Source organism: Kribbella sp. NPDC000426 (assembly GCF_040300265.1).
GTDB lineage: Bacteria > Actinomycetota > Actinomycetes > Propionibacteriales > Kribbellaceae > Kribbella.
The window spans coordinates 272,577-330,119 of sequence record NZ_JBEPDK010000004.1 but is presented as its reverse complement, the minus strand read 5'-3'; the positions used below and the strand labels follow the sequence as shown (position 1 = coordinate 330,119).

The 57,543-nt window shown below is 68.9% G+C and carries 49 protein-coding genes and 1 pseudogene (1 of these 50 cut by a window edge); 27 read left to right on the top strand and 23 right to left on the bottom strand.

The genetic code is table 11. The features are described 5' to 3' along the window. A protein-coding gene (locus ABT313_RS20755; RefSeq protein WP_350856021.1) for a hypothetical protein crosses the window boundary here: on the bottom strand, positions 1-409 show its start. The gene continues 977 nt to the left of window position 1, outside the view; the window shows 409 of its 1,386 coding nt (coding positions 1-409); the start codon lies at positions 407-409; the stop codon falls past the left edge of the window. 479 nt (positions 410-888) lie between these two features. Between ABT313_RS20755 and ABT313_RS20750 the strand changes: the two genes are divergently transcribed. Further along, entirely contained in the window at positions 889-1,716 is an 828-nt protein-coding gene (locus ABT313_RS20750; RefSeq protein ID WP_350856018.1) for an alpha/beta fold hydrolase, read from the top strand. On the opposite strand, the gene ABT313_RS20745 is transcribed toward ABT313_RS20750, so the two are convergent. The 7 genes and pseudogenes from ABT313_RS20745 to ABT313_RS20720 all read right to left on the bottom strand — a co-directional run bounded on the left by ABT313_RS20745 (position 1,685) and on the right by ABT313_RS20720 (position 9,340). Continuing rightward, positions 1,685-2,524, bottom strand: a complete 840-nt coding sequence (locus tag ABT313_RS20745; RefSeq protein WP_350856015.1) for a nucleoside hydrolase — start codon at positions 2,522-2,524, stop codon at positions 1,685-1,687. The two genes, ABT313_RS20750 and ABT313_RS20745, sit on opposite strands and share 32 nt — an antisense overlap. Before the next feature lie 82 nt (positions 2,525-2,606). Continuing rightward, positions 2,607-3,929 carry a hypothetical protein gene (locus ABT313_RS20740; RefSeq protein ID WP_350856013.1) on the bottom strand — a complete coding sequence of 441 codons (1,323 nt, stop codon included), beginning with the start codon at positions 3,927-3,929 and terminating at the stop codon, positions 2,607-2,609. A gap of 95 nt (positions 3,930-4,024) precedes the next feature. Next, positions 4,025-6,112, bottom strand: a complete 2,088-nt coding sequence (locus tag ABT313_RS20735; protein WP_502884005.1) for an ABC transporter ATP-binding protein — start codon at positions 6,110-6,112, stop codon at positions 4,025-4,027. Then, positions 6,109-6,954, bottom strand: a complete 846-nt coding sequence (locus tag ABT313_RS44735; RefSeq protein WP_502884013.1) for an ABC transporter ATP-binding protein — start codon at positions 6,952-6,954, stop codon at positions 6,109-6,111. The genes ABT313_RS20735 and ABT313_RS44735 overlap by 4 nt, the downstream gene beginning before the upstream one ends. A 39-nt stretch (positions 6,955-6,993) precedes the next feature. After that, positions 6,994-7,782 (bottom strand): annotated as a pseudogene (locus ABT313_RS44730) (ABC transporter permease); the annotation flags it as partial. Positions 7,783-7,841: 59 nt separating this feature from the next. Continuing rightward, positions 7,842-8,528 (bottom strand): TetR/AcrR family transcriptional regulator, encoded by a 687-nt coding sequence (locus ABT313_RS20725; protein WP_350856007.1) that lies wholly within the window; start codon positions 8,526-8,528, stop codon positions 7,842-7,844. Between the two features lie 41 nt (positions 8,529-8,569). Continuing rightward, the gene (locus ABT313_RS20720; protein ID WP_350856004.1) at positions 8,570-9,340 is read right to left on the bottom strand and encodes a TetR/AcrR family transcriptional regulator; all 771 of its coding nucleotides are present in this window, start codon (positions 9,338-9,340) and stop codon (positions 8,570-8,572) included. Positions 9,341-9,498: 158 nt separating this feature from the next. Here ABT313_RS20720 and ABT313_RS20715 point away from each other — a divergent pair, with 158 nt between their 5' ends. The 10 genes from ABT313_RS20715 to ABT313_RS20670 all read left to right on the top strand — a co-directional run bounded on the left by ABT313_RS20715 (position 9,499) and on the right by ABT313_RS20670 (position 23,591). Further along, positions 9,499-11,376, top strand: a complete 1,878-nt coding sequence (locus ABT313_RS20715) for an ABC transporter ATP-binding protein (RefSeq protein WP_350857796.1) — start codon at positions 9,499-9,501, stop codon at positions 11,374-11,376. Between the two features lie 132 nt (positions 11,377-11,508). Beyond that, positions 11,509-14,382 (top strand): SCO1167/SCO6262 family helicase, encoded by a 2,874-nt coding sequence (locus tag ABT313_RS20710; RefSeq protein ID WP_350856001.1) that lies wholly within the window; start codon positions 11,509-11,511, stop codon positions 14,380-14,382. Next, complete coding sequence (locus ABT313_RS20705) at positions 14,379-15,533, top strand: SWIM zinc finger family protein (protein ID WP_350855998.1); 1,155 nt, start codon at positions 14,379-14,381, stop codon at positions 15,531-15,533. Before ABT313_RS20710 ends, ABT313_RS20705 begins: the two co-directional genes overlap by 4 nt. Positions 15,534-15,673: 140 nt before the next feature. Then, positions 15,674-16,174, top strand: coding sequence for a GNAT family N-acetyltransferase (locus tag ABT313_RS20700; RefSeq protein ID WP_350855995.1), 501 nt, complete (start codon positions 15,674-15,676; stop codon positions 16,172-16,174). A gap of 180 nt (positions 16,175-16,354) precedes the next feature. Continuing rightward, the gene (locus ABT313_RS20695) at positions 16,355-18,046 is read left to right on the top strand and encodes an ABC transporter substrate-binding protein (protein ID WP_350855992.1); all 1,692 of its coding nucleotides are present in this window, start codon (positions 16,355-16,357) and stop codon (positions 18,044-18,046) included. Further along, the gene (locus ABT313_RS20690; protein ID WP_350855989.1) at positions 18,043-18,996 is read left to right on the top strand and encodes an ABC transporter permease; all 954 of its coding nucleotides are present in this window, start codon (positions 18,043-18,045) and stop codon (positions 18,994-18,996) included. Before ABT313_RS20695 ends, ABT313_RS20690 begins: the two co-directional genes overlap by 4 nt. Continuing rightward, on the top strand, positions 18,996-19,868 hold the full coding sequence (locus tag ABT313_RS20685; protein ID WP_350855986.1) for an ABC transporter permease: 873 nt from the start codon (positions 18,996-18,998) through the stop codon (positions 19,866-19,868). Before ABT313_RS20690 ends, ABT313_RS20685 begins: the two co-directional genes overlap by 1 nt. Next, positions 19,865-20,842 (top strand): ABC transporter ATP-binding protein, encoded by a 978-nt coding sequence (locus ABT313_RS20680; RefSeq protein ID WP_350855983.1) that lies wholly within the window; start codon positions 19,865-19,867, stop codon positions 20,840-20,842. Before ABT313_RS20685 ends, ABT313_RS20680 begins: the two co-directional genes overlap by 4 nt. Beyond that, on the top strand, positions 20,842-21,825 hold the full coding sequence (locus ABT313_RS20675) for an ABC transporter ATP-binding protein (protein WP_350855980.1): 984 nt from the start codon (positions 20,842-20,844) through the stop codon (positions 21,823-21,825). The genes ABT313_RS20680 and ABT313_RS20675 overlap by 1 nt, the downstream gene beginning before the upstream one ends. Further along, complete coding sequence (locus ABT313_RS20670; RefSeq protein WP_350855977.1) at positions 21,822-23,591, top strand: gamma-glutamyltransferase family protein; 1,770 nt, start codon at positions 21,822-21,824, stop codon at positions 23,589-23,591. Before ABT313_RS20675 ends, ABT313_RS20670 begins: the two co-directional genes overlap by 4 nt. Here ABT313_RS20670 and ABT313_RS20665 read toward each other — a convergent pair. Further along, complete coding sequence (locus ABT313_RS20665) at positions 23,573-24,265, bottom strand: GntR family transcriptional regulator (RefSeq protein WP_350855974.1); 693 nt, start codon at positions 24,263-24,265, stop codon at positions 23,573-23,575. The genes ABT313_RS20670 and ABT313_RS20665 overlap by 19 nt on opposite strands. Before the next feature lie 105 nt (positions 24,266-24,370). Here ABT313_RS20665 and ABT313_RS20660 point away from each other — a divergent pair, with 105 nt between their 5' ends. Continuing rightward, positions 24,371-25,231 (top strand): GNAT family N-acetyltransferase, encoded by an 861-nt coding sequence (locus tag ABT313_RS20660; RefSeq protein ID WP_350855971.1) that lies wholly within the window; start codon positions 24,371-24,373, stop codon positions 25,229-25,231. On the opposite strand, the gene ABT313_RS20655 is transcribed toward ABT313_RS20660, so the two are convergent. Further along, entirely contained in the window at positions 25,232-27,010 is a 1,779-nt protein-coding gene (locus ABT313_RS20655) for a M1 family metallopeptidase (RefSeq protein ID WP_350855968.1), read from the bottom strand. Between the two features lie 131 nt (positions 27,011-27,141). Here ABT313_RS20655 and ABT313_RS20650 point away from each other — a divergent pair, with 131 nt between their 5' ends. Next, positions 27,142-28,716 (top strand): adenylate/guanylate cyclase domain-containing protein, encoded by a 1,575-nt coding sequence (locus ABT313_RS20650; protein ID WP_350855964.1) that lies wholly within the window; start codon positions 27,142-27,144, stop codon positions 28,714-28,716. Positions 28,717-28,761: 45 nt separating this feature from the next. Here ABT313_RS20650 and ABT313_RS20645 read toward each other — a convergent pair whose 3' ends face one another. Genes ABT313_RS20645 through ABT313_RS20635 form a run of 3 tightly spaced genes read right to left on the bottom strand, consistent with a single transcriptional unit; the run spans position 28,762 to position 31,007 of the window. After that, complete coding sequence (locus ABT313_RS20645; protein WP_350855960.1) at positions 28,762-29,469, bottom strand: MerR family transcriptional regulator; 708 nt, start codon at positions 29,467-29,469, stop codon at positions 28,762-28,764. Further along, positions 29,459-30,202: an SDR family oxidoreductase gene (locus tag ABT313_RS20640; protein WP_350855957.1), complete on the bottom strand. Its 744-nt coding sequence runs from the start codon at positions 30,200-30,202 to the stop codon at positions 29,459-29,461. The genes ABT313_RS20645 and ABT313_RS20640 overlap by 11 nt, the downstream gene beginning before the upstream one ends. Positions 30,203-30,215: 13 nt before the next feature. Beyond that, on the bottom strand, positions 30,216-31,007 hold the full coding sequence (locus ABT313_RS20635) for a GNAT family N-acetyltransferase (protein ID WP_350855954.1): 792 nt from the start codon (positions 31,005-31,007) through the stop codon (positions 30,216-30,218). Between the two features lie 105 nt (positions 31,008-31,112). On the opposite strand from ABT313_RS20635, the gene ABT313_RS20630 reads away from it, so the two are divergent. Together ABT313_RS20630 and ABT313_RS20625 are read left to right on the top strand one after the other, a co-directional pair. Beyond that, a complete protein-coding gene (locus ABT313_RS20630; protein ID WP_350855951.1) occupies positions 31,113-31,898 on the top strand; it encodes an ArsR/SmtB family transcription factor in 786 nt (261 codons plus the stop codon). An 8-nt stretch (positions 31,899-31,906) separates the two neighbouring features. Then, positions 31,907-33,193 carry a sulfatase-like hydrolase/transferase gene (locus ABT313_RS20625; protein ID WP_350855948.1) on the top strand — a complete coding sequence of 429 codons (1,287 nt, stop codon included), beginning with the start codon at positions 31,907-31,909 and terminating at the stop codon, positions 33,191-33,193. A 6-nt stretch (positions 33,194-33,199) separates the two neighbouring features. Here the strand turns inward: ABT313_RS20625 and ABT313_RS20620 are convergent, their stop codons facing one another. The 3 genes from ABT313_RS20620 to ABT313_RS20610 all read right to left on the bottom strand — a co-directional run bounded on the left by ABT313_RS20620 (position 33,200) and on the right by ABT313_RS20610 (position 37,224). Next, the gene (locus tag ABT313_RS20620) at positions 33,200-35,359 is read right to left on the bottom strand and encodes a RecQ family ATP-dependent DNA helicase (RefSeq protein ID WP_350855945.1); all 2,160 of its coding nucleotides are present in this window, start codon (positions 35,357-35,359) and stop codon (positions 33,200-33,202) included. Between the two features lie 64 nt (positions 35,360-35,423). Continuing rightward, positions 35,424-35,903 (bottom strand): redox-sensitive transcriptional activator SoxR, encoded by a 480-nt coding sequence (gene soxR / locus ABT313_RS20615; RefSeq protein WP_350855942.1) that lies wholly within the window; start codon positions 35,901-35,903, stop codon positions 35,424-35,426. A 46-nt stretch (positions 35,904-35,949) separates the two neighbouring features. Continuing rightward, a complete protein-coding gene (locus ABT313_RS20610; protein WP_350855939.1) occupies positions 35,950-37,224 on the bottom strand; it encodes an MFS transporter in 1,275 nt (424 codons plus the stop codon). Positions 37,225-37,294: 70 nt separating this feature from the next. Between ABT313_RS20610 and ABT313_RS20605 the strand changes: the two genes are divergently transcribed. Continuing rightward, positions 37,295-38,287, top strand: a complete 993-nt coding sequence (locus ABT313_RS20605) for a GlxA family transcriptional regulator (RefSeq protein WP_350855936.1) — start codon at positions 37,295-37,297, stop codon at positions 38,285-38,287. Between the two features lie 3 nt (positions 38,288-38,290). Here the strand turns inward: ABT313_RS20605 and ABT313_RS20600 are convergent, their stop codons facing one another. Next, positions 38,291-39,412 (bottom strand): M24 family metallopeptidase, encoded by a 1,122-nt coding sequence (locus tag ABT313_RS20600; protein ID WP_350855933.1) that lies wholly within the window; start codon positions 39,410-39,412, stop codon positions 38,291-38,293. Between the two features lie 45 nt (positions 39,413-39,457). Here ABT313_RS20600 and ABT313_RS20595 point away from each other — a divergent pair, with 45 nt between their 5' ends. The 3 genes from ABT313_RS20595 to ABT313_RS20585 are packed head-to-tail and all read left to right on the top strand — an operon-like array spanning position 39,458 to position 42,775. After that, positions 39,458-40,234, top strand: coding sequence for an alpha/beta fold hydrolase (locus tag ABT313_RS20595; protein WP_350855930.1), 777 nt, complete (start codon positions 39,458-39,460; stop codon positions 40,232-40,234). A 40-nt stretch (positions 40,235-40,274) separates the two neighbouring features. Further along, complete coding sequence (locus tag ABT313_RS20590) at positions 40,275-41,153, top strand: SDR family NAD(P)-dependent oxidoreductase (RefSeq protein WP_350855928.1); 879 nt, start codon at positions 40,275-40,277, stop codon at positions 41,151-41,153. After that, entirely contained in the window at positions 41,150-42,775 is a 1,626-nt protein-coding gene (locus ABT313_RS20585; RefSeq protein WP_350855925.1) for an AMP-binding protein, read from the top strand. Before ABT313_RS20590 ends, ABT313_RS20585 begins: the two co-directional genes overlap by 4 nt. On the opposite strand, the gene ABT313_RS20580 is transcribed toward ABT313_RS20585, so the two are convergent. Next, entirely contained in the window at positions 42,762-43,544 is a 783-nt protein-coding gene (locus ABT313_RS20580) for an LLM class flavin-dependent oxidoreductase (protein ID WP_350855922.1), read from the bottom strand. The two genes, ABT313_RS20585 and ABT313_RS20580, sit on opposite strands and share 14 nt — an antisense overlap. Positions 43,545-43,602: 58 nt before the next feature. Here ABT313_RS20580 and ABT313_RS20575 point away from each other — a divergent pair, with 58 nt between their 5' ends. Both ABT313_RS20575 and hrpA read left to right on the top strand, forming a co-directional pair. Then, the gene (locus ABT313_RS20575) at positions 43,603-44,007 is read left to right on the top strand and encodes a universal stress protein (protein WP_350855919.1); all 405 of its coding nucleotides are present in this window, start codon (positions 43,603-43,605) and stop codon (positions 44,005-44,007) included. 335 nt (positions 44,008-44,342) lie between these two features. Next, on the top strand, positions 44,343-48,254 hold the full coding sequence (hrpA, locus tag ABT313_RS20570; protein ID WP_502884004.1) for an ATP-dependent RNA helicase HrpA: 3,912 nt from the start codon (positions 44,343-44,345) through the stop codon (positions 48,252-48,254). On the opposite strand, the gene ABT313_RS20565 is transcribed toward hrpA, so the two are convergent. Next, the gene (locus ABT313_RS20565) at positions 48,251-49,192 is read right to left on the bottom strand and encodes a helix-turn-helix transcriptional regulator (RefSeq protein WP_350855914.1); all 942 of its coding nucleotides are present in this window, start codon (positions 49,190-49,192) and stop codon (positions 48,251-48,253) included. The two genes, hrpA and ABT313_RS20565, sit on opposite strands and share 4 nt — an antisense overlap. Before the next feature lie 63 nt (positions 49,193-49,255). Here ABT313_RS20565 and ABT313_RS20560 point away from each other — a divergent pair, with 63 nt between their 5' ends. Beyond that, positions 49,256-50,101 carry a DinB family protein gene (locus ABT313_RS20560; protein WP_350855911.1) on the top strand — a complete coding sequence of 282 codons (846 nt, stop codon included), beginning with the start codon at positions 49,256-49,258 and terminating at the stop codon, positions 50,099-50,101. Here ABT313_RS20560 and ABT313_RS20555 read toward each other — a convergent pair. Further along, positions 50,098-50,916 (bottom strand): helix-turn-helix transcriptional regulator, encoded by an 819-nt coding sequence (locus ABT313_RS20555; protein ID WP_350855908.1) that lies wholly within the window; start codon positions 50,914-50,916, stop codon positions 50,098-50,100. The two genes, ABT313_RS20560 and ABT313_RS20555, sit on opposite strands and share 4 nt — an antisense overlap. Before the next feature lie 70 nt (positions 50,917-50,986). Here ABT313_RS20555 and ABT313_RS20550 point away from each other — a divergent pair, with 70 nt between their 5' ends. Beyond that, positions 50,987-51,733: a phytanoyl-CoA dioxygenase family protein gene (locus ABT313_RS20550; RefSeq protein ID WP_350855905.1), complete on the top strand. Its 747-nt coding sequence runs from the start codon at positions 50,987-50,989 to the stop codon at positions 51,731-51,733. Positions 51,734-51,788: 55 nt separating this feature from the next. Here the strand turns inward: ABT313_RS20550 and ABT313_RS20545 are convergent, their stop codons facing one another. Both ABT313_RS20545 and ABT313_RS20540 read right to left on the bottom strand, forming a co-directional pair. Beyond that, on the bottom strand, positions 51,789-52,205 hold the full coding sequence (locus ABT313_RS20545; protein WP_350855901.1) for a VOC family protein: 417 nt from the start codon (positions 52,203-52,205) through the stop codon (positions 51,789-51,791). 181 nt (positions 52,206-52,386) lie between these two features. Further along, positions 52,387-53,061 (bottom strand): CGNR zinc finger domain-containing protein, encoded by a 675-nt coding sequence (locus ABT313_RS20540; protein ID WP_350855898.1) that lies wholly within the window; start codon positions 53,059-53,061, stop codon positions 52,387-52,389. 49 nt (positions 53,062-53,110) lie between these two features. Here ABT313_RS20540 and ABT313_RS20535 point away from each other — a divergent pair, with 49 nt between their 5' ends. Genes ABT313_RS20535 through ABT313_RS20525 form a run of 3 tightly spaced genes read left to right on the top strand, consistent with a single transcriptional unit; the run spans position 53,111 to position 56,525 of the window. Then, complete coding sequence (locus tag ABT313_RS20535; protein ID WP_350855896.1) at positions 53,111-54,319, top strand: MFS transporter; 1,209 nt, start codon at positions 53,111-53,113, stop codon at positions 54,317-54,319. Then, the gene (locus ABT313_RS20530; RefSeq protein ID WP_350855893.1) at positions 54,288-55,028 is read left to right on the top strand and encodes a fructosamine kinase family protein; all 741 of its coding nucleotides are present in this window, start codon (positions 54,288-54,290) and stop codon (positions 55,026-55,028) included. The genes ABT313_RS20535 and ABT313_RS20530 overlap by 32 nt, the downstream gene beginning before the upstream one ends. 42 nt (positions 55,029-55,070) lie before the next feature. After that, positions 55,071-56,525, top strand: coding sequence for a beta-N-acetylhexosaminidase (locus tag ABT313_RS20525; protein WP_350855890.1), 1,455 nt, complete (start codon positions 55,071-55,073; stop codon positions 56,523-56,525). Here the strand turns inward: ABT313_RS20525 and ABT313_RS20520 are convergent. Further along, positions 56,522-56,794 carry a protealysin inhibitor emfourin gene (locus tag ABT313_RS20520; RefSeq protein WP_350855887.1) on the bottom strand — a complete coding sequence of 91 codons (273 nt, stop codon included), beginning with the start codon at positions 56,792-56,794 and terminating at the stop codon, positions 56,522-56,524. The genes ABT313_RS20525 and ABT313_RS20520 overlap by 4 nt on opposite strands. 415 nt (positions 56,795-57,209) lie before the next feature. On the opposite strand from ABT313_RS20520, the gene ABT313_RS20515 reads away from it, so the two are divergent. Next, positions 57,210-57,413 (top strand): cold-shock protein, encoded by a 204-nt coding sequence (locus ABT313_RS20515; protein ID WP_134100749.1) that lies wholly within the window; start codon positions 57,210-57,212, stop codon positions 57,411-57,413. The last annotated feature ends 130 nt before the right edge of the window (positions 57,414-57,543 follow it).

The following is a 57,543-nucleotide window of genomic DNA, read 5'->3' as shown; positions in this document are numbered from 1 at the left end:
ACCTGATGCTGGCGGTCGAACGGAGGTGCTGCGCAATTACACTGACAATCGCACGGCGCACCTGCACCTCCGCCAGCCCGGACTTCGGGGCATATCTTGGCATCGACGGACGTCGACGATAACGCGGCAACCTGCTCGGAACACATTGACCATCGGGCGTCGGCTCGTCATCCAAGGGGAGCCGGAGGTAACCACACAGGACATCCACGCATTGCTGACGCTGGTCCTGCCATTCGTCAGCCAGGGCAGCAAGTGCATAGACGCCGGCGAGCCGCTGTGGCGCATGTTCCCCGCCTAGCTGAGAAGCCGCTGCAACGAAGCGCTCGTTCAGCAGCCGGAGATCTCGCTCAAGATGCCGTTGCCTTCTGTAGTTGACGACCAGCGCGATCGCTCCTCCGATCGCAGCCACGATAGCGAGAGCGAGCTTAAAGACGTCATCACGACGGCCCAACCCAGGCTCACGCGAAGACGTTCTCTCACGGTGTTTGCAGGCCGTGCTGGCACTCGGGGCGGGCTTTTCTCAGTTGCACTTGGATGCGGTTGCTCGGCCATCACACCCTCCTGCGCATGACCTGCTGTTCGCAGAGCCTGCGACACCCGGATTGAGCTCCCCGCACGTGGCTCCTAACTGACGGAGTGCTGGGCACAAACTCGTGATACGTAGGCGAGATAATTGGCCACGCCGATCGCCAGGCGGTGGCCGTCGCTCGGGTCGGCGTGCGGGCCCGCGGTACTCGGCGTACCCGCAGTTTCACGACCGACTGGTCGAGGCGGCTCAGACGGACCCGGATCCGGATCGTCAGGAGGATGCCGACCTGATCCTGGAGTCCTTCGACTAGGGAGAATTCCCGATGTCGCGGCGGGGCGCGGGCCAGCAGAATCGCCGTCATGCCCTTTGTCGATGTGCCCGGTGGATACCTGTACTACGAACAGCACGGCGCCGGCCCGGACGTCGTGCTGCTGAACGGCGGACTGGCTGACACGCGGATGTGGACCTCGACGGTCGCGTGGCTGGCGGACGTCGCTCGCGTGACGGTGTGGGACTGCCGGGACCGCGGTCTGTCCTCGGTGTCGTCGTCGGAGTACGACGAGCTTGGCGACCTGGCCGCAGTACTGGACGCCGCCGGGGTCTCGCGGGCGATCCTGGTCGGGGTGTCCGACGGAGCGCGGCAAGCGCTTGCGTTCGCCCATCGGTATCCGTTGCGGGCGGCTCGGGTCTGTGCGGTCGCGGGTTCGTTCGGGGAGTTCCCGTCGCCGACGCCGGCCGAGGCAGGGGCACGAGTGGTGATGCGGGCGCACTTCGCCCAACAGGCCAAGATCCTCGAGACCGGCGACATCGCCACCGCGGCGGCCAACGACATCACCGCCTGGTGCCCCGCCGTCGACCTCGACGCCCACCGCCTCCTGGTCGGCCTCGCGATCGCCAACTCGCGCATCATGCTGATGCCCGAGGACAACGCCCGCGAACTCGATCCGCCGATCAAGCACCGCTTCGCGGAACTCGACGTACCGGTCTCCGTGCTGGTCGGTGAGCACGACTTCCAAGGCACCCAACTCTGGGCCCAACGCCTGGCGACCGAAGCCCCGGAGACCTCGCTGACCGTCCTCCCGAACGCTGACCACATGCCGATGCTCTCCGCACCCGACGCCTTCCGCGCCTACCTGCTCGACGCCCTCGCCACGACTACCCCAGAGCCTGCGCCAACCACGACATGAACGCGCCGTAGTCCGCCGACACCGACATGACGATCTCGGCGCCGTCGTCGCTCCGGCTCATGCGTGCGATCTCGTCGAGCGCGACCCGCTCCCGGACGAATCGCACGCCGGGCCAGAGCATCGCGGCCGCCAGCGTCAGCGCGTCGTGCTGCATGGTGCCTGGGTACTTCGCCATCCAGCGATCGCAGTGTTCGCGGAGGACGCGCTCGAACGGACGGGCGTCCGGCTGAGCCCATCGCTGGTAGAGCGGGGAGTCCTTGGTGAGCTCGATCGCCGGGTTGAACGTCACGTCCGACACCACGAACGTCGGCAGCCACGGCTCGAGCGACGGCACCATCCGGATCGCCGCCTCCGGGTCCACCCGGAAGTTGTGCTCCGCCCGCGACGGATCCCGGTAGTTGATCGCGCCGCCCATCTGCGTCACGACCAACTGCGACACCAACTCAGGCTGCTCGGTCTGCAGCATGGCGAGGTTGGACAACGGTCCCATCCCCACCCACCGCACACGCCCGTCTGCCGCCGCGCAAACCTCAGCCACCGCCCCGACAACATCGGTCCCCTGCCGCGGCACGTCCGCAGGACACAGTCCGTCGATCACCCACATCCGGCTGTTCCCCAGGTCGGACCCCGCCACCACACGAACGTCCGTCCGCCCCACCAGATCCAGCAAATACCGCGCAAACCGAGCCCGCTCCCCGCCGTACTCGTCACTGGTAACCACCAACCGCAACTCCGGCACCAACCGTGCCGCCACCACCAACGCCACAGTGTCATCCGGATCCCCACCAACATCGGTATCAATAATCATCGAAGCCCCCGCAATCGCCGGTACCCCGACCCCCGGCGGCGGCCCGCCCCGAATCAACGGCCCCGCAAGCTCCTCAAACTCCTCAAAGCTCACGCCCGTCCCGGCCAACGCCTCCCACTCGCCCCCGGGATCCACCTCCCCGCCGCCCATTGCCACCTCCGCCACCTCGCATCGAAATGAACACATTGTCTACGAACACCCGTTTGTCGTTGTCGTTCCCGCACCGCTCGTACGCGGCCCAGATGGCTTCCCGCTCCCGCTCCGGCACCCGTCCGCGGTCCAGTGTCTTCTGCAGCTCATCAGCCTGCTGCTTATCGCCTCGATGGACGAACGAGTCGAGGAACTCGGCCAGTCGGGGGTCCGGCGACCGATCGCCGATCCAAGCGCGGATCTCGCTCCGGAATCGTGTGGACCAGTCATCCAGCCAGGACCGATAGTTGCCCCCGGCATCGCGCAGCCCGGCGACATCCCGGGCCAGGTCGGCGACCGCCATCAGATTCACTACCTTGACTCCCTCGCGGACTCGAAGATCGCGCAATCGCGGCGACACCCGTCCCCTGCTCAGGCCTTCCAGAAGCACCGGGTGGCGGCGTTGTCCGGACTGCTCGGGACCGCGAGCACCGAGGCGCACCGGGCTCGACATCGGACCGTCGAGCAACTCCTCGATGCTGTTGAGGGCCAGCTGATGTGCGAACGTCTTCGACTCGTCGGCAGGCAGCTCGTAGAACGGCCGTCCTTCCCGGGTCTCCGCCGCAGGCAGGTGCACCTCGTATCCCTTCTTGCTGCCGGGATGCGGGTCGTACGGCGATTCGCCGAGGAAGGCATAGCGCCCGGTGAACGCTGTCTCCGGATAGACGGCCGAGAGCAACTCCTGCACGGTGCCCTTGAAGCTCGTGTCGAAGACCGTCACCCGACTCCCCGGTTGGCCAACTGGGACCCGATTCGCCTGCATGTAGTCGCTGAGCTGCCGGAACCCACCGACCGTGTCCGCGGGATCCACGCGCGGCGCCACCCGCCGGAACCCGTCCACCTGCGGGAACCGGAGCCCCTGGTGATGCTCGAGATCCTGCAAGGCGTTCTCAATGAGCGCGCGTGACAGCACCAGATTCGATCCGTGCCGGCGGAAGAACTGTCCGTCGAGCCGCAGCATCGCCAGCGCCAGGTGATGCCCGTCGCGGCCGAGCGCCACAATCCTGTCGGCTCTTCGCTCGGCGACGTCGGCGCGCAGATCGGCGAGCATGTCGTCCGCGATCCTTACCATCAGCGGTGCGGGAAACTCGTAGGCGACGAGGTACGCGTCTCGCAGCGTCATCTTGTCCGCCGACTCGGTGACATTCAGCTTCGCTGCAACGCGCAGCGCAGCTCGGGTGCTGCGCTCCCGTACATAGTCCGCGTGGTTGGGCATGCATCAAGTACCGCATAGTTCGCGGTGACGCCGCGGAAGTTATCCACAGGCATGACGACGGACGGGGACGCCTGGTCGGCGTCCCCGTCCGTCGGTCAGCGGGCCATTGGGCGGGCGGCTGGGGTGGGGGTTGGGAGGGCGGCGGCTTCTTCGTCGATGTCTACTACGGCGCCGCTGAACTGGGCGTTGTAGAGGCGGGCGTAGGCGCCGTCGAGGGCGAGGAGTTCGTTGTGGTTGCCCTGTTCGACGATGGCGCCGTTCTCCATGACCAGGATCAGGTCGGCGTCGCGGATGGTGGACAGGCGGTGGGCGATGACGAAGCTGGTCCGGTCCGAGCGCAGGGCGGCCATGGCGCGTTGGACCAGGACCTCCGTGCGGGTGTCGACCGAGCTGGTGGCCTCGTCGAGGATGAGCAACTGCGGGTCGGCCAGGAACGCTCGCGCGATGGTGAGCAGCTGCTTCTCACCGGCGCTGACGTTGCTGCCTTCCTCGTCGATCACCGTGTCGTAGCCGTCGGGCAGGCTGTGCACGAAGCGGTCGACGTACGTCGCCTTCGCCGCCGCGAGCATGTCCTCCTCGGTGGCCTTCAGGTTGCCGTACAGGAGGTTGTCGCGGATCGTGCCGCCGAACAGCCAGGTGTCCTGCAGCACCATCCCGATCCGCGAGCGCAGGTCGTGCCTGGTCAGCTCGGTGATGTCGACACCGTCGAGTGTGATCTTGCCGCCGTTGAGCTCGTAGAACCGCATGATCAGGTTCACCAGCGTCGTCTTGCCGGCACCGGTCGGACCGACGATCGCGACCGTCTGCCCGGGCTCCGCGACCAGGCTCAGGTCCGTGATCAGCGGCTTGTCCGGGTCGTACGAGAACGACACGTGCTCGAACTCGACCCGTCCGCGCGCGTCCGTGACCTTCTCCGGCGTCGCGTCGTCCGGGATCTGCTCCTCCGCGTCCAGTACTTCGAACACCCGCTCCGCGGACGCCACACCCGACTGCAGCAGGTTGGCCATCGAGGCGACCTGCGTCAGCGGCTGGGTGAACTGCCGCGAGTACTGGATGAACGCCTGCACGTCGCCCAGCGACATCGTGCCGGACGCGACCCGCAGACCGCCGAGGACCGCGATCACCACGTAGTTCAGGTTCCCGACGAACATCATCACCGGCATGATCAGCCCGGAGATGAACTGCGCCCCGAACGCCGCCTGGTACAGCTCGTCGTTCTTCTTCGCGAACTCGGCCTCGATCTCCTTCTGCCGGCCGAACACCTTCACCAGCTCGTGCCCGGTGAACGCCTCCTCGATCTGCCCGTTCAGCGCGCCGGTGTGCCGCCACTGGGCGATGAACCGGACCTGCGAGCGCTTGGCGATCGTCGCGGTCAGGATCATCGTGATCGGGATCGTGACGAGCGCGATCAGCGCCAGCGTCGGCGAGATCACGAACATCAGCGTGATGACGCCGATCACCGTCAGCAGCGACGTGAGCAGCTGGCTCAATGTCTGCTGCAGGCTGGTCGAGATGTTGTCGATGTCGTTCGTCACCCGGCTGAGCAGCTCACCGCGCGGCGCGCCGTCGAAGTAGCTCAGCGGCAACCGGTTCAGCTTCGCCTCGACGTCGGAGCGCAGCGACAGGATCGTCCGCTGTACGACGCCGTTCAGGATGTAGCCCTGCGCCCAGGAGAGGAAGAACGCACCGACGTACAGCGCCAGGACCAGCAGCAGAACGTTGCGCAGGGCGTCGAAGTCGATGCCGACGCCCGGGACCAGGTCGATCCCCTGCAGCAGGTCTGCGAGCCGGCCGTTGCCGGAGGCCCGGGTCTGTTCGATCACCTGCGCCTTGGTCATACCGCTTGGCAGATGCTTGCCGATGGCACCGGCGAAGATGATGTCGGTCGCACGGCCGAGGATCTTCGGGCCGAGCACCGACAGACCGACGCTGCAGACCGCCAGCAGGATCACGCCGGACACCTGCAGCCGGTGCGGGCGCAACCGCCCGAGGAGCCGCTTCGCCGACGGCAGGAAGTTCATGGACTTGTCGCCGGGGATACCTCCGGGCGGACCGAACCCGCGACCGGTGGTCGGCCGCTCAGTCGCCTTCACCGTCTTGGCCGCGTCCTGCACCTTGCCGCCGTCCTGGACCTTGCCGTTGGGTGACTGGCCGTTCGGGGACGGCGTGTTCTGCTCGCTCATGCCGCCTCCTCCGCGGAACGCTGGGACTCGACGATCTCGACGTACGTCGGACACGTCTCGAGCAACTCGTCATGCGTACCCTTGCCGACGATCGCCCCGTCCTCGATCACCACGATCTGGTCGGCGTCGATGATCGTCGACACGCGCTGCGCGACGACCACCACACAGGCCTCCCGCGTCACCGGCCGCAGCGCCGCCCGCAACCGGGCGTCGGTCGACAGGTCGAGCGCCGAGAACGAGTCGTCGAACAGGTAGATCTCCGGCTTCCGGACCAAGGCCCGCGCGATCGCGAGCCGCTGCCGCTGACCGCCCGACACGTTCGTGCCGCCCTGCGCGATCGGCGCCTCCAGCCCCTCGGCCATCGCCTCGACGAAGTCCTTGCCCTGGGCAATCTCCAGGGCTTCCCAGAGCTCCTCGTCGGTGGCGTCCGGGTTGCCGTACCGCAGGTTGCTGGCGACCGTCCCGGAGAACAGGTACGGACGCTGCGGCACCAGCCCGATCCGCTCCCAGAGCGCCTCGGGCTCGATCTCGCGTACGTCGATGCCGTCGACCAGCACCCGTCCCTCGGTCGCGTCGAACAAGCGCGGTACCAGCGAGAGCAGCGTCGTCTTGCCGGCGCCCGTGCTTCCGATGATCGCGGTCGTCTGCCCCGGCGACGCGACGAGGTTGATGTCGTGCAGCACCGGCTCGGCCGCGCCCGGGTACTTGAACGAGGCATGCTCGAACACGAGCTGCCCGCGGCCGGTGAAGGACTTGATCGGCGAGACCGGCGGCCGCACCGACGAGTCCGTGTCGAGTACTTCGGAGATCCGGTCCGCGCAGACCGATGCGCGCGGCACCATGATCATCACGAACACGCCCATCATCACCGAGAACAGGATCTGGATCAGGTAGCTCAGGAATGCGGTCAGCGCACCGACCTCCAACGTCCCGTTCTCGATCCGGGAGGCGCCGAACCACAGAACTGCCACGCTCGACACGTTCAGGATCAGCATCACGGTCGGGAAGATCAGCGCCATCAGCCGGCCGGCCTTGATCGCCGTGTCGGTCAGGTTCTGGTTGGCCTCGCCGAAACGCTCGACCTCGTGCGGTTCGCGGACGAATGCGCGGACCACCCGGATACCGGAGATCTGCTCACGCAGTACCCGGTTCACCCCGTCGATGTTCTTCTGCATCTTCCGGAACTGCGGGACCATGCGGCTCGCGATGAAGCCGACGCAACCGGCCAGCAGCGGTACGGCGACCACGACCAGCCACGACAGCCCGACGTCCTGCCGGATCGCCATGATCACACCGCCGACCATCGTGATCGGCGCCGCGACCAGCATCGTCGTGGTCATCACGACCAGCATCTGGATCTGCTGTACGTCGTTGGTACTGCGGGAGATGAGCGTCGGCGCACCGAACTGGTTCACCTCGCGGGCGGAGAACTCACCGACCCGGTGGAAGACGGCCGCCCGGACGTCGCGTCCGAACAAGGCGGCTGTTTTCGCGCCGAAGTACACCGCGGTGATCGTGCAGATGATCTGCACCAGGCTGACCGCGAGCATCCAGCCCCCGGTGCTCATGATGTAGCCGGTGTCGCCCTTGGCCACGCCGTTGTCGATGATGTCGGCGTTCAGGGTCGGCAGGTAGAGAGAGGCGATGGTCCCGATCAACTGCAGGACCACCACCAAGGACAGGTTTCCCGCGTACGGACGCAAATGCGTACGCAGAACGCGAATTAACATCAATCATCCCCAGAGTCGTGATGGCGGGCACCGCCGAGCGCGTACTCGACGATGTCCTCGGTGGCCGGTGGCTGACCGGTGTGGTGCTTGGGTGTGTCGTGCTTGAGGAGGCCGTCGAACGCGAAGTCGACGATCTCCTCGGCGGTCAGCACATGGCCGCCGGAAATCAGTGGGTGGGTGGCCGAGAAGGTCAGCAGCCCGAGATGACGGACCACGTCCTCGGGCGGCAGCCGCAGCTGGTCCGCGTCCGGCCGGAGCAGGTCCGCGAACGCCAGGTTCGCCAGGTCCGAGTGCCGCTGCCGGCGGGCCTCGTCCATCGGGGTCGCGTGCCGGAACTCCGGTGGCCGGCGGATCCGCAACGCGAACATCAGCTTGAACACCCCGCGCAGCCGCTTCTGGCCGATCTCGACCGCGGCGACGGTCCGCTGCCGCAGCGGCAGTGAGCGGTCGACCCGCTCGATCGCCCGGACCAGGTCCGAGGTGTCGAACACGGTCGCCATCGCGGCCTCGATCAGCGCGTCCTTGCTGCCGAACGCCCGGAAGATCGTCCCCTCGGCGATGCCGGCCGCCTCGGCGATCTGCTTGGTGCTGACGTCGGCCCCGAACTCCTCCAGCAACGGCAGGGCGGCCTCGACGATGGCCGCGCGTCGCTCGTCGGGTGGCAGTGGGGTCGCTCGTGGTGTCACGGATCAAAGGTAACTGAGTGAGTACTCACTCACAACTACATTCATGCCTCCGGTGCAGACCGGTTCACGACCAGCGCGGACACGCCGTCCAGCAGCCGTTCCAGACCATATTCGAACGCATGATCGACATCATAAGGGGCGTCGAACTCACTCCCGACCGCGGTGCCGACCCGTGCCGACAGCGGGAACTTCGCCAGGTCGCTGATCTGATCCAGGTGCGGGACGTGGGCCAGCCACCACTCCTTGTCCGTCATACCGGACCGGAGGATCACCTGGCGCGCTTCGACGGCCGTCCGTACGGCGCCGTGCACGTAGCCGTTGACGAGCGCGACGGTCGCGTCCATCTCGACGTCGGTCAGCCCGATCCCCTCGACCGCGGTGAGCTCCCACTCGTACTTCGCCATCACGTTGGGACCGAGCGGCGGACGGTTGATCGCGACCTGGAGCATCCACGGGTGCCGGAGATACAGTTCGCGGTTCTCGCGGGCGACCTCGTCGAGCTTGGCCCGCCACTCCCCCGGTACGTCGCGGCGCGGCAGCTCGCCGTACACGGTGTCGAGCATGACGTCGAGCAGCTCACCCTTGCCCGGGAAGTACCGGTAGAGCGTCATCGCGCCGACGCCGAGCTCGTCGGCGACCCGGCGCATCGACATCGCGGTCAGCCCTTCGGCGTCGGCCACCCGGAGAGCGGCCGTGACGATCTGGTCGACGGTCAGCGCCGGCTTCGGTCCGCGGGTCGGTTGCGGGCGGCGTCGCCAGAGCAGCTCGAGGCTCTTCGCCGGGTCGCCGCTGCCGCTGTACTCCTGATTCATGTGTGCGTCGCTCTTCCCGGATCGGCTATACTCCGTACAGTGTACGCAGTTGACCTCGAGTTTAGTAGAGGTTCTAGCGTCAGATTTTGTCGGTGGGGCAGGGAATCATCGACGGTCCCGATCGATCGACGCACCGGAGTCCAGCTGTGAGTATGGAAATGACCGCGTGGAACTCGCTGTACCACGCGATGCACGCGCAGGACGACAAACGTCCGTTCTCGAAGGCGACCCTGCGGCGGATCCTCGTGTTCGCGCGCCCGCACCGCACGCAGCTCATCTGGTTCCTCGTGATGAGCGTCGGCGCCGCGGTGCTCGCGGTCGCGACGCCGGTGCTGGCCGGCGAGGTGGTCAACGCGATCGTCGGCGGCAAAGCCTTCAGCGTCGTACTGCGGTTCGCGGTGCTGATCGCGGTGATCGCGATCGCGGAGGCCGGGCTGAGCATGCTGACGCGGTGGCTGTCGGCGCAGATCGGTGAGGGACTGATCCTCGATCTGCGGACAGCGGTGTTCGACCACATCCAGCGGATGCCGATCGCGTTCTTCACCCGCACCCGGACAGGCGCGCTGGTCTCCCGGCTCAACAACGACGTCATCGGGGCGCAGCGGGCGTTCAGCGACACGTTGTCCGGTGTGGTCGGCAACCTGGTGATGCTCGTGCTGACCCTGGTCGTGATGCTGCGCGAGTCGTGGCAGATCACTCTGCTCGCGCTCGTGATCCTGCCGATCTTCGTCATTCCGGCACGGCGGGTCGGGCACCGCTTGGCGTCGCTCGAGCGGGAGGCTGCGAACTACAACGCCACGATGAGCACGCAGATGACCGAGCGGTTCTCGGCGCCGGGTGCGACGTTGGTGAAGCTGTTCGGGCGGCCGGCGCGGGAGTCGCAGGAGTTCGCTATCCGCGCCCGGCGCGTGCGCGACATCGGCGTACGGACTGCGATGGTGCAGTGGATCTTCGTGACCGCGTTGACGTTGGTGTCCGCGCTTGCGCTGGCCGTCGTCTACGGGCTGGGTGGGTTCTACGCGCTGCGGGATCAGCTCGACGCGGGCGCGGTCGTGTCGATGGCGCTGCTGCTGACGCGGCTGTATGCGCCGCTGACCGCGCTCGCGAGCGCGCGGCTGGAAGTGATGACGGCGCTGGTGAGCTTCGAGCGGGTCTTCGAGGTGCTCGATCTCGAACCGCTCATCAAGGACAAGCCGGACGCGGGGCGGGTTCCTGACGGGCCGGTGGCGGTCGAGTTCGCGGGGGTGAGCTTTGCGTATCCGTCGGCGGACAAGGTCTCGCTGGCTTCGCTCGAGGAGGTCGCGAAGCTGGATACCCGCGGCGGGGTCGAGGTGTTGCACGACGTCTCGTTCCGGGCCGAGCCGGGGCAGATGGTCGCCCTTGTCGGATCGTCCGGTGCGGGCAAGTCGACGATCGCGCAGCTGATTCCGCGGTTGTACGACGTGGACTCGGGTGCGGTGAAGCTGGCAGGCACCGACGTGCGGGATGTATCGGCGGAGTCGTTGCGGGCGACGCTCGGCATGGTGACGCAGGACGGTCACCTCTTCCACGATTCGATCCGGGAGAACCTGCTGCTCGCCCGGCCCGAGGCCTCCGAGGAGGACCTGTGGGATTCGCTCGAGCGGGCTCGGTTGGGTGAGCTGATCCGGTCGCTGCCCGACCAGCTCGACACGGTTGTGGGTGAGCGCGGGTATCGGTTGTCGGGTGGTGAGCGGCAGCGGTTGACGATCGCGCGGTTGCTGCTCGCGCAGCCGCGGGTGGTCATCCTCGACGAGGCGACCGCCGCCCTGGACTCGACGAACGAGGCGGCCGTGCAGGCCGCGTTGACGGAGGCGCTCGAGGGTCGTACTGCGGTAGTGATCGCGCACCGGTTGTCGACGATCCGCGCCGCCGACCAGATCCTCGTGATCGAGGCCGGCCGGATCGTGGAGCGCGGCCGGCATGCGGAGTTGCTCGCAGCCGGCGGGCGGTACGAGGAGCTCTATCGCACACAGTTCGAGCAACCCGGTGCGGACACGGCTGTGGTGGTTGTCTAGATGGTTGCCCGAGGCATCGGTATCGGGTTGTTGGGTGGATAGCGAGATATAGCGCGTCAGCGGGCAAACATCCCGCCAGTGGGCCGGGATGGTATCGGCGTACGGACGGTTGAGCAGGAGGTTGTCGGGTTGGTGGGTACGGGGCAAGAGCTGGCTGGGTGTGCCGTGGTGTTCCGGCCGGCGGATCCACCACGCACGAGCCGGGTGGCCTTCTGGGATCCATCAGGCGGTGAACTGCCCCTGGGCATCGGTGATCAGGTCGTACTGCGCCTGGTCGGCGAGGCCGCTGTGCAGCCTGGTGCGAGCGCCGGGCTGCGGACGGTGCGGGCGATCGAGCTGCCGGTTGCGGAGGCGGTTCCGATCCTTGGGCGGATGCGGCGGGCGCCGGGGGCTCATCCGTCGGCCGCGTTCTGGGGTGGAGCCTCGCTGGTGGCGCTGCAGCTGGTTGCTCGCGGCAAGCTCCTTCCGGGCGTCTCCCCCGGCGGGTACGACGCCTGGCGCGTCGGCCCGCTCGACCCCGACGACATCACCCGCATCCTCACCCTCGCCGAGGCGATGCCCCTCTCAGCCCGAGCACTCCCCCTCACAACCACCTCCAACCCATCCGACCCCCGCACCACATCTGACACGGCTGAGTCGGGAGCCGGTTCTGCCGGGGTGGGGTCCGTTGGTGATGTGCGGTTGGCGGTTGGTGAGGAGTTGTTGCGGGAGTTTTTGGATGCTGTGGCTGATGGGATGCCTCGGTCGCCTGCGGCCGGGAAAGCGCATCAGACGAACCTGTTCACCAGCCAGGCGCCTCAGCGGGTCGAGCGGTTGCGGGGGTGGGCGGATGAGGTTTCGGCGGGGCTCGACAGCGGGGTGCGGATCTCGTTGCGGATCGAGTTGGACGACTCGCTCGCGTTCAGCGCCGTCGTCCAGCTCCACAGCCTGAAGGACCCGACGCTCGTGCGGGACGCGGATGACGTGTGGGCCGAGGACGTCGCCGGGTTCGGGCCGCGGGCTCGGATCGACGCGACGCTCGCGATCCGCCGGGCCGCGCGGGCCTGGCCGGCGCTGCAGCGGCTGCTGGATTCCGCCGTACCGAACCGGATGGAACTGTCGGATGAAGAGGTCGCCGAGCTGCTCGCCGGGTCGGCGCAGCGGTTGACGGCGGCCGGGGTGGATCTGCACTGGCCTCGCAGTCTGGGACGCCAACTCACTGCCCGCGCCGCGATCACCTCCGCGGACGGACCGCCGAGCGACCTCCCCGGATTCTTCGGCGGCGACAAGACACTCGACTTCAGCTGGCAGGTCGCGGTCGGCGACGACCCGCTGACCGAGGCCGAGTTCGACCAGCTCGCCGAAGCCACCCGCCCGGTGGTCCGGCTGCGCGACCAGTGGATGCTGATCGATCCCGAGCTCGCCCGCAAAGCCCGCGAACGGATCCTCAAACCGGTCACCCCGATCGACGCCCTCGGCGCCGCACTCACCGGCACCACCGAGATCGACGGCCGCCAGATCACCGTCACCCCGACCAAGTGGCTCGACGATCTGCGCGCGCACATCGCCGACCCCGACCGGGCCGACGAGCCCATCGAAGCACCCGCCGCGCTGCAGGCGACGCTGCGCGACTATCAACTGCGCGGCCTCCGCTGGCTTGCGAGGATGACCTCGCTCGGCCTCGGCGGCTGCCTCGCCGACGACATGGGTCTCGGTAAGACGATCACACTCATCTCCCTCCACCTCCACCGGCAGGAGTCCACCGACACCGCCGGCCCGACTCTCGTCGTCTGCCCCGCCTCACTCCTCGGCAACTGGGAGCGCGAGGTCCAACGCTTCGCCCCCGGCACACCGGTACGCCGGTTCCACGGCACCGCCCGCTCACTCGACGACGCACACGACGGCTTCGTTCTCACGACGTACGGCACCCTGCGCCGCGACGCCGCACGACTGGCCGACCATCGATGGGGCCTGGTCGTCGCCGACGAGGCGCAACACGTCAAGAACCCCTCGTCCGGCACGGCGAAGGCACTGCGCACCGTGCCAGGACAAGCACGGGTCGCCCTGACCGGTACGCCGGTCGAGAACAATCTGTCCGAGTTGTGGGCGATCCTCGACTGGACGACGCCAGGGTTGCTCGGCCGACTCGGGACGTTCCGCAACCAGTGGGCCGCGCCGATCGAGGCCGACAAGGACGAGGAGGTCGCCGCCCGGCTCGCGAAGCTGGTGCGCCCGTTCCTGCTCAGACGCAAGAAGTCCGACCCGGGCATCGCGCCGGAGCTCCCGCCGAAGACCGAGACCGATCAGCCCGTCTCGCTCACCCGCGAGCAGGTCGTGTTGTACGAGGCAACTGTCCGCGAGCTGATGGCCGAGGTCCGCGCGAGCAACCAGATGGCGCGACGCGGACTGATCGTCAAGCTGCTCACCGGCCTCAAGCAGATCTGCAACCACCCCGCGCAGTACCTCAAGGAGAGCGACAGCGCCCGCCTCAGCGGCCGATCCGGCAAGCTCGAACTGCTCGACGAGCTCCTCGAGACCATAGTCGCCGAGGACGGCGCCGTCCTCGTCTTCACGCAGTACGTCGCGATGGCGCGCCTGCTCGAGCGCCACCTCGACGAACGCGGCGTCCCGACCCAGCTCCTCCACGGCGGCACGCCGGTCGCGCAACGCGAGGCGATGGTCGATCGGTTCCAGGCCGGAGAGGTCACGGTCTTCCTGCTCTCGCTCAAGGCCGCCGGCACTGGCCTCAACCTGACCCGCGCCGATCACGTCGTCCACTACGACCGCTGGTGGAATCCCGCGGTCGAAGACCAAGCGACGGACCGCGCATACCGGATCGGACAGACCCGCCCGGTGCAGGTTCACCGATTGATTGCCGAAGGCACCATCGAGGACCGGATCGCCGCGATGCTCGCCGCCAAACGCGAGCTGGCCGAGGCCGTTCTCACCGGTGGCGAGGCCGCGTTGACCGAGCTGTCCGACACGGAGCTCGCCGATCTCGTCGAGCTGCGGGGAGGTCTGCGATGAACGAGGCACAGGGGTTCCCGGCATTCGCGCGGCAGCAGCGCAGTACGCGCGGGCGGTCGTGGTGGGCGCGTGCCTGGGTGCAGGCGATGGAGGACACCTCGCTCGACTCCGACCAGTTGCGTAAGGGCCGTCGGTACGCGAACTCGGGGCAGGTCGGGACGATCACGATCAGCCCGGGCCGGATCTCCGCCACGGTGTACGCCCCCGAAGACACGTACGAGGCGGTCGTCCGGGTCGACGAGTTGAGCGCCGAGGACTGGCGACGGTTCGGTGAGCAGGTCGCGGCGCGGGCCGGCCACATCGCGGCGTTGCTGGACGGCGAGATGCCGCACGACCTGGTCGAGGCCGCGGCCGACGCAGGAGTCACGCTCTTGCCGGGCATCGGCGACCTCGACCCTAGCTGCACCTGTGACGCCTGGGAGCTGCCCTGCCAGCACGCCGCCGCTCTCTGCTACCAGGTCGCGTGGCTCCTCGACGCCGACCCGTTCGTCCTGCTCCTGCTTCGCGGCCGGACCCGCGAGAGCCTCCTCGACGGACTCCAAGCCTCAGCTCCGACCGAGCCCGGGATCTCAGTGGCTGAGGTCCTCGCCAGCACCTCCAAGGAGTTGCCGGACGCGCCCGACCTGCCGAAGAAGGTCAGCCTCGACGAGCTGGCAGTGACGGCGATCGAGCCGCCGGACGGCATCGGCCCGGCCGTCCTCCAACTCCTCGTCCTCGATGCGGCTCGCCGGGCAAGAGCCCTCCTCAACGCGCTCCTTCATGGGATCCCGGAGCCGCAGCCACTGGACGAATGGCAGGACACCATCCGCCTCGCAGCCGACTTCCCCGAGCTCGCCACACCGTTGACCCAGGCAACCGGCAAGGACCTTGCCCTCGGCATCCAAGCCTGGCGGTACGGCGGCGCGCCCGGCCTCGACGTACTCGAACACACCTGGACGCCCGACCCCGTCGACCTCAACCGGGCCCGCACCGAGCTGCAATCGGCGGATGTTCGGGCCAAGGAGATCGTCGCGGACAACCGCCTGACCATCGGCACAGATACCCAGGTCAGGCTCGATCGCAACGGCCGCTGGCACCCGTACCGGCTGGTCGAGGACGTCTGGACGCCGGTCGCTCCCCCATCCAGGGATCCGCTGGTCGCCGACTGGTAAATCCGGTGCAGCGACACGGTCCGCCCGGCTAGGGTGGCCGCGACTTCGAAGGAGGAGGTGAGGTTGATGACTGCGACGTTCCGGGCTGCCGCACGCCCAGTCACTCAACCTCATCCGACAACCTTCGAAAGGGACCACCGTTGTCCATCACCTGGAACACCCGTGTCGAGACGCCGGCCGACGTCGAACTGATCCGCGACATCACCCGGCAGGCGTTCGGCCGCCAGTACGAGGTCGACTTCCTCGACGCTCATCGCGCCGACCCGGTCGCCTGGCTTCCCGGTCTCACCGCAGTCGCGACCACGCCCGAAGACGAGCCGATCGCCTACGCGGCCCTCACCCGATGCCACATCGACGACCAGCCGATCCTCTCGCTCGGGCCTGTCGCCGTACTTCCGGAGTACCAGCAGCAGGGCGCTGGCGGTGCAGCCGTCCGGGCCGCGCTCGCCACCGCGCGTGATCGCGGCGAAGGCACAGTCGTCGTGCTCGGCCACGACAACTACTACCCCCGCTTCGGATTCCGCCAGGCAACCGAGTTCGGCATCCACCACCCGCAGTACGACGGCCCGAACCTGATGGCCCTCGCCCTCGGCTCCGACGCCGTACCGGCCGGGGACCTCACGTACCCCGTCACCGTCTGAAACCGGGGTCGCCGGAGGCGTGTTTCAGCCTCCGGCGACCCCTGCGGTCGTCGGCCTTGAACGTTCCACTGCGAGTACGGCGGGCGGTCGTAAAAGGTTCACGCAAACTCGCCGAATCGCTTGCGCACCCACCTTGTATACATGAAACAGTCGACAGAACCGCCTACTCAGGAGCCCGCGATGACTCGTCGACTTCCGCTTGCGCTGAACCGTTTCACCTGGAGTAACCGCCGCCGGAAAGCGGCCGGGATCGGCGCTGCCGTCATCGCGCTGGCCCTGGTCGGGACGGCTTGCTCGCCCGTCGAGCCGGCCGGGAACGACAGCAGCAGCGGTACGCAGGCGCCGTCCGGGCAGGACGTGTTCGGCGAGCCGGCCGACGCGTCGCAGGTCAAGCAGGGCGGGACGCTGACTGTTGCCCTGTCGGCCGACCCGGACAAGCTCGACCCCGCACTGTCGCGCAGCCTCTACTCGCGGTACGTCTTCCACACGATGTGCGAGAAGCTGTACGACCTCGGCTCCGACGCCAAGATCGTGCCGCAGCTCGCCACCGCGCTGCCGACGATCTCCGCCGACGGCCTCAGCCTGACGATCCCGTTGAAGCAGGGTGTGAAGTTCGCCGACGGCGGCACGTTCGACTCGAACGCGGTGAAGATCTCGCTGAACCGCGACCTCACGGTGGCCGGCTCCGCGCGCAAGAGCGAGCTCGGCCCGGTCACCTCGATCGAGACGCCGGACCCGAAGACGGTCGTGATCAAGCTGTCGAAGCCGTTCGCCCCGCTCACCGCCGCGCTGGCCGACCGGGCCGGCATGGTGCTCAGCCCGGCCGCGGTCGCGAAGCTCGGTGCGAACTTCTCCAACGCGCCGGTCTGCGTCGGCCCGTTCAAGTTCGCCAGCCGCGTCGCCCAGAACTCGATCAAGGTCGTCAAGGACCCGATGTACTACGACGCCGCGAAGGTGCACCTGGATGCGATCGAGTACCGGATCATCACCGACTCGAGCATCCGCTCGGCGAACCTGAAGTCCGGGGACGCCCAGGTGGCCGACTCGTTGTCGACGCAGGACACCCCAGCGCTGCAGAAGGACAGCAGTGTGAGCGTCCTGCAGTCGCAATCGCTCGGGTACCAGGGCCTGACGATCAACATCGGCAACTCGAACGGCGTCGGGAACCCGCTCAAGTCGCTCGGTACGCCGCTCGCCAAGGACCCGCGGGTCCGTCAGGCGCTGGCGTTGTCGATCGACCGGGACGCGTTGGTCAAGTCGCTCTTCGGCGGCCTCAACACGGTTGCCTGCTCACCGGTATCGCCGAAGAGCGAGTTCACCTCGGACGCGGCGCAGGTCTGCCCGGCGCACGATCCGGCGAAGGCGAAGCAGTTGCTGGCCGACGCCGGCGTGAGCACGCCGTACAAGGTCGAGATGGTGACGTCGAACAACCCGGACAGCCTGCGGCTGGCGCAGGCGTTGCAGGGGATGGTGAAGGAGGGCGGATTCGACCTGGTCATCAAGCCTGTCGAGTACGCCGCGCTGCTCGACCAGCAGGACCGCGGTGACTTCGAGCTGCTGCAGCTCGGTTGGTCCGGCCGGGTCGACCCCGATGCCAACATCTTCAACTTCGTCGGCACCACCGGCAGCCAGAACGTCTCCGGCTACAGCAGTCCCGACCTCGACAAGCTGCTCACCGACGCGCGGCAGTCCACCGACCAGGCGCAGCGCGTCAAGCTGTACGGCGACGTGGTCACCAAGCTCCAGCAGGACGACCCGATCATCTACATGTACCGCCAGCGCAACCTGACCGGCGTCTCCAAGAAGCTGCTCGGCATCCAGGTCTACCCGGACGGCGTGATCCGCACAGCCTTCGCTGGATTCGCCAAGTGAGGCGATACCTCCTCAACCGGCTGTGGCAGAGCGCGGTGACGCTCGTGCTCGCGACGATCGTGGTGTTCGTCGGAGTACGGGCGTTGCCGGGCGATCCGGCGCTGGCCCTGGCCGGGGAGGACCGCGATCCGGAGTCGCTGCGGGCGATCCGGCAGCAGTACGGGCTGGATCAGTCGTGGCTGGTGCAGTTCTGGCAGTTCGTCAGTCACGCCGCCCGGGGCGACCTGGGCGAGTCGATCCGGACCGGCGCTCCGGTTCGCTCGATGATCTTCAGTGCGTTGCCGGTGACGGTCGAGTTGTCGGTGCTCGCGATCCTGATCGCCGGCGTCATCGGCGTCGGCGCGGGCGTGGTGGCCGCAGTACGGCGGGGTGGGCCGGCCGAGTGGGCCGCGAACGGCCTTGCTCTGCTCGGGTTGTCGGTGCCGCACTTCTGGCTCGGGCTGATGGCGATCCTGTACCTGTCCGTTGCCCTCGGCCTCTTTCCCGCCTCGGGCTTCGTCCCGTTCTTCACCAACCCGGTGGACAACCTGCACCACCTGATCCTGCCCGCGCTGATTCTCGGCACCGGCCTGGCCGCCGTCATCATGCGCCAGACCAGGTCGTCGATGCTCGACGCGTTGAGTGCCGACTACATCCGTACGGCGGAGGCCAAAGGACTGCCGCCCAAGGCCGTGATCGGAAAGCATGCCCTGCGCAACAGTCTGATCGTCGTCGTCACGATCGTCGGCCTCCAGCTCGGCGCGCTGATCTCCGGTGCCGTGGTCACCGAACGGATCTTCGCGCTGCCCGGGTTCGGCAAGCTGACGGTCGACGCCGTCTTCCAGCGCGACTACCCGGTCATCCAGGCGGTCGTCCTCGTCACTGCGACGGCGTACATCGTGATCAACCTGCTCGTCGATCTCCTGTACTCCGTCATCGACCCGCGGATCCGCGTCCGAGGTGAGGCATGATGGCAGTCGCCGAAGCAATCGCTCCGCCGCGCAGCAACAGCCGCCGGGTGGTACGCCGGGTGTTCCGCAACCCGCTCGCCCTGACCGGACTCGCAGTACTCGCGATCGCCGTGATCCTCGCCGTGTTCGCGAACGTGCTGGCGCCGCACGAACCCACCCAGACCAACCTCGGCAACGCGTTCGCCCCGCCTGCGACGGCCGGGTATCTGCTGGGCACCGACGACCTCGGCCGGGACGTGCTCTCGCGGATCATGTTCGGCCTGCGCGCGTCGCTCCACGTCGGGATCCTCGCGGTCGCGTTCTCGCTGGTGATCGGCGTACCGCTCGGGCTGATCGCCGGCTACTTCCGCACCGTCGACGCGCTGATCTCGCGGCTCACGGATCTGGTCCTCGCGTTCCCGTTCCTGATCCTCGCCGTAGGGCTGGCCGCGATCCGCGGCGCGAGCCTCGGCAACGCCGCGATCGCGATCGGTATCGCGCAGATCCCCGGCATGATCCGGATCGTCCGCTCGGAGACGCTGCGGCTGAAGTCGCTGGACTTCGTCGCCGCGTCGATCGTCGAGGGCGCCAGCGACGCGTGGGTGCTCGGCCGCCACATCCTGCCGAACGCCGGCTCGGCGGTCATCGTCCAGGCGACCGTCGGCATCCCGGCCGCGATCCTGGGCGAGGCCGTGCTGTCGTTCCTCGGCCTCGGCATCCAGCCGCCGGCGCCGAGCCTCGGCACGATGCTGGCCGACGCGCAGCAGTTCGCGTCCCGGGCGCCCTGGGCCGCGGTCATGCCGGGGGTCGCGATCATGCTGCTGACGCTGGCGTTCAACATCGTCGGCGACAGCCTCCGCGACGCCCTCGACCCGAAGGCGAGCCGCCGATGAGACCCGTCCTGTCCGTCAAAGACCTCTCCGTCACGTTCCGGACCGAGGACGGCCGGCTGTCGGCGGTCGACAACGTCAGCTTCGAGGTCGGGGACGGCGAGGTGCTCGCGGTGGTCGGTGAATCCGGCTGCGGCAAGAGCGTCACCGCGATGAGCATCGCCGGTCTGCTCCCCCGCACCGCGACCGTCGACGGCTCGGTCCAGCTCGACGGCACCGAGCTGATCGGCGCGGACAAGCGCACGCTCCGTTCGATCCGCGGCCGCGAGGTCGCGTACATCTTCCAGGAGCCGATGACCTCGCTGAACCCGGTCTTCACCGTCGGCCACCAGATCAGCGAAGTACTGCGGACCCACGTCGGCCTCAACCGCCAGGCAGCGCAGGCCCGCGCGATCGAGCTGCTCAAGCTCGTCGGCATCCCGTCCGCGGAACGCCGGATCAGCGACTACCCGCACCAGCTCTCCGGCGGCATGCGCCAGCGGGTGATGATCGCGATGGCCGTCGCCTGCGACCCCAAGGTCCTCATCGCCGACGAGCCCACGACGGCGCTCGACGTCACGATCCAGGCCGGCATCCTCGACGTACTGCGGGGGCTGCGCGAACGCCTCGGTACCAGCATCGTCCTGATCACACACGACCTCGGTGTCGTCGCTGACCTCGCCGACCGGGTCGCGGTCATGTACGCCGGGCGCGTGGTCGAGACCGCCGAGGTACACGAGATCTTCGCCAAGCCGCAGCACCCGTACACGGTCGGACTGCTCGGTGCGTCCCCTGCTGCCGGACGCCATGCCGGAACGCATCGACTGAGCGAGATCCCCGGCCTGGTGCCGGTCCTGTCCGAGCAGCCGGACGCCTGCACGTTCGCCGACCGCTGCTCCCGGGCCGACGAGTCCTGTACGTCGTCCCAGCCCGAGCTCACCGCCGGCGTCCATCGCGTCGCGTGCTGGCACCCGGTCCGAGAAGCCGTGGAGGTCTGATGGAATCCCTCGCGCTCGAGGTTGAGGACCTCGTCATGCACTTCGGTCCGGTGCGCGCCGTCGACGGCGTCACGCTCCGGATCAAGCAGGGCTCCGTGGTCGCGTTGGTCGGCGAGAGCGGCAGCGGCAAGTCGACCGTCGGACGCTGCATAGTCCGGTTGCTCGAGCCCACCGACGGAACGGTCCGCCTGGCTGGAGTCGATGTCACGCACCTGTCCCGCCGTCAGCTCCGCCCGCACCGTCGCGACGTGTCGATCGTCTTCCAGGACCCGGCCGGATCGCTCGATCCCCGGTTCACCGTCGGCGACATCGTGGGTGAGCCGCTGCGGTTGATGCGGCGCAAGGACATCCCCGCCAAGGTGAACGAGGCACTGCGCCGTGTCGGTCTGCGTCCGGAGGTTGCCCAGCGTGCGCCACACGAACTGTCGGGTGGTCAGCGACAGCGAGTCAGCATCGCGCGCGCACTGATCTCCGAGCCACGACTACTCGTCGCAGACGAGCCGACCAGTGCCTTGGACGTGTCGGTGCAGGCCTCCGTGCTCAACCTGCTCGCCGATCTCCAGCGGGACCTCGGGTTCGCCTGCTTGTTCATCACGCACGACCTGTCCGCGGTCGAGTACCTCGCCGACGAGGTCGCGGTGATGTACCTCGGACAGCTGGTCGAGCACGGGCCGCGCGCCCGCATCTTCGCTAACCCGTCCCATCCGTACACGCAGGCGCTGCTGTCCGCGGCGCCCGTACCCGATCCAGCCGAGCAGCGTGCCCGGCGGCCCGTTCTGCTCGGCGACGACCTGCCGTCGGCGATCGATCCGCCGCCCGGGTGCCGCTTCCACACCAGATGCCCGGTCGCCGTGGACACATGCCGGACAGTCGTGCCGCAGACGCGCACGATCGGCGAGGCTGGACACCAGGTGGCTTGTCACCTCGTCAACGACGATGGCACCGGACCCGACGTACGACCAACAGAAGGAGTTGCCCGATGACGTTCACCACCCGGCCGACGCTGCGCGGCACGTTCGGGATGGTTTCGTCCACGCACTGGCTGGCGTCGCAGTCGGCCATGCGGATCCTCGAGCTCGGCGGCAACGCGTTCGACGCGGGCGCCGCGGCCGGATTCGTGCTGCACGTGGTCGAGCCGCACCTCAACGGGCCCGGCGGTGAGGTGCCGGCGATCATCGCGACCGCCGACGAGCCCACCCCGCGCGTCCTGTGCGGGCAGGGTGTCGCCCCGGCCGGCGCGACGATCGAGCATTACCGGTCGCTCGGCCTCACGCTGGTTCCCGGCTCGGGTCCGCTGGCGGCAACGGTGCCGGGTGCCGTCGATGCTTGGCTGCTGCTCCTTCGCGATCACGGCACCCTGCCGCTGCGCGTCGTACTGGAGTCAGCAATCGAGTACGCACGCAACGGTCATCCGCTGGTGCCGCGGGTCGCCGACACGATCAGCACGGTGCAGGAGTTGTTCGAGAACCACTGGCAGACGTCGGCCGCGCTCTGGCTCAAGGACGGCCGGCCTGTGAGCGGACGGTTCCGCAACGAGGCGTACGCCGCGACACTCGAGCGGCTCGTCGTCGAAGGCGAGGCTGCTGGCGCGGACCGGCAGGCGCAGATCGAGCAGGCGCGGAAGAGCTGGCGGCAAGGGTTCGTCGCCGAGGCGGTCGACAAGTTCTCGCGGCTACCGCACCGCGACTCCAGCGGCGAGGACCACGCCGGCCTGATCACGGGCGACGACATGGCCGGGTTCGAGGCGACGTGGGAGGACCCGGCGACGTACGACTGGAACGGGTACACGGTCGCCAAGACCGGTCCGTGGGGCCAGGGCCCGGGTCTGCTGCAGTCCCTCGCCGTACTGTCGGCACTCGGCGAGGTCGACCTGGACAGCGCGGAGGGTGTGCACACGACGGTCGAGGTGATGAAGCTGTCGTATGCCGACCGCGAGGCCTGGTACGGCGATGGCGCCGACGTGCCGCTGGACACGCTCCTCTCGCCCGGGTACGCCGCCGAGCGGGCCAAGCTGATCGGGTCGGACGCATCCCTCGACCTCCGGCCGGGCAGTCCGGACGGGCGCGAGCCGCGGCTGCCGGCATTTGTCCTGGGCAACGAAGCCGGCCACGCGACCGTTGATGCCACGACCGGCGAGCCGACGGTGTCGTCCGGTGGCGTGACGCGCGGCGACACCTGCCACGTCGACGTGATCGACAAGTGGGGCAACCTGATCTCGGCCACGCCGAGCGGTGGCTGGCTGCAGTCCTCGCCGACGATCCCGGAGCTCGGGTTCTGCCTCGGCAGCCGGGCGCAGATGTTCTGGCTCGAGGAGGGCCTGCCGGCTTCGCTCGCGCCGGGCAAGCGGCCGCGCACGACGCTCACGCCGACGCTCGTACTCCGTGACGGTGACCCGCTGATGGCCTGTGGATCACCGGGTGGCGACCAGCAGGACCAGTGGCAGTTGCTGTTCCTGCTCCGGCACCTCGGCGCCGGCATGGATCTGCAGGAGGCGATCGACGCACCGGCCTGGCACACGACCGGCTTCCCGTCGTCGTTCTACCCGCGCGCGACCGAGCCCGGCGGCCTCGTGATGGAGACCCGGGTCGGCAAGGACATCCGCGCCGAGCTGGTACGACGCGGGCACGTCGTCACCGACTCGGATGCGTGGAGCCTCGGCCGGCTGTGCGCCGTACGGAAGGAAGCCGACGGAGTGCTCGCCGCGGCGGCCAACCCGCGCGGGATGCAGGGCTACGCGGTCGGACGCTGACCGAACGCCGCCTTCGCGGCCGCCTCCACATGCAGGCGGGCGGCCGTGGTGGCGGCTGCGGCGTCGCGCGCTTCGATGGCGTCGACGAGTCGGACATGCTCCTCGGACGAGTGCGGTGCGCGCTGGGCGGCGCCGACCCGGAACACCCAGTGGACGTGGTAGTACATCGCCGACGAGATCGAGTGCAGCCAGCGGTTCTCGCTGACCTCGATCACCGCGCGGTGGAACGCGCTGTTGAGCTCGGCGACCCGGTCGAAGTCCTGGGCCGCGGTGGCCTTGCCTGCGTCGTCGATCAGCCTGCGCAAGCCGGCGATCCCGTCCGCGGTCGCGCGCTCTGCGGCGAGACCGGCGGCGAGCGTTTCGAGCTGCTCACGGACGGCGAACAGGTCACGCACTGCCGTCTCGTCGAGGGTCGCGACGACGGCTCCCCGGCGCGGGAGGATCTGGACGAATCCCTCGGCCTCGACCACCCGCAGCGCCTCGCGGACCGGGTTCCGCGACACACCGAAGTCGTCCGCGAGCCGGGTCTCGGTCAGCCGCTCCCCCTGGCGGTAGTCGCCGTCGATGATGCGCCGGCGCAGTTCCGCGAGCACCTGTTCGCGCAGAGCGACATGATCGGCACCGATCGTACGGACGACCTGGTCTCGCCCGGCCTCCCCGTCCAGTTGCTCCACCCGTGGCTCCTCTCCCCGTCGCCTCTCCCCGTTTGACCTGCGCGCCACGGTAGCCGATCGACCGACCCGCAGCACGTGATCCCACTATCGGGTTAGGTTGGCGGCTTGAGCATCCGACTGATTGCCCTGACCGATCCCGACGTTCGGCCCTCCAGCCGGCGGGTCGCGTGGCTGGCTGCGGAGGACGACGGTTCGCCGGTCGGGTCCGCGTTCCTCCGGCTCGACAGCCGACTCAACTACTCACATCTGGGCGAGTTCGAGCTCACCGTGCATCCGGCCGAGCGGCGGCGCGGTGTCGGGTCGCAGCTGCTCGACGCGGTAGTCGCCGGAGCGCGGGACAACGAGGTCGAGACGCTCCTCACCGACGTGAACGTCGATTCCGTCGGCGATCGATTCCTCGAGAACCACGGGTTCGAGATCGGGCTGACGCTGATCTTCACCCGGCTCGACCTGTCCAACGCGGTTCCCGACGTACCGGCGGTGCCCGGGTACCGGTTGATCTCGTGGGAGGGCGTCGTACCGGATGAGCTGGTGCGGTCGTTCACCGATGCGCGCACCGGGATGGACGATGCGCCGACGGGGACGATCTCAGTCGGCGCCGACGTGTGGGACGTCGAGCGGACCCGGCATGCCGCCCAGGTGATCGCCCAACGCGGCGACCACCTCTCCGTCGTCGCGGCCCTCGACGAGACCGGGCAGATCGTCGGCTTCACCGAGGTCGTCGTACCGGGCGACGGTAAGGGCGACGGGCAGCACTACGGCACCGCAGTACTCCCCGCGCACCGCGGTCGCGGTCTGGCGCTCTGGATGAAGGCCGCCCAGATCCACGGGACCCGCCACCGCTTTCCCGACCTCGACGGCCTCCTCACCGACACCGTCGACACCAACACGCCCATGCGCCGGACCAACCACCACCTCGGCTACCGCCCAGGCTACGAAGTCAACCGCCGCAAGCTGGACCTCTAGCTACTGGCCGAGGATGCGCTGAACGGCCGCGGTAGTGATCGGGTGGTAGCCGGGCCGGGCCTTGGCGAAGACTTCAGCGGCGAAGGCCCTGTCGGTGCCGGCCAGGGCCTGGTAGACAGGGAGGACCAGCTTCATCCGGCCGACCTTGGTGAGGAACTCCGCCATTTCGGCGTACGCCGCCTCGTAGCTGCTCGCGGCGACGATCTGGTACCAGCGGCGGGCAATCTCGCCGTTCGCCGTACCGGTGAGACCGAACGCTCGGTCCAACTGCTGCAGCAGAAGCGGGCTCAGTACGTCGGGAGCCGCGTCCAGGAAGCGCAGCCACTCCTGCGTCGTCCACTGCCCGGCGCCCTGCGGCAGCTCACCCGTCTTCAGCCAGTTGTCACGCGCCTCGTCGACCATCTGGAACCGCGGCGACACCGCACGCGCCGCGAACGCCGGAATGCCCGGCTCGTACAGCCAGGCCGCGAGCTCGTCGTCGGTCACCGCATCCGGGTGCTCCGCGAGCAGGTGCTCCTGCAGGTGCTCGACGAAGTTGTCGGTGTTGATGCTCCGGAACGCGAACCGGTCGAAGTACCCGCGCAGGAACGGATCGAAGACCTCGCGCGAGAACCGCTCCTCCAGCCAGGACAGGAACCACGACCCCTTCAGCGGCCCGGTCGACGTCTTCCCGTGGTACTCCGAGCGGTGGTGCAGCCCGGGCAGCTCGACGGCCAGCTCGGCCGGAGTCAGCGGGTCGAGCTTCACGACGGTCGCGTGCTGCTTGATCGCCGTCTCCATCAGCGCGAACTCGGTCCCGTAGACAGCCTCGACGATCCGGTTCTCGACGTACGACGTGAAGCCCTCGTTCAGCCAGATGTCGTCCCAGCTGTCCTGCGTGACCAGGTTGCCCGACCAGCTGTGCGCGAGCTCGTGCGCGATCACGCTGACCAGCGACTTGTCCCCGATCACCACGGTCGGCGTCGCGAACGTCATCCGCGGGTTCTCCATACCGCCGTACGGGAACGACGGCGGCAGCACGAGCAGGTCGTACCGGCCCCAGCGGTACGGGCCGAACAGCTCCTCGGTGACCCGCATCATCTCTTCGGTGTCGGAGAACTCGGTCGCCGCCTGCCGCACCGTCGCCGGCTCCGCCCAAACACCGGACCGTTCGCCGAGCGGCTCGAACACCAGGTCGCCGGCCGCGATCGCCAGCAGGTACGACGGGATCGGCTCGGGCATCACCACGTCGTACGAGCCGGTCCGGCGCGACGTCGTGCCGTTGTCCGCACTCATCAGCACCATCAGCTCCGGCGGCGCGGTCACATGAGCCGCGTAGCTGAACCGGACGCTCGGGGTGTCCTGCACCGGGACCCAGCTGCGCGCGTGGATCGCCTGCGACTGGCTGAACATGAACGGCAGCACGCCGCCCGCCGTCATCGCGGGCTCCAGCCACTGCAGACCGGTCGCGGTCGGCGCGGTCCGGTAGCTCACCCTGACCCGCGGGTGCCTCGCCGTACGGATCGTCAGCGCGGCGCCGAGCTCCTTGTCCGGGACGGCCAGGCTGTACTCAAGGGGCTCCCAGCCATCTGCTGCCTGGCCCTCGACCGCCAGCACGGTGAGGTCGCGGGTGTCCAGGACCAGGCGGTCACCGCTGTCGGACTCTGTACCGGTCCAGGCGAGCGTGTGCGTGGCACTACCGGCCAGCACCTTCTCGTCGAAGTCGAGCACGAGGTCGAGCTCGAGATGGGTGGTCCGAACCAGGGCAGGCTCGGCGTAGGAGTGGCGATCGTGCGTCACGGAAGCTCCCCGAGTGAGGCGTCCGGGGAACAGTACCCAGGTCCCAGCCAGATCGGACGTCCGATCTGAGCCAGCCGCACCACCGTGCCAAAACCCGGGTTCGGTCCTGACACCGATGGCAGACTATGACCATGCCGAGCCACGGGATCACCGAGCGTAGTCCGGAGCTGGTGCTGCAACGGCGGCCGTTCGGATCCTGGCTGCTCGGCCCGGCCGACCAGAGCCCGAAACGGCTCCGGATCCGGCTGCACGTCCTGCTGACCGTGTTCTCGATCGGCACTCATCTGATCGGCGCGCTGGTCACGTTCGTGCTCGCGGTCTTCGTGCTCCCCGGCCCGTCGCTGATCGACCAGCTCCAGCTGATCGACGCGATCATCATCCCGCTGTACTTCGTGTTCGCGATGGCGGTCTGCTACGTCTGGAGCGACCGGCTCGTCCGACGGGTCACGCGCTGGATCGACCTGGAACGGCCTGCCACCCGGGCCGAGCAGATCGCCACGCTGCAACTGCCGCTGCGGCTCACGCTGATCGAGGCGCTGCTCTGGCTGGGCGCCGCCGTTCTCTTCACCGGGATGACGCTGGTCCTGCAGCCCGAGAACGCGCTCCGGGTCGCACTGACGGTGATCGACGGAACCATCATCACCGCCACGGTCTCGTATCTGCTGACCGAGTTCACGCTCCGCCCGGTCGCCGCCCGGGCGCTCGTCGACTCCCCGCCGCCGCGACGTCTGCTGGCAGCCGGCTTGAAGGCGCGGACGGTGTTCTTCTGGGCGGTCGGGTCCGGCGTACCGGTGGCCGGGCTGATGCTGGCCGCCGTCCTCACCCTGATCGAAGGCGATGTCACCACGACGCGGCTGTCCGTCGTGATCCTTGCCCTGGGCATCGTGGCCCTCGGCAACGGTTACCTGCTGACCATGCTGTCGGCGCGGTCGGTGGTGGCGCCGGTCCGCTCGGTGCGGGACGCGCTCAGTCTGATCGGCGAAGGCCGGCTCGACGTGAGCATCCCGGTCTTCGACGGCACCGAGCTGGGTTCGCTGCAGGCCGGGTTCAACCGGATGGCCGAAGGATTGCGCGACCGCGAGCGGATCCGCGACGTCTTCGGCCGGTACGTCGGACCCGGCGTCGTGCAGGAGGCGCTGAGCAGCGACCGGCTCGGCGGCGAGGAGCGGTACGTCGCGGTGCTGTTCGTCGACCTGGTCGGCTCGACCGAGCTCGCGCTGGACCGGCCGCCGACCGAGGTCGTCCAGCTGCTCAACCGGTTCTTCGCGATCGTGGTCGACGAGGTGGACCGGCAGGGCGGGTTCGTGAACAAGTTCGCCGGTGACGCGGCGCTGGCGATCTTCGGGGCGCCGGCCGAGCTCGCGGATCCGGCCGGCAGTGCGTTGTGCGCAGGCCGGGAGCTGGCCCGTCGGCTCGACGAGGAGTTGCCGGAGGCAACCGCCGGGATCGGCGTGACGGCCGGGATCGTGGTGGCCGGCACGGTCGGCGACGTACGGCGGCACGAGTACACCGTGATCGGCGACCCGGTGAACGAGGCAGCGCGGCTGAGCGAGCTCGCGAAATCCGCTCCCGGGCGGTTGATGGCGTCGATGGCCGCCGTCGACGAGTCGGCCCCGGAGGAGGCGGCCCGCTGGCAGCCCGCCTCCGAGGTCACCGTCCGCGGCCGCTCGTCCCCCACCGTCCTCGCCGTCCCCCACCGACTTTGAGCGCCTACCAACCATTTCGCCGGCGGCCGCGTGGTCGGCAGGTGCTCAAAGCGGCGCTTGCGTGATGAGCTGGTGGAGGAGTGTGGCGCCGTACAGCATCGCTTTGGTCTGGCGGTCGTGGGCGGCGCGGCGCTCGGCGATCGCGGTGCGCAACGCGTCGGTGCTGCCGGTGCGGCGCAGACCGTCGAGGACCGGCCTGATCTGCTCGAAGTAGTACCGGCCTTGCCGGAGCATGTGGATGATCCGAGCGTCGCGGACCTGCTCGGGGCCGTAGCGACGGTACTTCGTGCCCGGCTCTCGCATCGGCGCGAGCAGGCCGGCGGCTTCCCAGACCCTGAGTGCCGACGTGCGAATGCCGAGGCGGTGCGCCAACTCTCCGACGAGCAGGGACGGCCCGGTGAGTTCGTCGACGTCCTCGGCGGCGAGGGCGGCGAGAGCATCACTCGCGGCGTCGGTCGCCAGTCGCTGCTCGTGGAGTGCGGCGTGGGCTGCGTCGACCAGCCGGTAGGCGAGCGCCTCGTCACCCTCGTGGACGGCGCGCATGATCTCGGTGGCGGTCTCAGCGCCGAAGCCCGGCGCGAGCGCGCGGTACGTCAACAGCGCCGAAACGTGCTCCGGACCGTACTGCCGGTATCCGGTGTCCGACCGCGGCGCCGGCGGCAGAACGCCCGCCGCCTCGTAGTTGCGGACGAGCTGGGTCGACACCCCGGCGCGGCGGGCCAGGTCGACCGGGCGCAGTCGCTTACCGGCCACCGGCGACGTCAACCGTCGAGCCGGTCATGTACGACGCACGGTCCGAGGCGAGGAACGCGATCAGCTCGGCAACCTCCTCTGCCTTACCGGGACGGCCGAGCGGAGGCGTCGTCCCGAGTCGATCCAGCCGGCCGGCCTCATGGATGTCGGTCTCGATCAGGCCGGGACGTACGCCCAGCACCCGGATGCCTTCCCTCGCGACCTCGTTGCCCAGGCCCGTGGTGAGCGCGTCGACGGCTGCCTTGCTCGCGGCGTAATCGACGTACTCGCCTGCCGATCCGAGCACGGCCGCGCGCGACGACACGTTCACGATCACGCCGCCGCTCCCGCCGTACGCCGTGGACATCCGACGTACCGCGGCACCGGCGACCAGGAACGCGCTGATCGAGTTGATCCGGAACACCCGGTCGAGCCGCTCGGCGTCGTACTCCGCGACGCGACCGCCGGGTGAGACGACGCCGGCGTTGTTGATCACGGCACCGATCGGACCGAGCTCGGCGGTCACCGTGTCGAAGAGCCGCTCGATCTGATCCGGCTCGACGACATCAGCCTGTACGGCGATCGCGCGACGGCCGAGCTCCTCACACGCCTTCACCACGCGGGCTGCCTCGTCGGCCTGCGTCCGGTAGTTGACGCCGACATCCCAGCCGTCCTGTGCGAGCGCTATTGATGCGGCAGCGCCGATCCCGCGACTCCCACCCGTGACCAGCACTACCCCACGTCCGACAGTCATGGGTCCTACTCTGTCACGCGGGCGGCACCGTCAACTGAAGCTGGGTCTCGGTGTCGTTGAAACCGACCGAGCGGTAGATCCGGATCGCGAGGTAGTCCGGATCGGCGACCATCACCAGCGTCCGCGCGCCGCCCTCGGTCAGACCGTACGTCGACACGTGGTGGACGAGCGTGCCGGCCAGACCGCGACCGCGGTCCTCGGGTGAGGTCTGCACATTCTGGAACCGCGCGACGCCCTTGCCGTCGAACATCAGACCCATCGAGCTCTGCAGCCGGTCGCCCTCGAACGCACCGAACCACTTGCCGTGTCCGGCATCGACCAGCTCGCGCTTGGCCGCCAGCTTGCGCCGGGTGAAGTCTTCGTACGCGGCGTCGACCGTCATGTCCGCGGTGGCGAGGCTCTGCTGGTAGAGCTGCTCCCAGTCGTCGTCACCGTCCAGGAAGCGGTACGTCGCCTCGGTGTTCGGGCGCGGCGGCGGAACGACCCGATCGGCGGTCATCACGACGCTCCGGTCGATCTCCAGCCCGGCGGCCGTCACCTCGTCCTCGGCCCCGATGTCGCCGTCCACGCTGTCGATGCCGATGGCAACGTGTTTGGCGGCCGGGAACTCACGGCGGAAGTCGTCCAGGCGGATCCTGGCGTCGTCCGGCGCGAACGGCGTGCGGTAGAGCAGGAAGTTTCCCCACCAGAATCCCGGGTTCGCCGGGGTCTCGACGACGACGTACTCACCGGTGTCGCGGAAGGTGCTTCCGCTCAGCTCCAGCAGCAACAGGTCGGTGCGATAGCCGAGGCTCGTGATCTCCACCCCACCATCCTCGCCGTCGCGTCAATCGAGTTCTCTTGACATGCAGCCATTCGGCTGCCTATCTTTTTCATGCACCCAAATGGCTGCATGATCAGCGGAGGCGTGATGGACGACGAGGTGTTCCGTGCGCTGGCCGATCCGAGCCGGCGGCAGCTGCTCGACATGCTGAACGCTCGCAACGGCCAGACCCTGCGCGAGCTCTGCGCCGGCCTGGAGATGGCGCGGCAGTCGGTCAGCAAGCACCTCACGATCCTCGAGACCGCGAACCTCGTCACCACCGTGTGGCGCGGGCGCGAGAAGCTGCACTACCTCAACGCCGAGCCGATCAACGCGATCGCCGACCGCTGGATCACCCAGTACGACCGTCGGCGGGCGCAGATGTTCGCCGATCTCAAGACGGCTTTGGAGGCCGAACCGACCATGAGCGACAACGACTTCGTCTACACGACCTACATCAAGACCACGCCAGAGCGGCTCTGGCAGGCGCTCACCGAGCCGAAGTTCACCGAGCAGTACTGGAACCTGTCCCACCAGACCGACTGGAAGCCCGGCTCGGAGATCGTCTGGCACATGGGCGAGGTGTCGATGACCGGCCCGGGGCAGGTCGTGGTCGAGCACACGCCGTACACCCGGTTGTCCTACACGTGGCACCACATCACGCCCGAGTTCGCGAAGGCGGTCGAGCTGCCGGCCGATGTGTACGAGCAGACCAGCCGCGAGCCGCTGTCGACGGCGACGTTCGAGCTCGAGCCGATGGACGACAAGGTGAAGCTGACCGTGATCCACAGCGGGTTCGAGCCGGGCAGTGTGCTGCGGACCATGATCCAGGACGGGTGGCCGGCGGTGCTGGCCGACCTGAAATCCTTCCTGGAACTGTCCCCTGTGCACTAGGAGCGCTCGTGCCCCGGCCGAACATCGTGATCATCTACACCGACGACCTCGGCTGGGGCGACCTCGGCTGCTACGGCAGTCCCGAGATCCGTACGCCGCACCTCGACGACCTCGCCGCCCGCGGGGTGCGGATGACCGACTGGTACTCGAATTCGCCGGTCTGCTCGCCGTCCCGCGCTTCACTGCTGACGGGTCGGCATCCGGCGCACGCCGGGGTTGAGTCGATCCTTGGCGCTTCTCGCGGGACGCACGGGCTGCCGCCGCAGAGCACGCTCGCTTCGATGTTGTCGGCGGCGGGTTGGCGTACTGCGGTCTTCGGCAAGTGGCACCTGGGGGTGGCGGCGGAGTCTGCCCCGCTGCGGTTCGGGTTCGACCATCACTTCGGGTTCCGCGCCGGGTGCGTCGACTACTACTCGCACATCATGTACTGGGGTGTGCGGAACCCGCTGCACGATCTCTGGTCCGACGATGACGAGGTGTGGCAGAACGGCGAGTACCTCACCGACCTGATCACCTCGCGGGCCGTCGATTTCATCGAGGACGTCAGCGAGCCGTTCCTCTGCTACGTCGCGTACAACGCGCCGCATTACCCGATGCATGCGCCGGCGGACGCGATGGCGCAGTACGCGCATCTGCCGTGGGACAAGCAGGTGATGGCGGCGATGATCAGCCGGGTCGACGACGGTGTCGGACGCATCGTCGACGTACTGCGGAGGACCGGGCGGCTGGACGACACGATCATCTTCTTCTCGTCGGACAACGGGCCGTCCGCGGAGGAACGCAACTGGCTCGGCGGCGAGGAGATCGCGTACCCGGGCGGCTCCACCGGCGGCCTCCGCGGCCACAAGGGCTCGGTCTACGAGGGCGGCATCCGCGTCCCGGGCATCTGGTCGTGGCCCTCGACACTCCCGTCCGGCGTGACCAACGCCGTACCCGCGCAGATGATCGACGTCACCCCCACGCTCCTGTCGGCCGCCGGCCTCACTTATACCGACGTCGACGGCACCGACATCCTCCCGGTCCTCACCGGCTCCCCCGGCTTCGAACGAACGCTCACCTGGGAGTACGCCACCCAACGCGCCATCCGCCGCGGCCCGTGGAAGCTCGTAATAGACCCAGCCGACCACCTGGGCGGCCCTCAACACCCAGGCCACGAGCTCTACAACCTCACCGACGACCCAGCCGAAACCACCGACCTCGCCCCAAGCCAACCCGAGCTCCTCGCACAACTACAAGCCGCAGACCGCACCTGGTCCACCACCCTGAACACTTGGCAGCACGCCCCAAGCAGGTAGCCGGGGTTAGGGGCGTTTGTGGATGACCAGGGGGAGGACGGCTACTGCGCCGGCTTCGCGGAGTTTGGCGGTGGCTACGGTGACGGGCCATTGGGAGGACGTGGCGTCTACCAGGAGGAGGACTGTGCGGTTGGTGATGTCTTGGGCTGTTGCCGCGTCGACCTGGAGGCCGTCTCGCCAGACTCTTGCTTCTTCGGCCGACGAGAGGTCGTCGGTGTAGCCGGTGCGGTCGACTGTCAGCTCGGCTCGGTCGAGGCGGCCCACGGTGGCTACGTGGTCGGCGATGGCGGAGGTGAGCTCCGGGTGACCGCCGGCGGCCAGCGGTACGACGACCTCGGGGCGCCCGGACCACGAACCGCGCCACCGCGACAGCGCGGCCACCGCCCCCGCCTTAAGCGCCTCCAACGCGTCCGGCGTCGGTGAACCGCCGAACGCACCATGCAGGACCTCGCGCCACTCGGGGGCGTCGGCGTAAACGATGATGCGGCCGGGCTCGGCCGACAGCCCGGGCGGGATCTTCCCGCGGGCGCCGAACGCACCGCCGGGCCACATCTTGCGCGGCTCGAGCACGTGGACCTCGCCGCGGAGCAGCCGGACGATCGCCGCCACCGTCTCCGGATCGGGTCGCGACTCCAGCGGGGCCGGCAACTCCCCCAGACAGACCGAGCACCGCCCGCACGGCTCCGCCGACGGATCGTCCAGCGACTCCTGGAGAAGTTGCATCAAGCAACGATCACCGCGGGTGTACGCGCGCATGATGTCGGCCTCGCGCCGGCGCACCGACACGATCCCGTCGTAATGCTCCGCGTCGAAGCTCCAGTCCGCGCCGGTCCGCACCCAGCCACGCTCGACCCGGTCGACCGCGCCGTCCACGGCCAGTTGCTTCAACATCAACTCGACCCGCGTACGCCGCAAGCCGGTCTCTGCCTCCAGCGCGGGCGCAGTCGCCGGCTCGTCCGGACCGTACCCCTCCAGCGCTCGCAGCAGCCGCTGCACGTTCTCCGGCACCGGGATCGTGGCCGTCGCGAAGTAGTCCCATACGCCTGAGTCCGCATCCGACGGCAGCAGCGCCACCACCGCATGATCGATCCCGCGCCCGGCCCGACCGACCTGCTGGTAGTACGACACCGGCGACGGCGGCGACCCCACGTGCACCACGAATCCGAGGTCGGGCTTGTCGTACCCCATCCCCAGCGCGGACGTCGCGATCAGCGCCTTCAGCTGATTCGCCCGCAGCGCGTCCTCGAGGCTCTCCCGCTCCCCCGCCTCCAACTGACCCGTGTACGCCGCGACCGGTACGTCGCGGCCGTGAACCTCCTGAATCACCGACGCCAGCCGCTGCGCATCCGCGACAGTCAACGCGTAGACGATCCCGGACCCCGGAAGCTTCGGCAGCTGATCGACCACCCACGCGAACCGGTCGAGCGGAGACAGCTTGTCCACAACGGCAAGCTGCAGACTCGCCCGCGCCAGCGGCCCACGCAGTACGAGCGTCGACTCCCCCAACTGCTTCGCGACATCCTCGGTCACCCGCGAGTTGGCCGTCGCCGTCGTCGCGAGCACCGGCGTCTTCGGGTTGAGCTGCTGCAGTACGTCGGACACCCGGCGATAGTCCGGCCGGAAGTCGTGCCCCCAGTCCGACACCGCGTGCGCCTCGTCGATCACCAGCAGGCCGACCTGCCCGGCCAGCCCGTCGAGCACCCGCCGCCCGAACCCCGGGTTTGCCAACCGCTCCGGCGACACCAACAGCACGTCGATCGCGCCCGAGCGCAGGTCGTGCTCGATACCTGACCAGGCGTCGATGTTGTTCGAGTTCAGCGTCGCGGCCCGCAATCCGGCCCGGCTCGCGGCGGCGACCTGGTCGCGCATCAACGACAGCAGCGGCGAAACCACCAGGGTCGGCCCGGCGCCCTCCGACCGTCTGATCGCGGTCGCCGCCCAGTACACAGCTGACTTGCCCCACCCGGTAGCCTGCACGACGAGCACTCGCGCCGCCGGCTCACACAGCGCGGCAACCGCGGTCTCCTGATCCGCGCGCAGACGCGCTCCATCTCCGGCGATCGCGCGGATCACATCACCGGCGACCTTCGCCCGCGCCTCGGTCAGGCCGGCCGAGCTGGTCGCCGGGTCGGTCGTCGGCTCGGGGTTCGCGTTGGTCTCAGCCATGCCGGAAACCCTAGACGCCCGCACCCCCAGTCCGCTGGCCGCGACCCCCGAGCTGTGGATAACCTCAGGCGCACTTGCCCGGATGACACGGCTCACCCGCGTTGTCCATCAGCCGCCTCGGCCCCGGACCCTTCGCCGCCAGGGCGTCGTACGGATTGGCCAGCGCACACCGATCCAGCGACAGGCAGCCGCAGCCGACACAGTCCTTGAAGTCGTCGCGGAGCTGCTCGAGATGCAGGATCCGCCGGTCGAGCTCGGCCTGCCAGCACTCCGAGATCCGTTCCCAGTCGGCCCGCGTCGGCGTCCGGTTCTCCGGCAGCAGCTTCAGGATCGCGGCAACCTCGGCCAGCGGTACGCCGACCCGCTGCGCGATCCGCACCAACGCGACCCGGCGCAACGTGTCCCGCTTGTACCGGCGCTGGTTCCCCGACGTACGGCGACTCAGGATCAAGCCCTGGCGTTCGTAGAAGTGCAGTGCGGATATCGCGACGCCGCTGCGTTGCGACAGCTGCCCGACCGTCAGTTCACCAGGCTCGATGTCCATCGCCCATCCCTCCAACCTCAACTTAAATCGAGGCTAGCGGACAGGGTCAGGCAGTAACGAGTCGGCGTCCTATGCTCGCGGACATCAGCGCGGCTGCCGCGCAGAGCCCGCCGGCCAGGTACCAGGCCAGGTTGTAGCTGCCCTGCGCGTCCCGGATCCAACCGGCGCCGGTCGCGGCCAGGGCGGCCCCGACCTGGTGCGACGCGAATACCCAGCCGAACACGATCGGCCCGTCCTGCCCGAACCACTCACGGCACAGCGCGACGGTCGGCGGCACAGTCGCCACCCAGTCCAGCCCGTAGAAGATGATGAACACCCACGTGCTCGGAGCAGCCGTCGGTCCGAGCAGCGACGGCAGCACCAGCAGTGAGAGTCCACGCAGCGAGTAGTAGGCGATCAGCAGGAACCGCGGGTCCCACCGGTCAGTCAGATAGCCCGAGAAGATCGTCCCACCGACGTCGAACAGACCCACCAGCGCCAGCAACGACGCAGCGGTTGTCGCAGGCATGCCATGGTCGTGCGCTGCGGTCACGAAGTGCGTGCCGACCAGACCGTTCGTCGAAGCGCCGCAGATCGCGAACCCACCTGCGAGCAGCCAGAAGGCGGGCCGCCGTACGGCCATCCCCAGCGCGCGTAGCGCCCGCACCGCGCTGCTCCCGGTCGTCTCGACCCGCTGTCCCGCGGTACTCCCCTCAGGAGCGCCGTACGCGCGCAGCCCGACGTCGCTCGGGTAGTCACGAAGGAACAGCAGCACCAGCGGTACGACGGCCAACGCCGCAGCGGCTGCTACCAGTGCGGGGACCCGCCAGCCGTACTGCGACGCCAGGGATGCGATCAGCGGCAGAAAGATCAGCTGACCGGTCGCGCCGGCCGCAGTGAGGATCCCGGTGACCAGACCACGGCGATGGACGAACCAGCGCCCGGTGATCGTCGCCACGAACGTCATCGACATCGATCCGGTGCCGACGCCGACCAAGAGACCCCAGCAGAGCAGCAGCTGCCACGAGGACGTCATGAACACAGTCAGACCGCTGCCCAGCGCGATCAGCACCAGCGCACCGCTGACGACCTTGCGGAGACCCAGACGGTCCATCAGGGCGGCGGCGAACGGCGAGATGCCGCCGAACAGCAGCAGGTTGATCGACACTGCCGAGGAGATGGTCGCGTGCGACCACCCGAACTCCTCGTGCAGCGGATCGAGCAGCACACTGGGCACCGAACGGAACCCGGCCGCACCGATCAGGGTCACGAACCCCACCACAGCGACTGCCCAGGCCAGGTGCACCCGGGGAGCCTTCTTCGTCTCGAGAGTCTGCGTCACCCGACAAGGGTGCCGGTTCGACCGTCATCGAACTAGTGGCCAGATGGACAACATGTGTCAAAATGTGGCCATGTCCAAACGGAGCCCACGTCACCTGACCTCCGTCGGTCCGCACGTGGTCGCCGTCCTCGCGCTCGAGCCGGTGGTCGGGTTCGACCTGACCATCCCGCCGACCGTCCTGGGCGCGGCGACCAAGTCCGACGGCACGCAGCTGTACGACGTCCGCATCTGCGGTCTTGGCGGCCCGGTTCGGGCCGGAGCCGGATTTAACCTCGTCCCGGACCACGGACCCGAGGCGCTGGCCGAGGCCGACACCGTGATCGTCCCCGGCACCTACATCCACCAGCCGCGGTACGACGGCACGCTGCCCGACGACCTGGCCGCCGCGCTCGCGACCATCCGCCCCGGGACCCGGATCGCCTCGATCTGCACGGGCGCCTTCGTCCTCGGCGCGGCCGGCTACCTCGACGGCCGGCCCGCAACGACGCACTGGGAGCGGGCCGAGCTGTTCCGCAGTGTCTACCCGCAGGTGAAGCTCGACGAGGACAAGCTGTTCATCGACGACGGCGACATCCTCACCTCGGCCGGCCTCGCCGCCGGCGTCGACCTCTGCCTGCATCTGATCCGCCGGGACTTCGGCAGCGAGGTCGCGAACCGGGCCGCCCGGCACTGCGTCGTACCGCCGTGGCGTGACGGCGGACAGTCGCAGTACATCGAGCGGGCCATTCCCGAAGAGGGCAGTGAGGGTACGTCGCCGACGCGGGCCTGGGCGCTCGCGCGACTCGGTGAGGAGATCAGCCTGGCCTCGATGGCAGCCAACGCGCAGATGAGCGTGCGTACCTTCAGCCGGCGCTTCAAGGCCGAGACAGGGCAGTCGCCTGGCACCTGGCTGCTGCAGCAACGCGTGCGGCACGCCTGCAACCTGCTGGAGACGACCGATCTGTCCGTCGACCGCGTCGCCCACGAGGCAGGGCTGGGGACCGCCGCGTCGCTGCGCCACCACCTTCGCTCCGAGCTCGGCGTGTCGCCGCTCGCCTACCGCAAGACCTTCCGGGCGGGCTGAACCTCAGAGCTGCACGAGGCTGTGCGGCTGGTTGTTCATCGACTCGCCGCCGTCCGCGGTGACCACGACGATGTCCTCGATCCGCGCGCCCCACCGGCCCGGCTGGTAGATGCCAGGCTCGACGCTGAACGCCATCCCCGCCTCGAGCGGCAGGTCGTTGCCCGCCACGATGTACGGCTCCTCGTGGACGTCGAGCCCGATCCCGTGCCCGGTCCGGTGGATGAAGTACTCGCCGAAGCCCGCCGCCGCGATCACGTCCCGCGCGGCCGCGTCGATCGACTCCGCCGTCGCACCCGGCCGAACGGCATCCACAGCGGCCTGCTGAGCCTGCTGCAGTACGGCGTACGTCGCGGCCACGTCCGCATCCCGCGGCGCGCCGACGGAGTACGTGCGGGTCGAGTCGGAGTTGTAGCCCTCGGCAACGGGTCCGCCGATGTCGACGACCACCACGTCGCCGGACTCGATGACCCGCTCGGACAGCGCGTGGTGCGGGCTGGCGCCGTTCGGGCCGCTGGCGACGATCACGAAGTCCGCCTCGGTGTGGCCCTCCTCGACGATCGCGGCGGCGATGTCGGCGCCGACCTCGGCCTCCGTCCGCCCCGGCCGCAGCCACTCGCCGACCCGCGCGTGCACACGGTCGATCGCCGCGCCCGCCTTCCGCAGCGCCTCGATCTCGGCCGCGTCCTTGCGCATCCGCAGTTCCCGGACGATCGGCCCGGCCAGCACCTGCTCGGCCTTCGGCAACGCGTCCCGGATCGCCAGCACGTGCAGCGCCGGCGTGAAGTCGCTGACCGCGACCCGTTCGACGCCACCGAGCCGCTCGGCCGCCAGGTTGTACGCATCGACACCGTCCACCCAGGTGATGACGTCGACGCCGAGCTCCTCCAAGCCGGTGAACCCCGGTGCCTCGAGCTTCGGTACGACGAGAGCCGGCGCGCCGTCCGCCGGGATCAGCAGCGCGGTCAGCCGCTCGAACGAACCACCGGGCTGACCGATCAGGTACCGCAGGTCCGAGCCCGGTGCGATCACCAGACCGGTGCCGGCCGCGGCCGCACGGGCGCGGTCGAGGCGGGAACGAAGGACGGCGAAGTCGGGAATCGGAGGGAGTGCTGAGCGACGGGCCATGGGTCGACTCTAAAACTGTCGGGAGCGATTGCTAAAACCTCTCTCATGACTCTGCACCATGTGGCCTTCGGCGACGGCGTTCCGGTTCTGGCGTTACACGGCTGGACTCCGGACCACCGCCTGATGACCGGCTGCCTCGAACCGATCTTCAGTCAGCTGACCGGATACCGGCGGCTCTATCCCGACCTGCCCGCGATGGGTCAGAGCCCGGCCGGCGACATCGACAGCTCCGACGGGATCATGGCCGCGGTGCGGGAGTTCATCGACGAGCAGATCGGCGACGAGCCGTTCATCCTGATGGGCGAGTCGTACGGCGGATACCTGTCCCGCGGCCTGGTCGCCGAGCGCCCCGAGCAGATCCTCGGCATGGGTTTGATCTGCCCGACCGGCACGCTGTGGCACAAGGACCGGAAGCTGCCCGAGCACGCCGTACTGCGGACCGAGCCCGGCGTGCTCGAATCGCTGACCGAGGGCGAGGACTTCACCGAGCTCGCGGTGGTGCAGACCGCCGCGGCGCTGGCCGCGTACCGTGCCGATGTCGCGCCGGGCATCGCGATCGCGGACCTGGCCGCGATGGATCGGATCCAGGAGAAGTGGGCGTTGTCGACGGCGCCGGAGAGCGGTCCGGTCTACACCCGGCCGACGCTGGTGTTGTGCGGGCGGCAGGACGCGGTCACCGGGTATGAGGACTGGTACGGGCTGCTCCCGCACTACCCGCGCGCGACGTTCGCCGTGCTCGACATCGCCGGGCACAACCTGCAGATCGAGCAGCCGGAGTTGATGGGCGCGCTGGTGCGGGAGTGGTTGCAAAGAGTCAGCTAGGGACTCCCACCTGTGGCTACCAGCGGGTAATGTCGGCGGCATGGTGACTGGGAAGCGTCCGTTCGGGTGGCCGTTGCTTGTCGCGCTGACCAACGGGCGCACCGGGATCTCCGACGAACGGTTGACCGCGGCCGTGCGGGACAAGGTGATCCTGGTGACGGGTTCGTCGTACGGGATCGGTGAGGCGACTGCACGACGGCTGGCTGCTGCTGGAGCGACGGTGTTGCTCGTGGCGCGGACCGAGGAGCAGTTGCAGGTCGTGGCCGACGAGATCCGGGCCGGCGGCGGGTCGGCGTACGTGTATCCGGCGAACCTCGCGGATCCGGCGGCCGTCGAAGAGTTGGTGCGGACCGTGCTGGCCGAGCACGGGCGGGTCGACGTGCTGGTGAGCAATGCGGGTAAGTCGATCCGGCGGTCGGTCGCGGACACGTACCAGCGGTTCCACGACATCGAGCGGACCAACGCGATCAACTACCTCGGCCCGGCGAAGCTCGTGCTCGAGCTGCTCCCGTCGATGCGCGAGCGCCGGTCGGGTCACATCGTGAACGTGTCGACGGCGGGTGTGCGGACGCCGCCGATGGCGCGGTGGTCGGCGTACCTGGCGTCGAAGAGTGCCTTCGACGTGTGGCTGCGATGTGTGGCGCAGGAGGTTCGCGGGGACGGTGTGACGACATCGACCGTCTACATGGGGCTGGTGCATACGCGGATGAGTGAGCCGACGCCGTTGCTGAACAAGATGCCCGGGCTGACGCCGGAGCAGGCCGCCGATCAAGTGTGTACGGCGGTGGCGGAGCGGCCGCACAACATCACGCCGCCGTTCGTCCGGCCGGCCGATGCCGTGGGCAACTTGTTGCGGGTGCCGACGGACCGGCTGCTCGAGCAGTACTACCGGCGTACCGGAGGCGGGAAGAAGCGATGAGGACGATCCGTCCGATCGGGCCGATCCGGCCGCCGGAGTGGCTGGTCCAGAGCGCCGCCGAGGTGGGTGAGTTGTCGGTCGCGCTGATCCGGTCCGGGGTCTGGCGGTCGGCCGGGCCGACGCAGCTCGTACGGATCGAGCGCGCGCTGCGGGCCTGGGGGCAGTCGATGGCTGCGCTCGGGGTAATCGCGGCGATCCGGTATCCGGATCGTGCGGCGGTGATCTCGGGCGATCAGCAGCTCACGTACGCCGAGCTGGATCGCCGGTGTGAGCGCATCGCGGCCGGCCTGCACGCGCAGTACGGCATCGTTGCCGGCAGCAAGGTCGCGGTCCTGTGCCGGAACCACGCCGGCTTCCTGGAGGCAACGCTCGCCGCGTCCCGGATCGGCGCCGACGTTCTCTTTGTCAACACGGAGTTCGCTCCGCCCCAACTGCGCGCCGTCCTGGAACGGCACCGCCCGGACCTGCTCGTCCACGACGCGGAGTTCACGCCCCCGGAAGGCGTCCCGGCCGTCGTCACGAGCCCCGCCGGCGGCGCGGTGGCTCTCGACGACCTGGCGGATAGCCGCGCTGTGGGTGCGCCGACGCCGGACAGCCCTGGGCACATCACGATTCTTACGTCGGGGACGACGGGTGCGCCGAAGGCGGCGCCGCGGGTGCCTACTGCGGTGGGGCTCGCGGGGTTGACGGCCAGTGCGCTCAGCCGGTTCGGGGTGCGGTCGGGTGAGCCGGTGGTTATCGGGCCGCCGTTGTTCCACGGGCTCGGGTTGCTGACGTCGATGCTGGCGTTGTTCCTCGGGGCGCCGTTGGTGTTGCGGCCGCGGTTCGACGCCGCGACGATGCTCGAGGACGTGCAGACGACCCAGGCAGGCGCGGTGGTCGCGGTGCCGGTGATGTTGCGGCGGTTGCTCGAGCTGAGCCCGACGGCGATCGCGGAGTACGACCTGCGTTCGCTGCGGGCCGTGATCTCCGGTGCGTCGCAGCTCGGTGTGCCGCTGGCCGAGCGGTTCATCGAGCAGTTCGGGCCGGTGCTGTGCGATGCGTACGGGTCGAGCGAGGTCGGCATCGCCACGATCGCGAACTCCGCCGACCTGCTCGACGCGCCCGGCACGGTCGGTCGCCCGTGCCTCGGCAGCTCGATCCGGATCCTCGACGACCAGGACCACGAAGTACCGACCGGGACGACCGGGCGGATCTTCGCCGGTGGCGGGCTCGTGTTCGGCGGGTACTCCGACGGCTCGAGCAAGACTGTTGTCGACGGGCGGATGAGCACCGGCGATCTCGGCCACCTCGACGCCGCCGGCCGGCTGTTCGTCGACGGCCGCGAGGACGACATGATCGTCTCCGGCGGCGAGAACGTGTATCCGGTCGAGGTCGAGGAGTGCCTCGCGGCGCATCCCGCGGTCGCCGAGGCGGCCGTCACCGGCGTACCCGACGACGACTTCGGTCAACGCCTCGTCGCGTACGTCGTACTGCGTGAGCCGGCGACCGAGGACGAGCTGATCGAGCACGTGAAGGCGAACCTGGCCCGCTACAAGACCCCGCGCCAGGTCGTCATCCTCGACGAGTTCCCGCGCAACGCCACCGGCAAGGTCCTGCGTAGCAAACTCAGCCCGCCGTGAACAGGCTGTAGAACCGCGCCATCCGCTCGAGCGCGCGGCTCTCGTCCCCGAACGACACAGCGACCGTCTCGGCCCCGGCCTGGGCGAGCTCATGAGCCATCGCGACAACGGGCGCCGGATCGCGGTCGGACCAGTCGAGCCGAGTGCCGACCTTCACCTGCCGATCCCCAAAGGATCGCAGCCGCGCGACCGCCGCGCTGAACCCGGCGCCGTCCAGCCCGAGCCCCTGCCACTCGTCGCCGAACCGAGCCGCCCGCCGCAGGGCCGGCGTCGTCGTACCGCCGATCATGATCGGCAGCGGCGCCCGGAGCCTCGGCTCGAACACGCCGCCCCGGTCGCGCCCCTCGAACAGGTCGCGCAAGATCTCCAGCGACGAGTCCGTACGCCGACCGCGCTCCTCGAACGGGACGCCGACCGCCGCGAACTCCTCGCGAGCCCAACCGGCCCCAAGCCCGAGTACGACGCGCTCGCCAGACAACCGGTGCAGCGTCGCAGCCTGCTTGGCGACCACGAACGCGCTCCGCATCGGCAGCACCAGGACGGACGTCCCGAACCGGATCCGGGTCGTGCGGGCGGCGAGGTACCCGATGGTCACGAGTGGCTCGTACACGCCGCCGTACGTCGAGCCGAACTCGCCCGGCGGGAGCAGGTGATCCGGCAACCACGCCGTACCGTAGCCGAGCTCCTCGGCTACCGCGGCCAGCTCGACGAGGCGCTCGGGCGGCATCGCTGCCGACTCGTCCGGGAGGACCACCTGCAGCTCAACCATGCGCTTGACCTTAACCGCTTGTCCTGCGGCGGCTGCGATTGATGGGAGAGTGGGTGCCGTGAAGATTCTCGTCGGATACGTACCAACGCCCGAAGGTGAGGCGGCGCTGGCCGCTGCGGCGACCGAGGCCGAACTGCGCGGCGCCTCGGTCCTGCTGCTGAACACCAGCCGCGGCGGCTCCTACATCGACGCCCGCTACGCCAACGCCGACGAGATGGCTGCCGCCGAGGCCCGGCTGCGTGAGCAGGGCGTCGACGTGGCGATCCAGCAGGCCGTCACCGAAGGCGACGTCGCCGGCGCTCTCCTGAAGGCCGCCGCCGCGGAGGACGTCGGGCTCATCGTCCTCGGTCTGCGCCGCCGCTCCCCCGTCGGCAAACTCATCCTTGGCAGCACCGCCCAACGCGTCCTCCTCGAGTCCCCCGTCCCCGTCCTCGCCGTCAAGGTCCCGTCACCGCACGACTGATAGCGGATCCCCAGGCCCTCACAATTCGCGCCTGCGGCGCGGCGCAGACGGGCGGCTGGGGATGCCGGCCGGTTGTGATGGCCTGGGGATCCGGTAATCCGGATGAGTGGCTGGGAGCGGACGCCTAAACTGGACTGGTTATGCCTGATGCCCGGACCGAGTCCCCGAGTCCATCCCCCATTCCCTCCCAGGAACCAACCGCCGCCAGGCGGCCCCGTCGCCGGCGCAAGCCGAGGCCGACGGGCAACGCTGGTACCCCGCCCAAGGCGGGCGAAGCCGCATCCCCGGACGGCGGCCCGCGTCGCATGTCCTCCGGCTCGCCGGTTGAAGACCAGGTGAGTCTGGCGGATGCGGTTGCGCGGCTGGACGGGCTGACGGCGTACGACCGGGAGCAGCTCGGGAAGCGGCTGGAGCGGGTTCGGACCACCAAGGAAGCCCGGAAGCGTGAGCAGGCGCTGCAGGGCGTGCTTGGTGCGATCGAGCAGGCTGAGCGCCGGGTCGAGGTGCGGCGGAATGCCGTACCGCAGATCACCTATCCCGAAGAGCTGCCGGTCAGTCAGCTGAAGGACGAGATCGTGTCGGCGATCCGCGACAACCAGGTCGTGGTCGTCGCGGGCGAGACCGGTTCGGGTAAGACCACCCAGATCCCGAAGATCTGTCTCGAACTCGGGCGCGGCATCCACGGCATGATCGGCCACACCCAGCCCCGCCGGCTCGCCGCGCGCACGGTCGCCGAGCGGATCGCCGAAGAGCTCGGCACCGAGCTCGGCGAGACGATCGGTTTCGCCGTCCGGTTCACCGACAAGGTCAGCGAGCGGTCGCTGGTCAAGCTGATGACCGACGGCATCCTGCTGAACGAGCTCCAGCGCGACCGCGACCTGACCCGGTACGACACGCTGATCATCGACGAGGCGCACGAGCGCAGCCTGAACATCGACTTCATCCTCGGCTACCTCAAGCGACTCCTCCCCCGCCGCCCCGACCTCAAGGTCATCATCACCTCGGCGACCATCGACCCGGAACGGTTCGCCGCGCACTTCGCGGACGCCGAGGGCAACCCGGCGCCGATCGTCGAGGTGTCCGGCCGGACGTACCCGGTCGAGGTGCGGTACCGCCCGGTCAACGACCCCGACGACCCGGCGACGATCGACCGCGATCAGACGCAGGCGATCCTGGACGCCGTCGACGAGCTCGAGTACGAGGCCGACGGCGACATCCTGGTGTTCCTCAGCGGCGAGCGGGAGATCCGCGACACCGCCGACGCGCTGAACGACAAGTTCCGCGGCGAACGACGGACCACGGAGATCCTGCCGCTGTACGCCCGGCTCTCGAACGCCGAGCAGCACCGCGTGTTCCAGTCGCACGCCAACCGCCGGATCGTGCTCGCGACCAACGTCGCCGAGACCTCGCTGACGGTCCCCGGCATCAAGTACGTGATCGACCCCGGTACGGCGCGTATCTCGCGGTACAGCCATCGCACCAAGGTCCAGCACCTCCCGATCGAGCCGGTCTCGCAGGCGAGCGCCAACCAGCGCAAGGGCCGCAGCGGCCGGACCAGCGACGGCATCTGCATCCGGCTGTACTCCGAGGAGGACTTCGAGAACCGGCCGGAGTTCACCGACCCGGAGATCCTGCGCACCAACCTCGCGTCGGTCATCCTGCAGATGACGGCGATCGGGCTCGGCGACATCGCGGCGTTCCCGTTCATCGACGAGCCGGACAAGCGCAGCATCACCGACGGCCTGCAGCTCCTGACCGAGCTCGGCGCGATCGACACCCCGAAGGGCGGGCGGCTCACCCCGATCGGCCGTCAGCTCGCACAGATCCCGCTGGACCCGCGGCTGGCCCGGATGATCGTCGAGGCCGACAAGCACGCGTGTGTACGTGAGGTCATGGTGATCGCGTCCGCGCTGTCGATCCAGGACCCGCGCGAGCGGCCGACTGATGCCGAGGCACAGGCCGCCCAGCAGCACGCCCGGTTCCGCGACCCGAACAGCGACTTCCTCGGGTACCTGAACCTGTGGAGCTACCTGAAGAAGCAGCAGAAAGAGCTGTCCGGCAACCAGTTCCGCCGGATGTGCCGCAGCGAATACCTGAACTACCTGCGCGTCCGTGAGTGGCAGGACATCTACGCACAGCTCCGTCAGGTGGCGTCGCAGATCGGCGTCAAGCTCAACAGCGGTGAGCCGGCCGACCCGCAGAGCGTGCACATCTCGCTGATGTCCGGCCTGCTGTCGCACCTCGGCCTGAAGGACCCGGCCAACCAGCACCAGTACATCGGTGCCCGCGGCACCAAGTTCGCGATCTTCCCCGGCTCCGGCCTGTTCAAGAAGCCGCCGCAGTTCGTGATGGCCGCCGAACTCGTCGAGACCTCGCGGTTGTGGGCGCGGGTGAACGCGAAGATCGAGCCCGAGTGGGCCGAGGACCTCGCTCCGCACCTGATCAAACGGTCGTACTCCGAACCGCACTGGGAACGCAAGGCCGGCGCCGTGATGGCCTACGAGAAGGTCACGCTGTACGGCGTACCGATCGTCGCCCGGCGGAAGGTGAACTACGGCAAGGTCGACCCCGAGGTGTCCCGCGAGCTGTTCATCCGGCACGCGCTGGTCGAGGGCGACTGGGACACGCACCACAAGTTCTTCCACGAGAACCGCAAGCTGATCGAAGAGGTCGAGGAGCTCGAGGAGCGCACCCGGCGCCGCGACCTGCTGGTCGACGACGAGACGCTCTTCCAGTTCTACGACGAGCGCATCGGCGCCGAGGTGGTCACCGGGCGGCACTTCGACACCTGGTGGAAGACCGCGCGGCAACGCGATCACGACCTCCTGGACTTCGAGCGGTCGCTCGTGGTTCGCGAGGGCGCCGAGGTGCGGGAGGAGGAGTTCCCGCTGCACTGGATGCAGAACGGGATGACCTTCGACCTGACGTACGCGTTCGAGCCGGGGACGGATGCCGACGGCGTGACCGTCCACATCCCGCTGCTCGTGCTGAACCAGGTCACCGCGGACGGGTTCGAGTGGAGCGTGCCGGGCTTCCGCGAGGAGCTGGTGACCACGCTGATCAAGTCCTTGCCGAAGACCATCCGGCGCAACATCGTGCCGGCCCCGGACCACGCCCGCCAGATCCTTCCTGAGCTGGACCCGGCGTCCGGGCCGCTCACCGACGCGATGGCTCGCGCGCTGCGGGAGCTGCGCGGTGTCGTGATCGAGCCGGGTGACTGGGACTGGAGCCGGGTTCCCGAGCATCTGCGGATGACGTTCCGGGTCGAGGACGACAAACGCAAGACCGTTGCTGAGAGCAAGGATCTCGCGAAGCTGAAGGAGAAGCTGAAGCCGAAGACGACGGCCGCGATCTCGCAGGTCGCGTCGAAGGCGGTCAGCGGGCTGGAGAAGTCCGGGCTGACCGACTGGACGTTCGGCGACCTGCCGCGCAGCTTCTCCGAACGGCGCAACGGCCTCACGGTGGCCGGCTATCCGGCGCTGGTCGACGAGGGCAAGACCGTGGCAATCCGGCTGCAGGAGACCGAGCGTGATCAGGCGGCGGCGATGTGGACGGGCACGCGCCGGCTCCTGCTGCTGACGATGCCGTCGGTCATCGACGTCGTACAGCGGCAGCTGAGCAATCAGCAGAAGATGACGCTGATGGCCGGTCCGCATCGCAACGTCGGCGACCTGCTCGACGACGCGATCGGCGCGGCGGTCGATCAGTTGATGGCGGCCGCGGGTGGTCCGGCGTGGAATCTGACCGCGTTCGCGATCCTGCGTGACGCCGTACGGTCGGATCTCGCGGACACGGTGCTGACGATCCTGCAGCAGGTGGAGCAGGTGCTCGGGCATGCCCGGACCGTGGACAAGCAGATCTCGCGCGCGTCGAGTCCCGCCCTGATCGTGGCGTTGTCCGATGTCCGCGGTCAGCTCGAACGGCTCGTCCACCCGGGCTTCATCACCGAGACCGGCGCCAGGCGGCTCCCGGACCTGGTCCGGTATCTGCGCGGTATGGAGCAGCGGCTGGACAAGCTCGGCGAGAACGCGGCGCGCGACCGGTCCGGGATGGCCATCGTGCAGACGCTCACCGACGAGTACGAGAAGCGTCTGCGCGCCGTACCGACCGGCAAGTACCCGAGCCCCGAACTGCTCGAAGTCCGGTGGATGCTCGAGGAGCTGCGGATCAGCCTGTTCGCGCAGACGTTGGGTACGCCGTACCCGATCTCGGAGAAGCGGGTCCGCAAGGCGCTCGCGGACAGCTAAGAGTCGAGTAGGCGGCGGGCGTGGTCGTGGACTGCGGCGCGGAGTTCGGGTGGTTCGAGGATCTCGAACGGCCAGTACAGGCGGATGACTCCGGAGACGAGCGGTCCCAGGTCGTTCGCGGCGAAGCGGACCTCGCAGGTGTTCGCGTCGATGGGATCGATCACGCCCTGGCTCGGCGGGATCAGCCGGGCGACGGTCGCGGCATCGGCATGGACGCGGACCCGGGCGACGATGTCCCACGGCGCCACTCCGGTGCCCTCGGCAACTAGCGCGACCGGGTCGGGCGGGTCCTCGAACCGGTAGCGTGAGCCGGTCAGCACGGGCTCGCTGATGCGGTCGACGCGGAAATTGCGCCATGCCTGCCGATCGCGGTCGCGGGCGACGAGGTACCAGCGGCGGCCGGTGTGGACGATCTGCAGCGGCTCGACGCTGCGCTCGGACTCGCTGCCGCCGTGCGTGCGATACCGGAACCGGATCCCTTCGACATGCCGGCATCCGGCGGCCAGGGTGACCAGCACCTCGCCGTCGACCTGGGGCAACTCCCCCTGCGGCAGCTGGGTGGTGTGCACGCTGATGGCCGCGACCTGCTCCTGCAGCCGCGCCGGCAGGACCTGATGCAGTTTGGCCAGGGCCGAGACCGCGGCCTCCTCGACGCCCGACACGGTCGTGGTGGTCGCGACGCGCAGGCCGACCGCGATCGCGACGGCCTCCTCGTCCTCGAGCAGCAGCGGCGGGAGCCGTCCGCCCGGGCCGAGGCGGTAGCCGCCGCCGATACCTGCCTCGGCGTCGACGGGATATCCGAGTGACCGCAGTCGCGTCACGTCCCGCCGTACGGTCCGGGGCGTGACGTCGAGCCGGGTCGCCAGCTCCGCACCGTCCCACTGCGGGCGCGACTGGAGCAGCGACAGCAGGCGGAGCAAGCGGGCTGCGGTATCCATCGTTTTCTATTCTGCCTCGACCTGCGGACCGATCCTGTCCGCAGGTCGTCCTACGGTGGCTCCATGACGACGCTTTCGCAGAATCTCCTGGACCTGTCCGACTTCGCCTGGCAGCGCCTGCGGGACCGGGTGCAGGGCCTCACCGACGACGAGTACTTCTGGGAACCGTTCGACGACTGCTGGTCGATCCGGAAGACCGAGGCGAGCCTGGTCCTCGAGCGAACCCAGATCCCACCAGAGCCGGCGCCGTTCACCACGCTGGCGTGGCGGATCACGCACATCGTCGACATCCTGCAGGAGGACCGCACCGCGACCTGGTTCGGCGGCCAGGTCGACCCGGAAGACGGCCAGCCGCCGGTGCCGGGGTCCGCGGCGGACGCCCTGACAGCGCTGGATCATGCGTACGACGTGTGGCGCCGACGCCTCGCGGCGCTCAGCCAAGAGGTCCTCGACCGGCCGATGGGCGAGCCTGCGGGGGTGTACGCCGAGCACGACGGCACGTCGTTCGCCCTGCACATCCTGGACGAACTGATCCACCACGGCGCGGAGGTCGGCACGGTCCGCGACTTCTACCGCGGCGAGCACCCCGAGGACCCGTTCGCGGCCGCACTCGCGGGTGAGCTCAAGCCGGCCGAGCGGCCGACGCTGCTGGCGGAGGCAGCTGCTGCCCAGCGGTGGGAGGTCGTCCCGAGACTCGCCGACCTGGGCTTCGGCGTCGACGAGCGCACCACGGACGGCTTCACCGCCGCCCACCTTGCGGCCGGAACCGGCTCCCTGGACACGCTCAAGTTCCTGGTCGAGCGCGGCGCCGATCTGTCGGCGACCGATCCGCGCTTCGACGCCGACGTGCTCGGGTGGGCCAAGTGGTTCAAGCAGTCGGACGCCATCGCGTACCTCGAATCGCTCTAGGGCACGAACGCGCGCTGCGATCGGCGGCGGAAGTCCCGGGGCGGGAGCTCGTGCGCCGCGGTGAAGGTGCGGGTGAAGTACGACTGGCTGGTGAACCCGCACCGGGCGGCGATGGCGGCGATCGGGGTGTTCGTTGCCGCTAGCAAGGATGCGGCGTGTTCAAGGCGGAGATCGGTGACGAAGGCCGTCGGCGTGACGCCGTACGCGGTCCGCATCGAGCGGGACAGGTGGGCAGGGCTGACGCCGGCGAGTTCGAGCAGCCGGGGTACGCCGCCGTGCAGGTTCTGCTCGGCGCGCATCGCAGTACACGCCCTGGCCAGCCAGTCGGGTACGCCGGGAGCAGCGGCGCCGGCTGGTGTGAGCAGTTCCAGCAGCTCGATCCAGAAGCGCAGCAGGTCGTACGAACTCGGGTTGTCCTGGAAGCGGGCCAACGCCTGCTCGAAGACGGGGATCGCGAGCGGTTGGTGGAAGGTGACCGGGCCGCGGGACGACCAGCTCGCGGTGCGGGTCAGGTCGAGGAAGCCTTGCCAGATCGAGCTCGGGAAGGCGACGTTGACGAACTCGAGCCCGTCCGGCACCGAGCCGCGGACGGCGTGCCGGTCGCTCGGCCGGACCAGGACCACATCGCCCGGGCGGAGCTGTTCGACGCCGGTCGTCAGCAGGTGCTCGCCGCTGCCGGACACGACGCCCATGAACTCGTGGAAGTCCGCGTGGGTGTGCAACTCGGTGTCGCGGGAGCGGGCCGGGATCCGCACCCGCGCCGCGTGGTACGGCCGCCCGAACGCGTGCGCCTCGAAACGCAGTACCTGGCTCACGTCAACACAGTACAAATTCCCGTCAGCCCATTGCTAGTACGCCGGAACCCCTGAACCGCACGCTGGAAGCATGTTCGAAACAGACGGCTACGTCATCTTCCGCGACGTCATCGACCAAGAGCTGATCAAGGAAGTGAACGATCATGTCGAATGGCTGCAGGCCCGGCATCCCGACGTACGGCCCGAGCAACTCGGGCATGTGTACCTGCGCGACGACCCGTTCTGGGTGCGGCTGGTGAGCGACGACCGGCTCGTCGACATCGCCCAGCGGTTCGTCGGGCCGGACATCGCACTGTTCGCCTCCCACTACATCTCCAAGCCGCCGTACTCCGGACAGCCGGTGCTGTGGCATCAGGACGCCGCGTTCTGGCCGCTGGACCCGATGGAGGTGGTGACGCTGTGGCTCGCCGTGGACCACTCGACACCGGAGAACGGGTGCGTACGCGTCGTCCCGGGCAGCCACCTGTCCGGGGTGGCTGGGATGCGCGACAACACCGAGGTCGAGAGCGTGCTCGGCAAGGAGATCGCGGTCGAGGTCGACGAGAACCAGGCGGTCGACATGGTGCTCGCGCCCGGCGACGTCGAGGTCCATCACCCGAACATCGTCCACGGCAGCAACGCGAACACCTCGCCGAACCGGCGCTGCGGGCTCACGATCCGCTACATCCCGACGTCGACGCGGATCACCGACCCGGAGACGCCGTACCCGAGTGCGTTCCACCTGCGCGGTGCGCCGGGGGTGAACAGCTACCAGCCGCGGCCGGCGTACGTCGAGGGGCGGCACTTCCCGTTCACGGGCAGCAGCGCCTGGGCCTGAGAATGTGGTCTGAACATGCGAAGGCCCGCCCTGGGTGGGGCGGGCCGTCGACGGGTTACTCGAGGCAGATCCGGAACGGGTGGCCCGCCGGGTCGGCGTAGATCCGCCAGCCGCGGGCATTCTCCGCGGGCGGCGGGTCCAGGGGGTCGAGCGGTTCGGCGCCGAGGGCGACCACGGTCGCGTGACCGCTCGAGAGGTCCTCGACGATCAGGTCGAGATGGAGATCCTGCGCGTCGGTGCCGGGCCAGGTGGCCGGCACGTACTGCTCCGAGCGCCGGAAGGCCAGCGTCGAGAACTCGAGCAGCGACCCGGCGCCGGTCAGGCTCCGCCAGTCGTCGTCACCGTTCTCGTCGATGTCCAGCCCCAGCAGCGCTGAGTAGAACTGGGCGAGCTCGAGTGGGTCCGGGCAATCCAGCACCACCGAGCCGAGCCGCCCGGCAGTACTGCCCGGCTGCTCTGCCACCTGCGTCATCTGTCCTCCACTTTCTGTTGCGTCAGCCTGCGTCCTCGTCCGGGGCAGACCCGGCCAGGTCCCTCTGGTCGGAAGGCCCGGCCGCCTACGATGACAGGTCGGGGGGACAATTCGCACCTTTCGACACGCGTTCTCGACCAGTGAGCCGATCGCTGACAGTGAAGCTTCGCTCTCGCTACCGCTATGACTGCGGTACGGCGGTAGCACGCCGGCGTTCCCCGAGCTTGCGGATCTTGGCCCGCGTCCCGCAGTCCTCCATCGCGCACCAGCGCCGGGAACCGTTCCGGCTCCGGTCCAGGAACAGCCAGCCGCAGCCGCCGTCGTCGACCGGACAGGCCCGCAGCTGCCGCAGCTCGACCGTCCGGATCAGCTCGACCGCCGCCACCACCAGCCGGTCCGGAATCAGCTGCGCCGGCGACGTACCGACGATCAGCTCGGCGATGCCGCGCTCGCGCTGCTCGTCCGGGATCAGCATCGACCGCGCAGCTGCCGCGGACCAGCGCAACATCAAGCGCTCGAAGGCAGAACCCTGACTGCGTTTGACTCCGTCGGTCGCCACGACCGCTCCGGCCGCTCGCGGCGCGAGCACGTCGTACGCCGCCTCGCGGATCTCGAGTGTCGCACCGAGCGCCTTCGCGGCCAGCTCCGGCGCCGACCGCCAGGTGCCTTCGACGGCGCTGTAATCGCGCAGATCGATCAGCTCGATCCGGCGGCTCCAGTCGAGCAGCTCGGCCGGCGAGGACAGGTAGTCGTGCTCCACCGCGCCGCCGCGCAGCCGCGGCGTGACCGTGTTCACCAGATTGACGGCCACGTGACCGCCCACGATCCGGAATTCCGCGTGAGAATTGTCGGTCATGGGTGAGATGCTACCAGCATCACACCTTTTACCGGGATCAGGTGACCTCATGACCCTCTCGTCCCGCCGAGCCACCGCCGCGCTGGTGTTCCTCGGCGTCTCGACGTTCTCCTTCGTCACCATCGAGGTGCTGCCGATCGGGCTGCTCACCGTGATGGCCGGCGACCTCGACCGGTCGCGCTCCCAGATCGGTCTCCTCGTCACCGGGTACGCCGTCGTCGTCGTGCTCGCCTCCATCCCATTGGCCCAGCTGACCCACCGCCTCCCCCGCCGGGTGGTCCTCGGCGGCACGCTCGCCGTCCTCACCGTGGCGACCGCGCTCTCGGCCGCCGCCCCGACGTACGAGGTGCTGTTCGCCGGGCGGCTGGTCATCGCGATCTCCCAGGCGCTGTTCTGGTCGATCGCGCCGCCGATCGCGACCAGCCTGTTCCCGCCGGAGCACCGCGGCCGGGTGGTCGCGCGACTCGCGATCGGCACCGCGCTGGCGCCGATCCTCGGGATCCCGTTCGGCACCTGGCTGGGCGAGCAGACCGGATGGCGGGTCCCGTTCGTGGTGATGGCCGTGCTTGGCGCGACAGCCTTCACCGGGATCGTGACCCTGCTGCCGCGCACCGAGGTCCAGGACAGCCCGTCCCGTCGCGGCAGCGCCCCGGACCTGCGCGGGTACGTCGTGCTGCTGGTCGCGTCCGCCATCGGGGTCACCGGGTTCCTGACGTTCAACACCTACGTCACGCCGTTCCTGCTCGACATCACCGGGTTCTCCTCCGCCGCGCTCGGCCCGATGCTGCTGGCCAGCGGCGTCGGCGGGTTCGCCGGCACGCTGATCGTCGGCAGGCTCCTCGACCGGTTCCCGTGGGCTTCGGTCGTCGTCCCGTTCGGGCTCATCACCGTCGGGCTCTTCGGGCTGTTCGGCCTCGGCGAGGTGAAGGTCGCCACGATTGTTCTCGTCGCGCTGATCGGGCTGTCCTTCAGCGGGCTCGCCGTCGCGGTGCAGAGCCGGACGCTGCAGATCGCTCCCGGAAGCACCGACATCGCCTCGGCCGGGGCCAGTTCGGCGTTCAACGTCGGCATCGCGGCCGGTGCGTTCGTCGGCGGCGCGCTCATCGATCACACGACGGTCCGCAGCGTCGCCCTGGCCGGCGGCCTGCTGACCGCGATCGCGGCGCTGGTGATGCTCAGCGAGCCCTTGCTGGCCCGTCGGCCAGCCCTGCTGGAAGAGTGCGATCATGACCGCCAGGTTTGTGAAGAGGTCGCCTGACGCGCCGCCGGGGTTCTTCGCGGTCGAAGCGGCCGGCCTGCGGTGGCTCGCCGTACCGGGCGGGGTGCCGGTCGCTGAGCCGCTCGACTTCTCCCCCACCCACCTGACGACCACGATGCTCGACGCCGTACCGCCGACCGACGACTTGGCCGAGGACTTCGGTCGGCGGCTGGCCGTCACCCACGACACCGGCGCCCGCTACTACGGCGTACCGCCGGAGGGCTGGGACGGTGACGGCTACATCGGCACTGCCCCGCTACCGTTCGCTCACCAGCCTGTGCAGTCGTGGGGCGAGTTCTACGCCAACCTGCGTCTCCGGCCGTACTTGCGGGCAGCGGGTCTCGAGCTGGGCGTCTTCGAGCGACTGTGCAGTCGGCTCGAGGCAGGTGTGTACGACGACGGGTCCGACGTACCGAGCCGGATCCACGGCGACCTTTGGTCGGGCAACGTGCTCTGGACGGCTGACGGCGTACACCTGATCGACCCCGCCGCGCACGGCGGTCACCGCGAGACGGACCTCGCAATGCTCGGCCTGTTCGGACTGCCGAAGCTCGAACGGGTGCTGCGCGCCTACGACGAGGTGCACCCGCTGGCGGACGGCTGGCGGGAGCGGATCGGGCTGCATCAACTGCACCCGTTGCTGGTGCACGTGGTGCTGTTCGGCGGGAGTTATCTGGCCCAGGCAACAGCTCTCGCCAAGAAGTTTTGAAGGGACTTGACGAATTATGAGGGGGCGCGAACACTTTCGGGCATGATCCCGCAGCCCACGGCGCAGCAGGCGCTGGCCGATGAGACGTTCCTGCTGGAGGCCGACGCCACGATCGGCCTCGACGACCCCTCTGCCCAGCTGATCGCTGACCGGTTCGCAGCTCAGCTCCGTCGCTCCACCGGCTACGCCCTGCCGGTCCAGGACGGGACCGGCACGATCACCCTCTCCACGAACGGCCCGGACTCCCTGGGCGCCGAAGGCTACGAGCTCCGCGCGGACGCATCCGGAGTCACCATCACCGCGGCAACCGCAGAGGGCCTGTTCCGCGGCGTCACCACGCTCCGCCAGCTCCTGCCCGCCAAGGCCGAGGCCGACACCGCACAGGACGGCCCGTGGGAGATCGCGGGTACGACGATCTCCGACTCCCCGCGGTACGGCTACCGCGGCATGATGCTCGACGTCTCCCGGCACTTCTTCACCGTCGACCAGGTCAAGCGCGTCGTCGACCTGATCTCGCTCTACAAGGTCAACCACCTGCACCTGCACCTGTCCGACGACCAGGGCTGGCGGATCCAGGTGGACTCGTGGCCCAACCTCACCGCCCACGGCGGAAGCCTGCAGGTCGGCGGCGGCGAGGGCGGCTCGTACAGCAAGGCGGAGTACGCCGAGCTCGTGCAGTACGCCACCGACCGGTACGTCACCGTCGTCCCCGAGATCGACACACCTGGCCACACGAACGCCGCGCTCTCGTCGTACGCAGAGCTGAACAAGGGCGACCAGGCGCCGGAGCTCTACACCGAGACCGAGGTGGGTTTCAGCTCGTTCGCCATCGACAAGGAGGTCACGTACGCGTTCCTCGACGACGTGTTCCGCGAGGTGGCCGAGCAGACGCCGGGCGAGCTCCTGCACCTCGGCGGCGACGAGGCACACTCGACCGAGCACAGCGACTACCTGACGTTCGTGGCGAAGGCGACCGAGCTGGTCGTGAAGAACGGCAAGCGAGTCATGGGGTGGCACGAGATCGCCGACGGACCCCTGCCGGCCGGCGCCGTCGTGCAGTACTGGGGCACCGAGGACCCGAAGGCTCAGGTGCTCGCGCAAAAGGCCGTGGAGCAGGGGGCGACGCTGGTGCTCTCCCCCGCCAACCGCGCGTACCTGGACATGAAGTACGACGCCGAGACGCCACTCGGCCTCGACTGGGCCGGACTGGTCAGCGTGGAGAAGTCCTACAGCTGGAACCCGGCCACGCTGGTTCCCGGCGTACCGGAGAGCGCCATCGACGGTGTCGAGGCGCCGCTGTGGACCGAGACCGTCGACGACGTGAGCAAGATCGAGTACCTGGTGTTCCCGCGGCTGCCGGGTATCGCCGAGCTCGGCTGGTCGCAGGAGTCCGCGCTCGACTGGACGGCGTACCGCGAGCGGCTGGCGGAGCAGGGTCCGCGCTGGGAGGTGCTCGGGGTGAACTTCTACCGGGCGCCGGAGATCGACTGGCGCTAGCTGAGGATCCGGTCGAGCAGCCAGGCCGTGGTGGCATCCACGTCCTGCTCTGCAACGGTGTGGTGCGTGGCGTCTGTGTCTTGGGCGTCGCGCACCACGAGCCGATAGACGTACCGGTCCGGCTGCGGCCGGCCGGACCCGAGGTCCTTCGCGCCCAGCGCCCGAACCGCGTCCTCGAGCTTGGCTGCGTCGGGCTGGTCGCTCGTGTCGAGTTCGCCGTGCTTGGTCAGCCCGGCGAAACCCCCACTGCGGGTCACTGTCACGATCACACTGCCCTCCAGCTCTCCGTCAACTGTTCACGCCCGCGCGACACGCCGGGACGAATGATCAGAAAAATGCGTCCGCTACCCGGCGTACCGGTCAATTGTCCTTCGTTGCCATCGTCGCGCACCCATCGTCCGCCGCGAACCAGCAGGTCGGCGCAGGATTTCGGGTTCCGGAGCGGGCTCCGGAAGCCCGCAGCAGGGCGACCACGAAGCGTAACGGCCCCTGACAATCAGCGACACGTGTTTGTGGTCACCCCTACCATCACGCCGCAGAACGGCTACAGTTATGGCGTTGCAGTTTTGGACTCCCTGACTTTGCTGTGCTGCATGGCCGGTCTGTCGTCTGGGGCCTTTCGGCGACGCGTGATCCATGAGGTGTGGTTCACGGATTGTTATAAGCCATCGAGGAGATAGACAAATGGCTGTCGGTACTGTCAAGTGGTTCAACGCTGACAAGGGCTTCGGCTTCATCACCCCGGATGACGGTGGCGCGGACGTGTTCGCGCACTACTCGGCCATCCAGATGTCGGGCTTCCGCTCGCTGGACGAGAACCAGCGGGTCGAGTTCGAGATCACCCAGGGCCAGAAGGGGCTGCAGGCGGAGAACATCCGCGCGATCTGAGTATTCGGATCACCCTTTCTTGAACCAGTAGAGGGGCCGCCCCCCAATAGGGGTGGGGGCCCCCCCCCCGTGCCCCCGGACAAACACAGCCCGGGGATGTTTTAGGTGGCGTTCTTTGGGAGGAGGTTCA

What these genes read in the sequence shown, in the direction of transcription:
- ABT313_RS20750 (WP_350856018.1), top strand. Translation starts at nt 889, where the DNA reads ATGCCCTTTGTCGATGTGCCCGGTGGATACCTGTACTACGAACAGCAC.
- ABT313_RS20745 (WP_350856015.1), bottom strand. Translation starts at nt 2,524, where the DNA reads ATGATTATTGATACCGATGTTGGTGGGGATCCGGATGACACTGTGGCG.
- ABT313_RS20740 (WP_350856013.1), bottom strand. Translation starts at nt 3,929, where the DNA reads ATGCCCAACCACGCGGACTATGTACGGGAGCGCAGCACCCGAGCTGCG.
- ABT313_RS20735 (WP_502884005.1), bottom strand. Translation starts at nt 6,112, where the DNA reads ATGAGCGAGCAGAACACGCCGTCCCCGAACGGCCAGTCACCCAACGGC.
- ABT313_RS44735 (WP_502884013.1), bottom strand. Translation starts at nt 6,954, where the DNA reads ATGGTGCCGCGCGCATCGGTCTGCGCGGACCGGATCTCCGAAGTACTC.
- ABT313_RS20720 (WP_350856004.1), bottom strand. Translation starts at nt 9,340, where the DNA reads ATGAATCAGGAGTACAGCGGCAGCGGCGACCCGGCGAAGAGCCTCGAG.
- ABT313_RS20715 (WP_350857796.1), top strand. Translation starts at nt 9,499, where the DNA reads ATGACCGCGTGGAACTCGCTGTACCACGCGATGCACGCGCAGGACGAC.
- ABT313_RS20705 (WP_350855998.1), top strand. Translation starts at nt 14,379, where the DNA reads ATGAACGAGGCACAGGGGTTCCCGGCATTCGCGCGGCAGCAGCGCAGT.
- ABT313_RS20695 (WP_350855992.1), top strand. Translation starts at nt 16,355, where the DNA reads ATGACTCGTCGACTTCCGCTTGCGCTGAACCGTTTCACCTGGAGTAAC.
- ABT313_RS20685 (WP_350855986.1), top strand. Translation starts at nt 18,996, where the DNA reads ATGGCAGTCGCCGAAGCAATCGCTCCGCCGCGCAGCAACAGCCGCCGG.
- ABT313_RS20680 (WP_350855983.1), top strand. Translation starts at nt 19,865, where the DNA reads ATGAGACCCGTCCTGTCCGTCAAAGACCTCTCCGTCACGTTCCGGACC.
- ABT313_RS20675 (WP_350855980.1), top strand. Translation starts at nt 20,842, where the DNA reads ATGGAATCCCTCGCGCTCGAGGTTGAGGACCTCGTCATGCACTTCGGT.
- ABT313_RS20670 (WP_350855977.1), top strand. Translation starts at nt 21,822, where the DNA reads ATGACGTTCACCACCCGGCCGACGCTGCGCGGCACGTTCGGGATGGTT.
- ABT313_RS20650 (WP_350855964.1), top strand. Translation starts at nt 27,142, where the DNA reads ATGCCGAGCCACGGGATCACCGAGCGTAGTCCGGAGCTGGTGCTGCAA.
- ABT313_RS20640 (WP_350855957.1), bottom strand. Translation starts at nt 30,202, where the DNA reads ATGACTGTCGGACGTGGGGTAGTGCTGGTCACGGGTGGGAGTCGCGGG.
- ABT313_RS20630 (WP_350855951.1), top strand. Translation starts at nt 31,113, where the DNA reads ATGGACGACGAGGTGTTCCGTGCGCTGGCCGATCCGAGCCGGCGGCAG.
- ABT313_RS20620 (WP_350855945.1), bottom strand. Translation starts at nt 35,359, where the DNA reads ATGGCTGAGACCAACGCGAACCCCGAGCCGACGACCGACCCGGCGACC.
- soxR (WP_350855942.1), bottom strand. Translation starts at nt 35,903, where the DNA reads ATGGACATCGAGCCTGGTGAACTGACGGTCGGGCAGCTGTCGCAACGC.
- ABT313_RS20605 (WP_350855936.1), top strand. Translation starts at nt 37,295, where the DNA reads ATGTCCAAACGGAGCCCACGTCACCTGACCTCCGTCGGTCCGCACGTG.
- ABT313_RS20600 (WP_350855933.1), bottom strand. Translation starts at nt 39,412, where the DNA reads ATGGCCCGTCGCTCAGCACTCCCTCCGATTCCCGACTTCGCCGTCCTT.
- ABT313_RS20595 (WP_350855930.1), top strand. Translation starts at nt 39,458, where the DNA reads ATGACTCTGCACCATGTGGCCTTCGGCGACGGCGTTCCGGTTCTGGCG.
- ABT313_RS20590 (WP_350855928.1), top strand. Translation starts at nt 40,275, where the DNA reads ATGGTGACTGGGAAGCGTCCGTTCGGGTGGCCGTTGCTTGTCGCGCTG.
- ABT313_RS20585 (WP_350855925.1), top strand. Translation starts at nt 41,150, where the DNA reads ATGAGGACGATCCGTCCGATCGGGCCGATCCGGCCGCCGGAGTGGCTG.
- ABT313_RS20580 (WP_350855922.1), bottom strand. Translation starts at nt 43,544, where the DNA reads ATGGTTGAGCTGCAGGTGGTCCTCCCGGACGAGTCGGCAGCGATGCCG.
- ABT313_RS20565 (WP_350855914.1), bottom strand. Translation starts at nt 49,192, where the DNA reads ATGGATACCGCAGCCCGCTTGCTCCGCCTGCTGTCGCTGCTCCAGTCG.
- ABT313_RS20560 (WP_350855911.1), top strand. Translation starts at nt 49,256, where the DNA reads ATGACGACGCTTTCGCAGAATCTCCTGGACCTGTCCGACTTCGCCTGG.
- ABT313_RS20550 (WP_350855905.1), top strand. Translation starts at nt 50,987, where the DNA reads ATGTTCGAAACAGACGGCTACGTCATCTTCCGCGACGTCATCGACCAA.
- ABT313_RS20545 (WP_350855901.1), bottom strand. Translation starts at nt 52,205, where the DNA reads ATGACGCAGGTGGCAGAGCAGCCGGGCAGTACTGCCGGGCGGCTCGGC.
- ABT313_RS20540 (WP_350855898.1), bottom strand. Translation starts at nt 53,061, where the DNA reads ATGACCGACAATTCTCACGCGGAATTCCGGATCGTGGGCGGTCACGTG.
- ABT313_RS20535 (WP_350855896.1), top strand. Translation starts at nt 53,111, where the DNA reads ATGACCCTCTCGTCCCGCCGAGCCACCGCCGCGCTGGTGTTCCTCGGC.
- ABT313_RS20530 (WP_350855893.1), top strand. Translation starts at nt 54,288, where the DNA reads ATGACCGCCAGGTTTGTGAAGAGGTCGCCTGACGCGCCGCCGGGGTTC.
- ABT313_RS20525 (WP_350855890.1), top strand. Translation starts at nt 55,071, where the DNA reads ATGATCCCGCAGCCCACGGCGCAGCAGGCGCTGGCCGATGAGACGTTC.
- ABT313_RS20515 (WP_134100749.1), top strand. Translation starts at nt 57,210, where the DNA reads ATGGCTGTCGGTACTGTCAAGTGGTTCAACGCTGACAAGGGCTTCGGC.